The organism is Streptomyces sp. NPDC015171 (genome assembly GCF_043079545.1).
Lineage (GTDB): Bacteria > Actinomycetota > Actinomycetes > Streptomycetales > Streptomycetaceae > Streptomyces.
Map to the genome: position 1 here is coordinate 443526 of NZ_JBIBUO010000003.1, position 57671 is coordinate 501196.

Annotated in this window: 45 protein-coding genes and 1 pseudogene (2 of these 46 cut by a window edge); 20 read left to right on the forward strand and 26 right to left on the reverse strand. The window is 73.9% G+C overall.

What is annotated here, in order from left to right:
* Window positions 1-1117, forward strand: partial view of a hypothetical protein gene (locus ACF073_RS10175; RefSeq protein ID WP_392068225.1) — the 3' portion only. 263 nt of this gene lie to the left of the window's left edge; 1117 of the gene's 1380 nt are visible here — the last part of the coding sequence; its start codon lies off the left edge, out of view; the stop codon is at window positions 1115-1117.
* 10 nt (window positions 1118-1127) lie between these two features.
* Here ACF073_RS10175 and ACF073_RS10180 read toward each other — a convergent pair whose 3' ends face one another.
* Entirely contained in the window at window positions 1128-1415 is a 288-nt protein-coding gene (locus ACF073_RS10180) for a DUF1232 domain-containing protein (protein ID WP_392068228.1), read from the reverse strand.
* A gap of 26 nt (window positions 1416-1441) precedes the next feature.
* Complete coding sequence (locus ACF073_RS10185) at window positions 1442-2722, reverse strand: hypothetical protein (RefSeq protein ID WP_392068230.1); 1281 nt, start codon at window positions 2720-2722, stop codon at window positions 1442-1444.
* 344 nt (window positions 2723-3066) lie between these two features.
* Here ACF073_RS10185 and ACF073_RS10190 point away from each other — a divergent pair, with 344 nt between their 5' ends.
* Both ACF073_RS10190 and ACF073_RS10195 read left to right on the forward strand, forming a co-directional pair.
* The gene (locus ACF073_RS10190; RefSeq protein WP_392068920.1) at window positions 3067-3462 is read left to right on the forward strand and encodes a PadR family transcriptional regulator; all 396 of its coding nucleotides are present in this window, start codon (window positions 3067-3069) and stop codon (window positions 3460-3462) included.
* Complete coding sequence (locus ACF073_RS10195) at window positions 3459-4463, forward strand: hypothetical protein (RefSeq protein ID WP_392068232.1); 1005 nt, start codon at window positions 3459-3461, stop codon at window positions 4461-4463. Before ACF073_RS10190 ends, ACF073_RS10195 begins: the two co-directional genes overlap by 4 nt.
* Before the next feature lie 94 nt (window positions 4464-4557).
* Here the strand turns inward: ACF073_RS10195 and ACF073_RS10200 are convergent, their stop codons facing one another.
* Entirely contained in the window at window positions 4558-5523 is a 966-nt protein-coding gene (locus ACF073_RS10200; protein WP_392068234.1) for a DUF1152 domain-containing protein, read from the reverse strand.
* Between the two features lie 213 nt (window positions 5524-5736).
* On the opposite strand from ACF073_RS10200, the gene ACF073_RS10205 reads away from it, so the two are divergent.
* Window positions 5737-10329: a hypothetical protein gene (locus ACF073_RS10205; protein ID WP_392068236.1), complete on the forward strand. Its 4593-nt coding sequence runs from the start codon at window positions 5737-5739 to the stop codon at window positions 10327-10329.
* 59 nt (window positions 10330-10388) lie between these two features.
* Here the strand turns inward: ACF073_RS10205 and ACF073_RS10210 are convergent, their stop codons facing one another.
* Entirely contained in the window at window positions 10389-11753 is a 1365-nt protein-coding gene (locus ACF073_RS10210; protein ID WP_392068238.1) for an FAD-dependent oxidoreductase, read from the reverse strand.
* A gap of 235 nt (window positions 11754-11988) precedes the next feature.
* Between ACF073_RS10210 and ACF073_RS10215 the strand changes: the two genes are divergently transcribed.
* Complete coding sequence (locus tag ACF073_RS10215; protein WP_392068239.1) at window positions 11989-12213, forward strand: hypothetical protein; 225 nt, start codon at window positions 11989-11991, stop codon at window positions 12211-12213.
* Window positions 12214-12286: 73 nt separating this feature from the next.
* On the opposite strand, the gene ACF073_RS10220 is transcribed toward ACF073_RS10215, so the two are convergent.
* Window positions 12287-14038: an NlpC/P60 family protein gene (locus tag ACF073_RS10220; RefSeq protein ID WP_392068241.1), complete on the reverse strand. Its 1752-nt coding sequence runs from the start codon at window positions 14036-14038 to the stop codon at window positions 12287-12289.
* A 362-nt stretch (window positions 14039-14400) separates the two neighbouring features.
* Between ACF073_RS10220 and ACF073_RS10225 the strand changes: the two genes are divergently transcribed.
* Together ACF073_RS10225 and ACF073_RS10230 are read left to right on the forward strand one after the other, a co-directional pair.
* Window positions 14401-16491: a DUF1996 domain-containing protein gene (locus tag ACF073_RS10225; protein ID WP_392068922.1), complete on the forward strand. Its 2091-nt coding sequence runs from the start codon at window positions 14401-14403 to the stop codon at window positions 16489-16491.
* A 71-nt stretch (window positions 16492-16562) separates the two neighbouring features.
* On the forward strand, window positions 16563-17270 hold the full coding sequence (locus tag ACF073_RS10230; protein WP_392068243.1) for a hypothetical protein: 708 nt from the start codon (window positions 16563-16565) through the stop codon (window positions 17268-17270).
* 157 nt (window positions 17271-17427) lie between these two features.
* Here ACF073_RS10230 and ACF073_RS10235 read toward each other — a convergent pair whose 3' ends face one another.
* Both ACF073_RS10235 and ACF073_RS10240 read right to left on the reverse strand, forming a co-directional pair.
* Window positions 17428-18141 (reverse strand): lipoprotein, encoded by a 714-nt coding sequence (locus ACF073_RS10235; RefSeq protein ID WP_392068245.1) that lies wholly within the window; start codon window positions 18139-18141, stop codon window positions 17428-17430.
* 98 nt (window positions 18142-18239) lie between these two features.
* A complete protein-coding gene (locus tag ACF073_RS10240) occupies window positions 18240-18881 on the reverse strand; it encodes a class I SAM-dependent methyltransferase (protein ID WP_392068247.1) in 642 nt (213 codons plus the stop codon).
* A gap of 136 nt (window positions 18882-19017) precedes the next feature.
* Between ACF073_RS10240 and ACF073_RS10245 the strand changes: the two genes are divergently transcribed.
* Entirely contained in the window at window positions 19018-19476 is a 459-nt protein-coding gene (locus ACF073_RS10245) for a flavodoxin family protein (RefSeq protein ID WP_392068250.1), read from the forward strand.
* A gap of 160 nt (window positions 19477-19636) precedes the next feature.
* On the opposite strand, the gene ACF073_RS10250 is transcribed toward ACF073_RS10245, so the two are convergent.
* From ACF073_RS10250 to ACF073_RS10260, 3 genes are all read right to left on the reverse strand, one after another.
* Window positions 19637-20926, reverse strand: coding sequence for a cytochrome P450 (locus ACF073_RS10250; RefSeq protein WP_392068252.1), 1290 nt, complete (start codon window positions 20924-20926; stop codon window positions 19637-19639).
* Between the two features lie 338 nt (window positions 20927-21264).
* On the reverse strand, window positions 21265-21840 hold the full coding sequence (locus ACF073_RS10255) for a GNAT family N-acetyltransferase (RefSeq protein ID WP_392068254.1): 576 nt from the start codon (window positions 21838-21840) through the stop codon (window positions 21265-21267).
* Window positions 21841-21994: 154 nt separating this feature from the next.
* Complete coding sequence (locus ACF073_RS10260) at window positions 21995-22651, reverse strand: GNAT family N-acetyltransferase (RefSeq protein WP_392068256.1); 657 nt, start codon at window positions 22649-22651, stop codon at window positions 21995-21997.
* 1034 nt (window positions 22652-23685) lie between these two features.
* On the opposite strand from ACF073_RS10260, the gene ACF073_RS10265 reads away from it, so the two are divergent.
* The 4 genes from ACF073_RS10265 (at window position 23686) to ACF073_RS10280 (ending at window position 26693) form a co-directional block, all read left to right on the forward strand.
* Complete coding sequence (locus ACF073_RS10265; protein ID WP_392068258.1) at window positions 23686-24561, forward strand: helix-turn-helix domain-containing protein; 876 nt, start codon at window positions 23686-23688, stop codon at window positions 24559-24561.
* A 63-nt stretch (window positions 24562-24624) separates the two neighbouring features.
* The gene (locus ACF073_RS10270; protein ID WP_392068260.1) at window positions 24625-25440 is read left to right on the forward strand and encodes an SAM-dependent methyltransferase; all 816 of its coding nucleotides are present in this window, start codon (window positions 24625-24627) and stop codon (window positions 25438-25440) included.
* Between the two features lie 97 nt (window positions 25441-25537).
* Window positions 25538-26014, forward strand: a complete 477-nt coding sequence (locus ACF073_RS10275) for an SRPBCC domain-containing protein (RefSeq protein ID WP_392068262.1) — start codon at window positions 25538-25540, stop codon at window positions 26012-26014.
* Window positions 26015-26192: 178 nt separating this feature from the next.
* A complete protein-coding gene (locus ACF073_RS10280) occupies window positions 26193-26693 on the forward strand; it encodes a hypothetical protein (RefSeq protein ID WP_392068263.1) in 501 nt (166 codons plus the stop codon).
* A gap of 297 nt (window positions 26694-26990) precedes the next feature.
* Here the strand turns inward: ACF073_RS10280 and ACF073_RS10285 are convergent, their stop codons facing one another.
* Window positions 26991-27749 carry an NPP1 family protein gene (locus ACF073_RS10285; RefSeq protein ID WP_392068265.1) on the reverse strand — a complete coding sequence of 253 codons (759 nt, stop codon included), beginning with the start codon at window positions 27747-27749 and terminating at the stop codon, window positions 26991-26993.
* Between the two features lie 220 nt (window positions 27750-27969).
* Window positions 27970-29115 (reverse strand): PP2C family protein-serine/threonine phosphatase, encoded by a 1146-nt coding sequence (locus tag ACF073_RS10290; protein ID WP_392068267.1) that lies wholly within the window; start codon window positions 29113-29115, stop codon window positions 27970-27972.
* A 305-nt stretch (window positions 29116-29420) separates the two neighbouring features.
* Between ACF073_RS10290 and ACF073_RS10295 the strand changes: the two genes are divergently transcribed.
* The 5 genes from ACF073_RS10295 (at window position 29421) to ACF073_RS10315 (ending at window position 33189) form a co-directional block, all read left to right on the forward strand.
* On the forward strand, window positions 29421-30971 hold the full coding sequence (locus tag ACF073_RS10295; protein ID WP_392068268.1) for an APC family permease: 1551 nt from the start codon (window positions 29421-29423) through the stop codon (window positions 30969-30971).
* 113 nt (window positions 30972-31084) lie between these two features.
* The gene (locus tag ACF073_RS10300; protein WP_392068270.1) at window positions 31085-31771 is read left to right on the forward strand and encodes a hypothetical protein; all 687 of its coding nucleotides are present in this window, start codon (window positions 31085-31087) and stop codon (window positions 31769-31771) included.
* Window positions 31768-32046 carry a hypothetical protein gene (locus ACF073_RS10305; protein ID WP_392068271.1) on the forward strand — a complete coding sequence of 93 codons (279 nt, stop codon included), beginning with the start codon at window positions 31768-31770 and terminating at the stop codon, window positions 32044-32046. The genes ACF073_RS10300 and ACF073_RS10305 overlap by 4 nt, the downstream gene beginning before the upstream one ends.
* Entirely contained in the window at window positions 32043-32774 is a 732-nt protein-coding gene (locus ACF073_RS10310) for a metallophosphoesterase (RefSeq protein ID WP_392068272.1), read from the forward strand. Before ACF073_RS10305 ends, ACF073_RS10310 begins: the two co-directional genes overlap by 4 nt.
* An 82-nt stretch (window positions 32775-32856) precedes the next feature.
* Window positions 32857-33189 carry a DUF6343 family protein gene (locus ACF073_RS10315; RefSeq protein ID WP_392068274.1) on the forward strand — a complete coding sequence of 111 codons (333 nt, stop codon included), beginning with the start codon at window positions 32857-32859 and terminating at the stop codon, window positions 33187-33189.
* Between the two features lie 272 nt (window positions 33190-33461).
* Here ACF073_RS10315 and ACF073_RS10320 read toward each other — a convergent pair whose 3' ends face one another.
* The 7 genes from ACF073_RS10320 to ACF073_RS10350 all read right to left on the reverse strand — a co-directional run bounded on the left by ACF073_RS10320 (window position 33462) and on the right by ACF073_RS10350 (window position 40398).
* Window positions 33462-34451: an aldo/keto reductase gene (locus ACF073_RS10320; protein ID WP_392068276.1), complete on the reverse strand. Its 990-nt coding sequence runs from the start codon at window positions 34449-34451 to the stop codon at window positions 33462-33464.
* Window positions 34452-34647: 196 nt separating this feature from the next.
* Entirely contained in the window at window positions 34648-35874 is a 1227-nt protein-coding gene (locus ACF073_RS10325; RefSeq protein ID WP_392068278.1) for a cytochrome P450, read from the reverse strand.
* A 98-nt stretch (window positions 35875-35972) separates the two neighbouring features.
* Complete coding sequence (locus ACF073_RS10330; protein ID WP_392068280.1) at window positions 35973-37184, reverse strand: cytochrome P450; 1212 nt, start codon at window positions 37182-37184, stop codon at window positions 35973-35975.
* Window positions 37181-37807 (reverse strand): ATP/GTP-binding protein, encoded by a 627-nt coding sequence (locus ACF073_RS10335; protein WP_392068282.1) that lies wholly within the window; start codon window positions 37805-37807, stop codon window positions 37181-37183. Before ACF073_RS10335 ends, ACF073_RS10330 begins: the two co-directional genes overlap by 4 nt.
* Complete coding sequence (locus tag ACF073_RS10340) at window positions 37788-38165, reverse strand: DUF742 domain-containing protein (RefSeq protein ID WP_392068284.1); 378 nt, start codon at window positions 38163-38165, stop codon at window positions 37788-37790. Before ACF073_RS10340 ends, ACF073_RS10335 begins: the two co-directional genes overlap by 20 nt.
* Window positions 38162-38569, reverse strand: coding sequence for a roadblock/LC7 domain-containing protein (locus tag ACF073_RS10345; protein WP_392068286.1), 408 nt, complete (start codon window positions 38567-38569; stop codon window positions 38162-38164). Before ACF073_RS10345 ends, ACF073_RS10340 begins: the two co-directional genes overlap by 4 nt.
* Window positions 38566-40398 (reverse strand): ATP-binding protein, encoded by a 1833-nt coding sequence (locus ACF073_RS10350; RefSeq protein ID WP_392068288.1) that lies wholly within the window; start codon window positions 40396-40398, stop codon window positions 38566-38568. The genes ACF073_RS10345 and ACF073_RS10350 overlap by 4 nt, the downstream gene beginning before the upstream one ends.
* Window positions 40399-40928: 530 nt before the next feature.
* On the opposite strand from ACF073_RS10350, the gene ACF073_RS10355 reads away from it, so the two are divergent.
* Entirely contained in the window at window positions 40929-41987 is a 1059-nt protein-coding gene (locus ACF073_RS10355) for a hypothetical protein (RefSeq protein ID WP_392068290.1), read from the forward strand.
* A 451-nt stretch (window positions 41988-42438) separates the two neighbouring features.
* On the opposite strand, the gene ACF073_RS10360 is transcribed toward ACF073_RS10355, so the two are convergent.
* Window positions 42439-44151, reverse strand: coding sequence for an MFS transporter (locus ACF073_RS10360; RefSeq protein ID WP_392068291.1), 1713 nt, complete (start codon window positions 44149-44151; stop codon window positions 42439-42441).
* A gap of 293 nt (window positions 44152-44444) precedes the next feature.
* Between ACF073_RS10360 and ACF073_RS10365 the strand changes: the two genes are divergently transcribed.
* Together ACF073_RS10365 and ACF073_RS10370 are read left to right on the forward strand one after the other, a co-directional pair.
* Window positions 44445-45254 carry a TetR/AcrR family transcriptional regulator gene (locus ACF073_RS10365; RefSeq protein WP_392068293.1) on the forward strand — a complete coding sequence of 270 codons (810 nt, stop codon included), beginning with the start codon at window positions 44445-44447 and terminating at the stop codon, window positions 45252-45254.
* Between the two features lie 1087 nt (window positions 45255-46341).
* Window positions 46342-49716: a pyruvate carboxylase gene (locus tag ACF073_RS10370; RefSeq protein WP_392068295.1), complete on the forward strand. Its 3375-nt coding sequence runs from the start codon at window positions 46342-46344 to the stop codon at window positions 49714-49716.
* 631 nt (window positions 49717-50347) lie between these two features.
* On the opposite strand, the gene ACF073_RS10375 is transcribed toward ACF073_RS10370, so the two are convergent.
* The 6 genes and pseudogenes from ACF073_RS10375 to ACF073_RS10400 form a co-directional block, all read right to left on the reverse strand.
* On the reverse strand, window positions 50348-51328 hold the full coding sequence (locus ACF073_RS10375; RefSeq protein WP_392068297.1) for an SMP-30/gluconolactonase/LRE family protein: 981 nt from the start codon (window positions 51326-51328) through the stop codon (window positions 50348-50350).
* A gap of 246 nt (window positions 51329-51574) precedes the next feature.
* Entirely contained in the window at window positions 51575-52039 is a 465-nt protein-coding gene (locus ACF073_RS10380) for a hypothetical protein (protein WP_392068299.1), read from the reverse strand.
* A gap of 92 nt (window positions 52040-52131) precedes the next feature.
* Complete coding sequence (locus ACF073_RS10385) at window positions 52132-52908, reverse strand: polysaccharide lyase family 7 protein (protein WP_392068300.1); 777 nt, start codon at window positions 52906-52908, stop codon at window positions 52132-52134.
* A gap of 113 nt (window positions 52909-53021) precedes the next feature.
* Window positions 53022-54236, reverse strand: coding sequence for a carbohydrate-binding protein (locus tag ACF073_RS10390; protein WP_392068302.1), 1215 nt, complete (start codon window positions 54234-54236; stop codon window positions 53022-53024).
* A gap of 119 nt (window positions 54237-54355) precedes the next feature.
* Window positions 54356-56527 (reverse strand): TIM-barrel domain-containing protein, encoded by a 2172-nt coding sequence (locus tag ACF073_RS10395; protein ID WP_392068924.1) that lies wholly within the window; start codon window positions 56525-56527, stop codon window positions 54356-54358.
* Window positions 56528-57233: 706 nt separating this feature from the next.
* Window positions 57234-57671: pseudogene (locus ACF073_RS10400) on the reverse strand (SDR family NAD(P)-dependent oxidoreductase); it runs 451 nt beyond the window's last position.

Below are 57671 nucleotides of genomic sequence, written 5' to 3' on the forward strand. Positions count from 1 at the left end.
CACGACCGAGGCGCTGCGGGCGGCCGGGGTCGACAGGTCCGTCGAGGACGTCACCCGCCTGGTGACGCTGCTGACCGAGCCGCCCCGGAACACCGACAGCGCGGACGAGGTGATCCGTGCCGCCGCCGAGCACCGGCCCCTGGAGGACGTCTCCCGCCTGGTGGAGCTGCTGCACCGCACCCCGGTGGAGCCGCACTGCGGGGAGGCGGCCGTGCGGGCGGTGGCGGTGCACCGGCCCGTCGAGGAACTGGCCGAACTGATCGACCGGCTGGCCGCGGACCGCGAGCCGGCCGGGCCCCCGCCGCCCGAACCGACGGCCACGGGACCGGCTCCGGGTACTAGTACGGGTTCGGGTACGAGTGCGGGTTCGGGGCCGAGTGCGGGTTCGGGGCCGAGTGCGGGTTCGGGTAAGGGTTCGGGGCCGGGTGCGGGATCCGCCGAACCGTGGGTCGCGCCCGAAGCCAAGGCATCGGCGGACGCTGCGACCCCGAAGGACCGCACTGCCGCTGACCAGGTCGCCGTCGACCGCATCGCCGTCAACCGGATCACCGTGGACCGCCCTGTCCAGGACCCGCTCGCCGTGAACCGGCCCGCACACGGCCGGACCGCTCCGGGCGCGTCGGCCGGGGAACGGCCGGCGGGGAGGCGGAGGAAGGGGCAGGTGGTCGGGTGCCGGGCCGAGGACCCGGCCGGGGACGACCGGGCGCTGGCGGCACGTGTGTGGACCGCCCGGGGCGCCGCCCTGCTGGTGCTCCTGTGCGGGGTGGCGCACGCCCCGCGCTACTGGATCAGGCTGTCCCCCGACGTCCTCGGGGCCGGCGTCGTGGCCTCGGCGCTGTGCGGGCTGCTCGCCCTCGCCCTGCTGGCGCGGCTGGCCCCGGTCCGGCTCGCCGCGGCGACGGCCGCCGTGGCCACCACGGCGGTGCTCGCCGCCGGACAGGTGCTCGGCGGCCGGTTCGGCGTGCCGGACCCGGCCCGGTTGCAGGCGGCGACCCTGGCGCCGCCCTGGCTGGCCGGCCCGACGGCCGCGGCAGCCGCCCTCGGGGCACTCGCGGCCCTGCTCACCGCCCTGACGCCGGGCAGCCGCAGACGGGAAAGGCCGTTGGGCGCGGGGTGACGGCGGCCGGTCAGAGCCCGGTCGGCCCGCCCGACAGCGGCCGGGCGGCGCGCAGGCTGCGCAGAGCGAGGAGCAGGACGCCGATGTCGTCCAGGTAGACCGGGTCGGGCAGCAGGTCGGTGGGCAGCACCAGATACGCGACCGCGCCCCAGAAGACCCATCGCGGCCCCGTCGGCAGGCCGGCCCGCTCCAGCGTCCGCCGGGTGCGCACCAGTCGTACCAGCAGGCCGACGGCGACGGCGAGCAGCACCGCGCCGACGGCGGCCGCGATCAGCAGCAGGGTGGTGGTCGTGTCCATCGTGGCTTCCCCTCCCGGTCCGGCGGCTACGCCGGCCGGTCGCCCGCGCCGTCGTCGCCCGTACCGGTACTCGTACCCGCGCCTGCCCCCGCCCCTGCCTCTGTTCCCGCGCCTGTGCCCGTGAGGTCGTCGTCCCGCCGCGCGGTGTCGGCCGGCGTGCCCTCCGGCGCGGTGTCCGTGCCGGGCGCGGGCTGCTGCCGGCCCTTCGCCGTGAACCTCAGCCGCTCGAACGTCCGCGTCAGCTGGTGCAGCGCGCCCGGTGTCCGGGGGCCGGGCCGCTGCTCCGGCAGGGCGGCCGCGGGCACGTCGCGGTAGGCGGCCAGGGCTTCCAGTGCCTGCTCGGCGGCCTGCTTGTACAGGTCCCGGGACTTCGTCATCGACTCCAGGGCATCGCTGTACATGGCGACCAGCCGCCGCTCACGCTCCAGCTCCTCCTGAACGGTCAGCAGGGTCCAGTTCTCCCGCAGGTCCGTCAACGCCTCCCCGGCGTCCGACGGCAGGGGCCGGGGCAGTGCGACGAAGTGCCGCAGGGCCGCGATCAGCTCGGACGGCTCCGAGCCGTCAAGGAAGACGCTGCGTACGCTGTGTTCGCTGCCGTCGTAGCCCTTCGGCGCCGGATCCGGCGGCAGCAGCACCGCGCCGCCGCGCGGCACCTCGACACCCAGGTCCTTCAGCGCCCAGTTCACGCCGCGCAGCTGCTGCGGGGCCGCCCGGTGCTCCACCACGCGGTGGCGCAGGCCGGGCGGCAGCAGTCGCGCCAGCGGCAGCCTGCCCTGCTCGTCCGGTGTCATCGCCTCGTGCACGACGACATGGACGGACCACGACTCGCGGGCCGCGTCCCGCAGCCGGCGCCGCATCTCCTTGTCGTCCTCGGGCAGCGCGTTGACCTGCCGCAGGCGCAGCCCGGTGACTGTCGGGTGGTGGTCCCAGGCGCCGTCGCCGTCCGCGTCCGGGCCGGCCTCGGGCCAGAACAGGGTGGCCGGCGAGGGCCACGCGTCGTCCCACGGGCGCTCGGCCTCCGCGACCAGCCGCCACTCGTGCTCCTGCGGCCGGTCCTGACGCGGTACGAGGGTGAGCCGGGCCCGCACGGTCACCGTGCCGTCGGCCCGCCAGCGGGCCTCGAAGACCCGCCGGGCCGGATCCTCGGCTGCCTCGGGCGGCTCGGTGAAGTCGTCGATGTCTCCGCTCTCCCTGTGCCGGCGCAGGGTGCGGCGGACGAGGTCCTCGGGGGCGGGGCCGGTGTGGCGGCCCCGGGCCGCCCAGAGAGTCTGCGGGACGGTGGCGTGGTCGGTGGCGGAGTTCGACATGAGCCAATCTGCTGATGGGGGCGGGTGAGCTTCCCAGTATCACCGCTCGACGGCCGATACGGCCGCCGGGGTCCCGGCCGCGCGCGTCGCCCCGGTGTGCAACGGGCGCACGGGGTGTGCGCCGTACGCCCCGGGAGTGCGCGGTGCGCGTCGGACGGCCGCCGCGCACCCGTGTCGGGCCACCGGTCCCGGCCTCCACACTGTCGGGCGAACGGGGCCCGCCCGTCCATCCGCTCAGGGGCGGACCCCGTTCACTCCCCAGGACCGCAGGGACGCGCCCGCTCGGGCGTTCACTCGATATATATCGGCAGTCGATATATCCTGGCGGCATGACAGCGAAGGCTATGACCCGTGCGGCGTTCTTCGTCCTCACGGCACTCGCCGACCAGCCCCGGCACGGCTACGGCATCCTGCGCGAGGTGGAGGACCTGTCCGACGGGGAGGTCCAGCTGCGGGTCGGCACGCTGTACGGCGTGCTCGACCGGCTCACCGCGGACGGCCTGATCGTGCTGGACCGGGAAGAGGTGCAGCAGGGCCGGCTGCGCCGCTACTACCGGCTCACCGACGAGGGGGTGGCCGCCCTCGCCGCGGAGGCCGAGCGGATGGCCGCCGGCGCGGGGGCCGCCAAGCGCCGCATCGCCGAGGGCCGCCGCGCGGGCGCCCCGGGCCGTCCCGCCGCCGAGGGCACGGCCGGCCTCGAACCCCCCGCCGCGCCCGGACTCGCGGGAGGCTACGCATGACCACGCTGCTCGAAGCCCGCTACCGCACCGCCCTGCGGCTGCTCCCCGCCTACTACCGGCGCGCACGGGAGGAGGAGATGGTCGAGACGTACCTGGGGGACCTCGACCGCGACACCCAGGACCAGAGCCGGCCCACACTCGGGGAGGTGGCGAGCATCGCGGCGCTCGCCGTGCGCTGCCGGCTCGGCGTGCCCGGCGCACCCCGGCCGTACGCCCTCCTGGGCTCCGCCGTCCGGCTGTTCGCCCTGTTCGCCGCACTGCTCCAGGCGGCCTCCGCGGTCGTCGACCGGGCCCTGGAGCTGACCTGGGCGTTCACCCACGGCGCGAGCGACCGGCGGATGTTCCTCACCGGGTTCACCGGCCGGGGCACGACCGACACGGTCGTCGCCGTACTGACCTGGACGCTGCCCCTGCTCTGGACGGTGGCCTACTTCGCCCTGCTGCACGACCGGCGGCGCCTGGCCCGGTACAGCGCGCTCGCCGCGGCCCTGCCCACGCTGTGGCCCCTTGCCCGGTCGCTGGCCGGTGACGACACCGTGGCGTGGATGCCGTGGTACGACACGCCCCTCGCGCTGCTCGCCTGGCTGCCGGCGCTCGCCCTGTGCGCCGGCCATCACCGGGACGCGCCGCCCGCCCGGCTTCCGGCGGGCTCTCCGGGACTGCTGTTCCTGGGCGGATGCGTGGTGACCGGCGGGTCCCTCGTGCTGCTGCCGGCCGCGGCGGACACCGTCTGGGCGCCCGCGACCGGGTTCCTCGTGGGCGCCCTCGGCTGGCTGCTGTGGCAGTCCCGGCGCACGGTCCCCGCGCCTCCGGGGGCCGCCCTGGCCCTGACGGCGCTCGGCGTGCTGGTCCTCGCGGTGCGGGTGGCGGCCCTCTATCCCTGGCTGCACGTGCCCGGCGCGAGCGTGCTCCTCGGCGGCGGCCTCGGGCAGGCGGCGGCCCTCGTCCTGCTGACCGCGGCACTGGCCGTGCCGGCGGGCCGCGACCTCGTCCGACGCTGACCGGCTCACGGGGCGCCCTGTCGGCCCACGGGGCGGCCCCCGCCGGCCCGCTGCTGCCGGTGCTCCCGCCGTTCCCGCCCGGGTCTGCTGGTCCTCAGTGCGGGAACGCCCGGGGCGGTCGCTGCCGGGGCAGCTCGTCCCGGAACGCGGCCACGGCCGTGCTGATCTGGCGCATCAGCACCGTGTTCTCGAGCCGGCCCAGATAGAGATTGGCGCGTGCCAGTGCGGGCAGGTCGACGCAGAAGTACAGCGCCATCAGCGGGTTGACGAACAGTTCGCTGCCCCGGGTGCGTTCGGTGAACCGCACATCGCCGAAGTCCCCGCGCACCGCGGCGGCCACGGACCCCTGCACGATGCTCGGGTGGTCGGCGTGGCAGCTCTGGGCGTGCGCCACCGCGTCGAGGTAGGCGGCACCCTCCGGGCTCTCGCGCGGAAGCGAGAACGCGCCCAGATAGCCGCCCTCGCGGTCCAGGGCGGCCAGGTTCTCCAGGACCAGGGAGTGGTTGACGCCGTGGTACGCGTCCACCCCGAAGCCCAGGCAGGCCACCAGCCGGTGCGGGACCTCCGGCAGCCCGGCCACCGCCGCCAGGCTCGCCATGTCCTCCTCCGGAGTGCCGAGCCCGTGTTCGTCCCCGCGCATCAGGATGTCCGTACCGCCGTCCACCAGCACGATCGCGTCCACTCCGCCCAGGTGCTCCAGGAGCGCCCGGTAGGCGGTGCGCAGCGGGTCGACACCCGTACGGGGAAAGGCGTACACGGTGTCGGGCAGGCCCCTGGACGCCAGCCAGCGGGCGAGCGAGCGTTCGGGGAAGTAGTCACCGTGCAGCGGGGTGTCCGGGCGGACCGCCGCGACGTCCACCGCGGCCCAGCTGTCCAGGTCCAGGCCGTACAGGTCGGCGAAGGACAGGCTGGCCAGGTGCACCTCCTTGCCGGCCGACCGCAGCGCGAGGGCGAGCGGAAGCCCCGCGTACACGTCGAAGCCGCCGCCGGCACCGGCGACGAGTACGCGACGGGCATCGCGCAGGCGGGTGAAGAGGGCGGGCTCGGTCAGTGAGAACACCGCAGGACCCTAACAGGGAGCTTCCAGGGGCCGGTTGGGGGACCTCAGGGTACGGCCTCGGACTTTTCGGGGTGCGCCCCGGACGCGGCCCGGGACCGGGCCCTGATCGTCCACAGGACAGGGCCCTGATCGTCCACAGGGCCGGGGGCCGACGCCGTCCGCGGTTGTCCACAGGCCGGACCGGGTGTCGGACCGCCATGCCAAGATCGCCGCATGCTCACTCACGACCTGCTGCCCACGGAACCCCACCGGTCCAGGACCTATGCCCGTTGGGTCTCGGCGCACGACCCGGGCGCGGAGAGCGCTGCCGCCGCCCTCCTCGACGAGGTGTCGGCGGCCGTGTCGTCCGCGTACCCCAAGATGGGGCGCTGCCTGGAGCGGCTGCGGCGGCCGGCACGCGGACTGCCGCCCGCCCATCTGCCCTGGTTCTGGGACACGGTGGCGCACCGTCTGCTGGGATACCCGGGCGGTGCCGCAGCCAAGGCCTACACCCTGGCCCGCAAGGCGGAGCAGGAGCACGGGCTGCCGGTCGACCCGGACTGGCGGCGGGCCGACGCGCGGCTGCTGGCGGCGCGCGGAGCCCTGCCGGTGAAGGAGCTGAGCGAGCATCAGCGCTGGCTGGCCGGGCAATTGCCGCCCGCCGAGGCGCACGAGGAGTACGTGGAGGTGCTCACCGCGTGGTCGGCCTCGCCCGGGGAGCTGCCCGCCGACCTCGCCCGCCGGATCGCGGCCTCCGCCCGCGCCGCGGGCCTCGGCACCGACGAGGACGCCCGGGTCCTGGGCCGCGTCCTCGCGTCGGCCCGCGGCAAGGCGGTCCCGGACGCCCTTCTGGAGGCCGCCGCCGGCCCGCTCGGCGACCATCCGCAAGGACCCGAGGTGCAGGCCGCGTTGCTCGATCTCTTCCCGGACTCCCGCAAGGACGCGGCGGCCTGGCTGCGGCTGCTGCTGCGCGGCGGCATCGTGGAGGCGGCGGCGTCCGGGCACCTCGATCCGAAGGGCGGCCCCGCCGGCTGGCTGGGCCGGTACACACGCACGTACCGGCATCAGAGGGTGGCTTACGGCGGCGTGGCACGCCAGCCCATGCCCGCCGAACTCTTCGAGATCGTCGCCCGGTTCGCGCCCCGGCTGCGCGCGGCGGCCACACCGGTGGTGATCCACGAGGACAAGTACCGCTGGCCGGGATTGGACGCCGACCTCCTGGACGCCTGCCTCGCCGAGGGCATCGCCGTCGAGGATCCCGGCGACACCGTACGGCTGACGTTCTGGGACGATCTGTCGTGCCGTGACCTGAAGGCGCTGGCCGCCCACCCGGTGTTCGGCCGCCGCCTCGAAGGCACCGTGCACGAAGGGCTGCGCGGCGCCGGCACGGCGATCACCCGGCTGCCGGAGAACGCCGGGATCGCCGCCGAGGTGCGGTCCCGCGTCGAGGGCCTGCTCGACGCGTTGCGCGGCGGCGGGCTCGCCGCGGCCGACGAGGCGGTCGGCGAACTGTCCGGCCTGCTCGACCGGCCCACCGCCCTCGCCCTGGACGGCATCGAGGAGGCGCTGGCGGCGCTGGACCTCACCGGGCCGCTGGCCCGCGCCCTGCGCGCCGGGCTGCCCGAGGAACTGGGCTGGCCCGCCCTGGAGGCGGCGGTGGCCGGATTCGACCCGGCCGATACCCTCCGCGTCACCTGTACCTGGCCGGTCCTCACCGTCTTCGGGAGCGACCGGGCCGTCGCCGTCGACCCCGCGGGCACCCGTGCGACCTGCACCTTCCAGGTGCCGGACGAGGCTGCCGCGCACGCCGTCCATCACGTCGGCGGTCAGTTCCTGGTCAGCTGGCGCACCGTCGACCGCGACTCGGCCACCGACCAGGCGTTCTGGACCGACCGCCCGCACGAGGTGTTCACCCCGGAGGACCAGTTCGGCCTGCGGTCGTACGGCGGACTGATCCGGGGCGGGTTCGGGTACCAGTTCGAGACCCCGGACCGCGGCGGCCGGTTCGACGGGGAGCGGGTGCTGCGGCCGGGCGGCCGTGAGGGCATCGGCGGCCATGACCTCCAGATGAGCGACGGCCGCCGTTTCTACGGGGCCCGGGTGTTCCGCACCCGCGGCAACTGGACACCGCACGACCCCGTCACCGGTGCTCCCGCGCAGGACCGCACCCTGCCGGACTTCCACCGCGACCGGGAAGTCCCGCCCGGCATGGAGGAGTTCGAAGGCGGCCAGTACCTCGCGATGCTCCCGGAGGAGGCCCCGGGCTCCCCGTTCGGTCAGGACGGACGGCTGGTCGGCTGCCGCGTTCTCAACCGCACGCCCTACCAGGGCCCCTCGCCCACCGAGTTCCTGCTGGAGTCGGTCGACGGCCGCACCGCCCGTTACCGCAGCCGCCGCTTCGGTCGCCACCCCTGGGGCGTCATCGGTCTCCCCCAGGGCGGCGAGGACGCCGTCACCGTCGGCGAGACGACCGTCCGCTGCCATGCCGCCTCCGACAACTCGCTGCTCTGGCAGGTCCACGGCTTCGGGCCGCCCGCCGGACGCGACCGCGACCGTCAGCCCACCCTCGGCGAGGCGGCAGGACCGGTGCCGCCGCCCGCGTTCTGGCACTTCCTCACCCCGCGTGACGAAGGCGCCTCCAAGGCACTGCGCACCGTCTCCGACGCGACCGTCCGAGCCCTCCTGGACGCCGCCCGTGACGGCCGGGACGACGGCGAACTGCACGGCCTTATAGGCGAGTTGCTGCCCGAGGCCGGTGATGTCCGGGTGCGGGACGGAGTGGTGCGCGCGGCCCGGCTCGCCGCCGATGTGCTGCGGCGTCGCACCGAGCTGTCCCGACGGGTCGGCATCATGCGCTCGGGGCCGGTGGTGGACCTCCCCGCCGACATCCCCGACACCGCGCTCGTCCCCGCCCTGTCCGCGCTGCTGCCCGACCTGCGCGCCTACGAGACACAGGCACCCGAGCGGCACCCGGGCACGCTCACCGCCATCGCCGCCGACGGCCGCTTCCTGCGCGGCGAGATCGACGACGAGACCCGCGGCCTGGCCCCGCCCGCGCGCCCCGTGGAATGGCAGGTGCTGCTCGGCGGCATCGACGCCGTCGCCTGGCGGGCCGCCGTCGAGACCACGACCGAGGACGAACGCACCGCTCTGAGCGCCCTGCTGCGGACCTGGAGCCGGCAGCCCTTCGCCGAACCCGGCGGCAGCTGGCGCACCGGCCGGGCGCCGCAGGAGGAACTGACCGCCGCACCGCGCACGGCGGCGGGCCCCGCACGCGGCGGACTCTCCCGTTTCGTGCAGCCGGCCGCCGTCCCCGCCCCCGCCGGCACCGAGGAGGAGCTGACCGTCACCCTCACCGGGGACGACGGCGCACGGCTCACCCGGCTCCTGGAGCTGATCGACCGCCACGGACCGGTCCCGCTGACCCCGGAGGCCCTCGCCGTCTTCTCCTGGCGCACCGGCCTGCGACGCCCCCTCGCCACCCTGGCCCTCGGCGGCCTGCCGCGCCGCGCGGGATACGACGAGCACGCCAGGATGCTGCGCTCCAAGCCCTACAAGGCGAACAGGACCACGGCCACCGAGTACGACGGATTCTGGCACCGGCTCGGCTCCCAGGGCCGGCGCGCGCTGCTCGCCGCCGGACTTCCGCAGGACCCGGCCGACCTGTGGACGCCGGAGGGCCTGGTCCGGGCAGCGGAACGCATGGCGGCCGTCTGGGCCGACCTGCTCGGCACCCGGCCCTACGTCGACGAGGAACTGGCGGACGCCCTGGAGACGGACCTCGGGCTGCACGCCGACTGGGCCCGCACCCTGCCCGAGGGGCGGCCGCCGGCCCAGCCGTGCGGCCAGGTCCTGGCCGGCAGCCGCACCGGCCGGCTCCACCTGCACCAGGCGGGGCCGGACGGCACGGCCGGGGAGTGGATACGCCGCGACCGGGCCCCGCACATCCAGACGCTCTCCGTGATCGCCTGGGCGCTGACCGAGCGGCCGGTCGGCGACCCCGCTGCCGATGGAGCGCTGAAGCTGTACGCGCGACTGCGGGACTGGTTCGCCGCGCCCGACACCCTGGTCGAGCTGCCCACGTGCCGGCCCCTCGCCGAGGCCGCCGTGGGGAGCCCGGCCTTCCGGCCGTACCCGGGCACGGTGGTCCCGTGCGCGGAGCCGCTCCTGGACACCGTCGGGCAGGCTCCCGCGGCGCTGGACGACGGCACGTTCGTCGTCGCGGCCCCCAGCGGAGACGTGTTCCTGCGCACGGCCGCCCTCGCGGACCCGGAGCGCGTGGCCAGGGCCCTGGACTTGTGCGACCGCCTTGACCTGCCCGGGCTGCGGCAGGAGGTCACCCGGACCGGGGCGCTGCTCGACGGCCTGGGCAGGATGGCGGCCCGGGCGGCCGGGACACCGGTGCCCGTGGGCGGCTACGAGGCCAATCCGGCACTCAGCGTCCCCGGCCTGGTCGCCGAGGTCGCGCGGCGGCTCGGTGTCGGCGCGGACGCCGCCGCGCTCCATCTCCAGCTGGGCGCGCTCGTCCGGCCCACGGACCGCAATGTCCGCCGGTGGAACGGCTGGACGGCCGCCCGGCACAAGGCGGCGCAGACGGAACTGGTGGCGGCCGGGGCCGTGGAGACCGGCCGGCGGACCAGAGCCGGGCGCACGGCCTTCGCCCGCGGCACGTGGGAGACCCTGGACGCGCCCCATCTCCCGGTGGAGAGCGGCAAACTGGCCACGCACGGCGCGATACGGGCGGGCAAGGGGGTGTACGGCCCGTTCACCCGCCTGCTGTCACCGGTGCCGCTGCACGAACTGTTCACGCGGGCGGCGGGAGCCTGAACGCGCCCGGGGGCCGGCGCCGCGGCGCCGGCCCCCGGGACCGATGGGTGGCAGGGGCCTTACGCCCCGCTCTCCCGCAGCATGTCCTCACGCTCGACGATCTTCACGCGCTCACGGCCCTGCGGCTCGCCCAGGGCGCGCTCGGCGGCGTCCAGCTTGTACCAGCCGTCCCAGGTGGTGAAGCGGACGTTCCGCTCGGCGAGGAAGGCGTCCACGGCCTCCGGCTCGGGCGCGGTCGGGGTGTGCAGCCGGCCGTGGGTGTAGTCGTCCAGCAGGTTGGCGACGGTCTCGTTGGCGTCGCCCTTGGTGTGGCCGATGAGGCCGACGGGGCCGCGCCGGATCCAGCCGGTGACGTAGGCGGACTGCAGCGGGGTGCCGCCCTCCTCGATCACCCGGCCGCCCTCGTCCGGGACGGTGCCGGAGGCGATGTCCCAGGGGAGCTTGGGCAGCTTCTCGGAGAGGTAGCCGACGGCGCGGTAGACGGCGCTGACGTCCCAGTCCTTGAACTCGCCGGTGCCCTTGACGTTGCCGGTGCCGTCCAGGGCGGTGCGCTCGGTGCGCAGGCCGACGACCTTGCCGTCCTCGCCGAGGATCTCGGCCGGCGACTCGAAGAAGTGGAGGAACAGCTTGTGCGGGCGGTCGCCGGCGTCCCGGATCGCCCAGTTCTCCAGCGTCTTGGCGACCATGTCGGCCTGCTTGTTGCCGCGCCGGGTCTCGATCGAGCCCGCGTCGTAGTCGATGTCCTCGGGGTCGACGATGACCTCGATGTTCGGGGAGTGGTCCAGCTCGCGCAGCTCCATCGGGCTGAACTTCGCCTGCGCCGGGCCGCGGCGGCCGAAGACGTGGATCTCCACGGCCTTGTTGGCCTTCAGACCGTCGTAGACGTTCTGCGGGATCTCGGTCGGCAGCAGCTCGTCGGCGGTCTTGGCCAGGACGCGGGCGACGTCCAGGGCGACGTTGCCGACGCCGAGGACGGCGACCTTCTCGGCCTCCAGCGGCCAGGTGCGGGGGACGTCCGGGTGGCCGTCGTACCAGGAGACGAAGTCGGCGGCGCCGTAGGAGCCGTCCAGGTCGAGGCCGGGTATGGACAGGTCGCGGTCGGCCATCGCGCCCGTGGAGAAGATCACGGCGTCGTAGAAGGCGCGCAGATCGTCCAGGCTGAGGTCGGCCGGGTAGTCGACGTTGCCGAACAGGCGGATCTGCGGCTTGTCGAGCACCTGGTGCAGAGCCGTGATGATGCCCTTGATACGCGGGTGATCGGGGGCGACGCCGTACCGGATCAGGCCGAACGGGGCGGGCATCCGCTCGAAGAGGTCGATGGACACGCCGGGGTCGGCGGCCACCTCGGACTTGAGCAGGGCGTCGGCGGCGTAGATCCCGGCGGGGCCGGCTCCGACGATGGCTACCCGCAGCGGGCGCGGCATGATCAGGTTCCCTTCGAGCGTGAATGGGCGACTCGATCACGAAGCCTAAACTAAGGCAGCCCTAAGTTGGTACGCGGGTCTGGTCTATGACCTCATAAGCTGATCTTATGGGTTGTCGAGGGGTTGCTTATGCGGGGCCCCGGCGAGCTGGGTGCGGCCCGGCGCCGAGGGATGAACGGGCCTGGGCGGACAGGCGCGGGCGGCGCGCGCGATCGCCCCGGGGGCGACGGTCGCGGTGACGGGCGGCAGCGGCTTCGTCGGCAGCCATCTGGTGCGACGGCCGCTGGAGCGAGGCCGCTGCCCCTGGGACCTCCGGCTGCCGCGCACCAGGCTCCCGCACTGGCCGGTCCGTGTCCTGGGCCCCGCCTTCGGCCTCACCCAGGACTGCGTCCGCAAACACCTCGGCATCCGGTTCCGTGTCGACAACAGCCGCAGCGTCCGCGAACTCGGCCTCACCTAGCGCCCGTTGGCCGAGACCCTGCTTTGACCACCACGACAGCCGACGCGCCCGCCGGCCCCGCGGCTGGTCCCGGTCAGGCCGGCCGGACGACGCGGTGGATCGCCGCCTCCCCGGCACCGTAGATCGACTCCTCGCGGATGGTCGACCCGGGGCCGGGGGCGTGCACCATCATCCCGTCGCCGACGTACAGGCCCACGTGCCGGTCGTCGTCGAAGAAGAGAACGAGATCACCGGGCTCGATCGCGGCCGTCGTGACCGGCGCACCGGCCAGCGCCTGCTCGTAAGCGGCCCGCGGCAGCGCGACCCCGGAGGCCCGCCAGGCGGCCTGGGTGAGGCTGGAGCAGTCGTACGAACCCGGCCCGGTCGCACCCCACACACAGGGCTTCCCGACCTGCGCCCGAGCGAACGCGATCGCCTTGGCGGCCCGCACGGCACGGGGCGACTCCGGTGCCGGGACGCCGGGGAGGGCGGTGCCAGGGGTGGCGGCCGGGTAGGGGAAGGAGCCCGTGCCGGTCACGGGTGCGGGGGTTTCCGCGTAAGGGAAGGCGCCGGTGCCGGACGTCGAGGCGACGGCGCTGACCGGAGCGGGCGTCGGGACGGGCGGCGGCTGAACGGGCAGGGCCTGCGGGGCGAGTTGCGCGGTGTGGCGGGTGAGCAGGCCGCCGGCGGTGCTGAGCTTGTTCCGGCTGGCCGCCTTGGCGACGGCGGGGGAGAGCCGGCCGAACCCGCCGGTACGGGGGAGGGGGCGAGGCACCCGGACGGGGTTTTCCGGACCGCCGGACAGGCCGGGTGCCGGGAGGAGCGCCGTTTCCGGGAGGGCGCCGGGGGCCGGTTCCGGTTCCCCGAGGCCCAGAAGGGCCGTCGCGCCGACGGGAGCGATCGGCTCCGGCGTGCTCGGGGCCGGCAACTCCAGGACACCACCGGCAGGCTGAGGCGACGCGGCACCGGACAGCGCCGCCGGTCCGCCCTCCGGCGCGGGCCCGGACGCGGGCGCGAGCACGGGCGTGAACGCGGGCGTGAGCGGCGCGGAAAACGCGCCCATGGCGCGCTCGGGGGCCGCCCCGGCCGCACCGCCGCCGGTCGGCCACTCGGAAGTCGTACTGCCGGTCGGCCATGCGGAAGCCGTGCCGCCGGTCGGCCATGCGGAGGTCGTGCCGCCGGTGGCCCACCCGGACGTCGTGCCATCGGCCGGCCACTCGGAAGGCGTGCCGTCGGTCGGCCATGCGGAAGCCGTGCCGTCGACCGGCCATGGGGAAGCCGTGCCACCGGTCGGCAGGGCGTAGGCCGTGTCACCAGTGGGCAGGGCGTAGGCCGTGGCACCGGTCGGCAGCGCGGGTGCCGTGCCACCGGCCGGGCCCTCCGTCGGCGCCGCGTACGCCGCGCCGCCCGCCGGCAGTTCGGCCGCCGCGTTCGCGGGTGGCAGCGCGGCCACCGCGCGGTCGGGGCTCCGCTCCAGGGCCCGCGGTGCCCGTGCGGACGGGCCGGCTTCCAGGGCCGCCCGCTCACCACCCGCGAGCGCGCCGCCAGCGTCGTCCCACTCCTGAGCGCGGGCCGGGACGGGCGGCCGGCCGGGCAGGCGGTCGGCGGGGAGTACGGCCGGGACGGTCGGGCCGAGCCGGTTGCGCGCCGCGTCGAACCACTGCCGCGCGATCTCGTCCAGCGCCGGATCCGGGCGCCGGTTGCCCCGCTTGGCCAACGGAACGCCCCGTGAGCGCGTCCGGGCGGCCATGGCCCGGGTCGCGTTGAAGTTACCGGTGGCGTTCTCCGCCTGGTCGTACAGCGAGTCGATCCGTTGCCGAACCTCGTCGCGGCTCTCCGGCGCCATGGAAGACGTGCTCCTTCCTTGCCCCGCAGGGCAGTTGGGCGGCTCGCCGGGGCTGTGCCGGGCGGCGGCCTCGCGTCAACCTAGCCAACGTGTGTGCCTCGTGTGAAGGTTGAGGGGTGAAATGTCCGATACATATTCGTGATGTTCGCAGGGGCGTTCGACGGGGAAAGGGTGCGGGCCGTGGTTTCCTGTGAGGTGCCGGTGAATTCGCGATGCTGTTGAACACAGTGGATCCTCCGTCCGTATGAGGCCGGGGAACTCCATGCCCGACCGGCGAAGACACTCAGGGGACGACCTTGGTACGCAACAGGCGCAGACGCCCGACCGGCGCACGACGCGCGACCCTCGCAGCGGTCGCCCTGATGCTGGGCGGCACCGGACTCATCGCGGCGAACGTCTACGCCTCGGCCGGCGAGGGCTGGGGTGACGGGTCCGGCGCCGACTCCACCGGACACGTCCTGAGCGCGGGCATGGCGACCATCGTCTGTCCTGACGTCGGCAACCGGCTCACGGAGATACCGGGCGCGGCCCGTACGGACGTCGACCGTGAACTGGCCCGGCTCGACCAGCAGACCGCTGCGGCCTACCGCCGGCTGCAACAGGCGGGGGCCGCCGGCCAGGACACCGGATCCGCCGGCAACGCGATCATGAACCCGCTGCGGGAGAAGCGGTCGGCGTCCCTCGGGCGGATCGCCGACGCCATCGACCGGGCCGGGGACCGTCCGCAGGGCTTGGACGGCCTCGCCGCCTGCACCCTGCGCCCCGGCGACACCGGGCAGAGTCCCGCCGTCCCGGGCGACGGCGGCCGGCAGGACGGCACCGGCCAGGGCCAGAACGGCGGGGGCGCGGGCCAGAGCGGCGGGGGCCAGGGGCAGAACGGCGCGGGGCAGGGCGGCAACGGGCCCGTCGTCTCCGACTACGCGGACATCACCGCCGTACAGCCCGAGACGCCGGCCCCGCCCCCGCAGGGCGACGCCTCGCGCGGCACCTTCGCCTCCGACTGCGGCGTCAACGCGAACGGCCTGTTCAACTCGGACAACGTCATCGTGGCTCCCGGCGTCTCCAACGGCGCCCACCACTTCCACGACTACGTCGGCAACCAGGACAACACCGCCTTCGCGAGCGACGACGACCTGGCGGAGGCCGACACGAGCTGTGCGGACCAGGGTGACAAGTCCTCGTACTACTGGCCGGTGCTGCGCCTGCAGAACGGCACCCAGGAGCGCGACGCCGGAGCCCCGGGCGGCGGTACGGAGGGCAACGCCGGCAAGATCGTGACGCCCGCGCAGGTGACGCTGACCTTCGTCGGCAACCCGCGCGGCCAGGTCACCGCCATGCCGCGCCTGCTGCGCATCATCACCGGCGACGCCAAGGCGTTCGTCAACGGCCCCGGGAACGCCAACGCCTCCTGGAGCTGCACCGGCTTCGAGGACCGGCAGCTGAAGGACAAGTACCCGCTGTGCCCGCAGGGCAGCGACGTCGTACGCACCTTCCGCTTCCAGAGCTGCTGGGACGGCCGCAACATCGACAGCGCCAACCACCGCACCCATGTGGCCTTCGCGACCGAGGACGGCTCCTGCCCGGCGGGCTTCCGGCCCATTCCGCAGCTGGTCCAGCGCATCGTCTACGACGTCCCCGCGCCGAGCGTCGCGGACGGCGGCCGTACCGTGCCGCTGTTCGCCGTGGACTCCTTCCCCGAGCAGCTGCACAAGCCCGTCACCGACCACGGCGACTTCATCAACGTCTTCGACGAGGACCTGATGGACAAGATGGTCGACTGCATCAACTCCGGCCGTACCTGCGGCGCCGCCGCCGACGCCCCCGGTACGACGCCGGCGCCCACGGAGAGTTCCGGCGAGGGCGCCACGACCGCCCCCGGTGACGAGGCCACGGCCGCCCCCGGCGACGCCGACACGACCGCCCCGGATGACGAGGCCACCGACCAGGCCACCGACGGTCCCGACGGAGACTCGGCCACGGATCCCGGCGAGAGCGTCACCTCGGCGCCGGCGCCGGCCCCCTCGGCCACCCAGCCCGGCGAGGCACCGCGGAACGACCCGACGACCGGACCCGCCCGCACCACCAAGCACGACACCGAGGACAAGCACGGAGCCGACGGCAAGCACGGAGCCGACGGCAAGCACGACACCGTCGACAAGGCCGACGCCGCCGACAAGACCGCATCCGCGCGACCGGCCACCACCCCGGCCTCGGCCCCCACCCCGTCCGCTCCCGCCGTCCCCGCCGTCCCCGCCGCCGCTTCCGCCTCTCCGGCGGCAGGCCAGGCCGGTGCCGCCGGATACACCCCGCCGTCGGGCGCGCGGACCGAACCCCAGGCAGCCCAGGGCGGCCTGGCGGAGACAGGGGCCCATCTGTGGCCCGCCGCCCTCGGCAGTCTGTTCGCCCTGTCGGGCCTGTTCATGCTGCTCCGGGCCAGGCGCCTGCGCTACTGACCGTCCCGCCAAACCGCTCACGGGCGGCGGCCCCCGCGTGGGGCCGCCGCCCGTGCTGCGACGATGCTGTCGTGCGGGAGACGATCGACACGGTGGACTGGGGTGCCGTACCGGGGCACCCCGACTGGTACGAGCCTGAGCGCGCCGCCCGGGGGTTGCGCGGCCTGGCCGACGCGGCGAACCTGGAGCAGGCCGCGCGGGCCGGCTCGCTCCTCGGCGGCGGCGGTATCGTCCACGGCCACAGCGCCGCGGTGTTTCCGGCGGCCGCGGTCGCGGCACCCTTTCTCCTGGACATCGCCCAGCAGGGGCACCCGGCGGCGCGGGCCACCGCGCTGGGGCTGCTCGACGAGGCCCTGTCGTCCAGTCCCCACGCCGGATACACCCGGGTGGCGACGCCGTACGGCGGTGCGGTCGTGATCTGCTGCGCCATCGCCCATCAGCTGAGAGCCCGCGCGGACTTCCTCGCCGGACTGGGCAAACCGGGCAGGGCGCTGCTCGCCGACGCGGCCGAGCACTGGCGTTTCGAGATCCGGGAGTGCGTCGCCGACGGCGGAGGCACGGCCGCCTTCGGGCTTCTGGCCGGCCGTTTCCCGGACGGTGTGCACGCGGCGGAGCTGCACCTCGGCGGCGCGATCGAGGTGCTGGAGCAGGTGGCCCTCGTATACCCGGTCGTGGACGGTTCTGCCGAAGCCTGCCTGCGGGTGACCGGGCGCGGTCCGGCTGAACTGCCGCCGGGCACCTTCCTGTCGCCGGCCGAGTGCGCCGAGGACGTGCACTGACCACCCTTCTGGCGGGAGCGCTCCGCCGACACCGGGTGCTTCGCCGAGGACGTCCGGCGCACCTGGATCCCACGGCTGCCCCGCCCGCCCGCACATCGACCTGCTGCCGGGCGGCAGGCGAGCCGGGCCCGAGCGGCGGGGCGGCGGTGGGCGGTCCTCAGGAGAGCGTGAGGGTCCGCTTGGCGAGGTCGTACGCCGGCCGCATCTCCTCGTGCTCCTCGGTGTCCATGCCGCCCAGGTGCAGCACGACCGGGCCGTCGGGGGTGCTGACGGCGAAGGCGCTCTCCTTCTTCGTCTCCTCCAGCAACTTGCTCGTGTAGAGGTACTCGACCTCCACGGCGGCGAGGCCGCCGCCCGTCTTGAAGGAGTGGTACTCCGGCTTGCTCGTGTTGTCCTCGGCGGCGACGAACGCCCGCAGCACGCCGCCCGCGTCCGCGCCGCCGGGCTTGCCGGTCCACACGCGCAGGAAGCCGATGTTGCCGGCCGGCTTGGCGTCGATCTCGCAGGCCGAGGTGACCGGTCCCTGCCGCAGGAAGGCGTCGGCGAGCGCCCCGCTCAGGTCGCCGTCCTCGCCCTTCGACGCCTTGGCGAGTTCCTTCTCCGCATCGATCGGCTTGGCCTTCCAGTGCTTGGCGACGTCGAAGCGGACGGGCAGCTCACAGGCGGAACCGGCCGCGCCGATCGAGCCGCCACGGGCCGCGGCCGTGTCCTTCGCCCCGGTGTTCCCGGCTGCCGTGCCGCTGGTGCCCGGCGACGCGCTCGCCGACTTCTTCCCGTCGTCGTCCGCCGATTCCGCGCAGCCGCCGAGCACCGCGGCCAGCGCTGCGGCCACGATCACCCGGCCTCCGACGGTCCCCACCCTGACCTGCACTGTCGTCTCCCCTCCGGTTCGGAGCCGCCACTGTAACCGAGGGCACCGACAGCGCCGCGGGCGATATCCCGGTGCACCGGGGCCCGCCGGACCCCCGGTCAGCCGGCCGTGCGCCGGGCGAGCAGGAACAGCTGGGGCTCGGGTGCGGCCCGGGGGTGGTCCGGGGTGAACAGGGTCTCTTCCTCGCTGAGCACCGTCAGCCCGGCGGCGGTCACCAGTGCCCTGAAAGCCTCGGCGTCGAAGCTCGTCGCCCGCACCGGCTGCCCCATGAAGACCCCCTCGGCGTCCTCCACGTCCACCGGCACGGTCGCCAGCGCGACAAGCCCGCCCGGCCGTACCGCACGGGCCAGCTTCGCCACGACCGCCCGCTGATCGTCGCGCGTCATCTGCAGCAGCGAGAAGTACGCGCACGCGGCGTCGAACGAGCCTTCCGCCACCGCCGTTCCACGGATGTCGGCGAGCCGGAACTCGGCCTCGGGCACCTGCCGCGCGGCCAGGTCGACCATGACCGGGGAGACGTCGATGCCCAGGACCCGGTGACCGGCGGCGGCGAGGGTCTGCGCGGTCGGCCGTCCCGTGCCGCTGCCCACGTCCAGCACCCGGCTGCCGGGCGCGAGCAGTTCGAGCAGCCGGGCGAGCGACGCCCGGTGCGGCGCGGAGGCGGCGAACGCCCGCTCGTAGTCGAGCCCCAGCGCGTCGAACACCACGGCTGCCGGTGCCCGGCGGTCCTCCTCGGTCACGACGACTCCTCCCGTCCTCGATCCGGCGCGTTCCCGGACAGGCCGTCCGAGCCGTCCGCGCCGGCCACGCGGTCCACGGAGCCCCGCCGCGGCCGGGCGTTTGCACGCGGCGGCCGGGCACGGCAAGGTGCCGGGTGTGCCTACCCTGCTGATCGTCCATCACACACCCTCGCCCCACTGCCAGGCGCTGTTCGAGGCCGTCGTGTCCGGCGCCACCGCACCGGAGATCGAGGGCGTCCGCGTCGTACGGCGCGCGGCCCTCTCGGCCACCGCCTCCGACGTGCTCGAAGCCGACGGCTACCTGCTCGGCACGCCCGCCAACCTCGGCTACATGTCCGGCGCGCTGAAACACTTCTTCGACCAGATCTACTACCCCTGCCTGGACGCGACCAGGGGCCGCCCCTTCGGCTTCTACGTCCACGGCGGCAACGACGTCACCGGTGCCGTGCGCGCCATCGGGACCGTCACCACCGGCCTCGGCTGGCGCCCGGTGGCCGAGCCGGTGACGGTCACCGGCGAGCCGGGCAAGGCGGACACCGAGGCGTGCTGGGAGCTGGGGGCCACGGTCGCGGCCGGCCTGGCCACCGACGCCTGAGCCGGCGGCGCCGACGCTCCGGGGCGCGGCGCCGTCCGGCGGTCCCCTCCCTCGCGCGGCCCCCCTCCTGCGCGCGGGCCCGGCTCCACGGAGCGGTCAGGGCGGGAGCGGGACGTGAGGGCCGTGCGTTCTCCGGGCCGTGCGCGGGGCGGATCCGGTGTCATGCCGTGGGCACCGCGACCCGGCCGGAACGCACCGCGTAGTGCTGCGGGAACGGGGTGCCGGCGTAGTCCAGGGCGCGTTCGGCGCCGGGCAGCGGGCGTACGCCGGGCCGCAGCAGCACGCGCCGCACCAGCTCGGGCACGATCACCCGGGCCGCGTACCGGCCGAGGCACTCGTGGGCGCCGTAGCCGAGGACCAGGTTGTGCGCGGGCGGGCGGCCGGGCCGGAACTCGGCGGGGGCGTCGAGCACCTCCTCGTCGAACATCGCCGACGCGAAGCAGGCCAGCACCACGCTCTTGGCCGGGATCACCGTCTGCCGCGGGGTGCCGGCGGCCACGACGCGGTCGCGCAGGCACAGCCGGGGCGTGATGGGCACGAACGGGTGGAAGCGCAGCGCCTCCCACACATAGGCGTCGCAGCGGGCCGGGCCCTCGGCCGCCGCGCGCTCCGCCTCGACCAGCGCCTCCGGGCGGACGGCCAGCTCCTTGAGGGCGGTGACCGTGCACTGCGTGGCGTTCTGCTGATAGCTCGTCAGGTAGCCGACCAGGTTGGCAGTGACCCGCTCGTCGTCGAAGTCGTACTCGGCGGGCAGCCGGGTGCGCAGCATCCGGCCGAGGACGTCGTCGGGGCCGGCCGCGGGCCCGCCGGACCTGCGCCGGTCGACCAACTCGGCCACCAGGTCGTGCAGTTCGCGTCCCGCGTCCACGCCCGCCGCGTGGATCTCCGGGTCGCGGTCGGGGTTGACGGCGAACGCCCACTGCATCCGGCGGGTGCAGGAGTGCAGTCTCTCCTCCTCGATGCCGGTGAGCCCCAGATAGGCGAGGGCGACCCGGGCGGCGGCCAGGCGGGCGTAGTCCTGGACGAGGTCGAAGGTGTCAGCGCCCCCGCCGATCGCCTCGTCCAGCACCGTGTCGGCGATCCGCGCGGTCAGCTCCCGCACCCGGGGCGCGTCCTCGGGCGCGAGCATCAGCTGCCCGTAGCCGCGCTCCCGCCAGTGCACATCGGCACCGTCCCGGGCGAGGACGAACGGCGCCCCCAGGACGTCCTCCAGAGTCGGCCCGAACACGCCCACGGTGAAGGTCTCGGGCGCCGACAGCACCTCCAGGACGTCCGGATGCCGGGTGACGAACACACCGACCGGCGTGCTGAACACGGGCCGGTGCGCGCGCAGCTCGGCGAACAGGGCCGCCCGGCCGGCCACCATGGACCGCCGCAGCAGGGCCACGCGCTGGGGAGCGTCGTCCTCCGGGATCGCGTCGTACGCGGCGAGGAAGTCCATGACGGCCATTCAGCCACCGGCCCGTGAGCCGCGCACGTCAAACAGGCATTCGGGGCAGTCCGGGCGTGCCGGCGGGTACGGCCGCTGCCGGGCCCTCGCCCAGGAGGGCCGCGGGTCCGCGCCTGCCGGGCACCGGTGGCCCCGCGGAGCCGTTCGGGCATCCGCGCGGCGCACCCGCCGACCTGGACGGATGAGTTGGCGCGGCCCCGAAGCGGGGCGCCGGAACCGGATGCGGCCCGTGCGGCAGGTGGACGCAGGCCGGCGCCTCATCCGGCCCGAGTGGTGCGTCGGCCGACCGGGGCCGGACCGTCGCGCGGCGCGCGTCCGCCGCCCCGCCCCCGGACCGCTCAGCGGATCCGTTCGGCCGCCGCGCGGGTGAGATGCCGGCGGGGCGCCGAGGTGTCCCGGGCCCGGCCCGCTTGGGCCGCGGGGGCGTCGGTGAGCGGTCGTACGAAGAGGCTGACGGCGGCCTCCTCCGCGAAGCCGTTGCGGCGCATCAGCTCGGCGGAGGCGGTGTTGCGGCGCTCCACGTCCGTCACCACGCACACCGCGCCCGCGGCGGCCAGCCGCGCACAGCACTCCTTGACCAGCCGGGAGGCCGCCCCGCGCCCCTGGTACGCGGGGTCGACGGCGATCCACTCCAGGTATCCCCAGTCGGCGCGCTGCTCGAAGGAGAGCGAACCGAGCACGAACCCGGCGACCCGGTCGCCGTCGAGCAGCACCAGGCAGGCCGGGTCCGGTGCGTCCAGATGCCCGGCGACGGCCGACAGCGACCAGCCGGTGTAGGGCATCGCGTCGGTGTCGTAGACCCGGTGCCCGAGGTCGAGCACGGCGGCGAGGTGCTCGATGCCGAGCGGGCTCAGCGTCAGCTCGGCTGCGGGGGCTGCGGGGTCGGCCGTGTGCTCGGTGGGCGCGTCGGACATGGGCATTCCCTTCGGTGTGCCGTTTTGCAGCATATGTCTGTTCTGCTGGTCGGGCACGGGCACGGGCACGGGCTGCGGGCGCGTGTGCGGTGCGGCAGACGCAGCGCCGGAGCCGGCGGTGCGGAGGGCGCGCGGCGGCCGGCCGTGCGTGCGGTCAGCGGCAGCGCAGGGCCGTCGTGGTGTCGTGCCGGTACCAGAGCGAGTCGGTCTCGCGGCCGTCGGGCAGGGTGTGCCGGGCCGGCCCTCCGTCGGGGACGAGGCCCGCGCGGGTCAGGGCCCGTCGGCTCGCGGTGTTCCGGGACTCGGCCCCGGCCCGGATCGCGGTGAGCCCGAGATGGGTGTGCGCCAGCTCCACGCCCGCGCGGAACAGCTCCGTGCCCAGGCCCCGGCCACGGCAGTCCGGTGCCAGCCAGCCGCCCATCTCGCCCGAGCGGTGCTGCAGTTCGAGGGCGCCCGCGTAGCCGTAGTCCGACGTGCGCACGCAGACCAGGAGGAGCGGTTCGTCCGGGCCGGGCACGTACGGCTCGGCCAGGTCGCGGGGGAGCCGGCGGCGATCGTCCCCCGCGGGCCGCCAGGCCAGCAGGGTGCGGCGGTCGGCGGGGTCGGGCAGCACCTTGTCGGCCTGGGTGCCCAGCCATCGCTGGGCCTCGGCGTCCGCGCTCGCGGCGATGGCCGCCAGCACGTCCAGGTGGTGGCGCGGGGTGAACAGCAGCAGCCGATCGGTGGCCAGCACATGGCGACCGGGCTCGCACCGCCCCGGCACGGGAAGTGCGGGCGCGCGCAGGCCGCGGCGTATCGGCGACCAGATCATGCGGACCCCCGGCGAGGACGGCACACGCGGCGGACGCGGAACCGCGCGGAACCGGGCCGCCCACGGGTGCGGACGACCCGCACCGGCGGTGAATCTACCGGGTCGCGGGCCGGATGCCGCAGCGCACGGCACCCGGCCCGGGCGTGCGGCCGGGCTCAGTGCGCCTGTTCCGGCGAGCCGGGCTTGGGGCGGGTGCGGGTCCAGGACGGATCGGCGGCCGGGGCGGGGGCGGGGGTGCGGAGCGTGTGGTGCATGGCTGTCCTTCGGACGAGTGGGGGATGGTCCGGGGTGGTGCTGCCGGGACGGCACAGGGCGGCCGGGCCGCGACGCGTCGGCGCCTCGCCCCGGAGCAGGCCGTACCGGTGTCTGTCAGTGGACGGTTCCGGGACCGCCTCCGTGAGACGGGGCCGTGCCCTCGGCCATGGGGGTGCCGGGGCGCCGCGGGTCTGCCGGGCCGGGGAGTGGGGCCCCGGAGGCGAGCCGGTCGGGGCCGTCGGGCCCAGGGAGTCGACCAGGGTGCTCGCCTCCGGGCGGTCCGGGGACGCCGGCCGGAGCGGGCAGCCGATGCGGAGACTGCCCGCCGAGGGGTATCCGGCCGGGATGGACCGCGGCGTCCGCCGCCCGGCGCCGGGTCGGCGTCGTGACAGGGGACAACTCGCCCCGCCCTTGGGGGAACCGCTCCGGTCTGTGCGCGACGGTCGGTCGGTGGAGCGGTCGGGGGAGGGAGGGCGGAACCATCGCCGTACGCCTTTCGTCCGGCCTCGCGGATGTCGGGCCGGCCGCTGGGTCAGCAGACGCACACCGCCCGCCGGGAGGCCGTGCCGGCGGCCCGCCTCCCAAGCCGGCCGCGTCGCCTGCTCCTTGGGTCGGCCGGAGCAGTGGGTCCACTCTGGCACCCGGCAAGCGGGCACCGCAACCGGCAAGTTGAAATGTGCAAGTGGACAAGTGCATGCTGCATCCGCCAGAACGTGATCGAATGGTCGGGGAAAGCGATCGCGTGCCAGGGGGATCCGGAACCGGAGGAGGGGGTGGGCATGACCGCGGAGACCGAATGGGGCGGCGCCCCTTCCGTGTTGCGCATGATCCTCGGCAGACAGCTGGAGGAGCTGCGCTCCCGGGCCGGCCTCAGCTATGCCGAGGCGGGCGCGGCGATCGGCGTCAGCCACTCCACGATCCGCCGCATGGAGGCCGCCAAGGTGGCCCGGCTGCGACTCGCCGACGCGGAGAAACTCCTCCAGGTCTACGGCGTCACCGACCGGCAGGAGATCGACACCTTCCTGCAGTCCGTGCGCGAGGCCAACAAGCGCGGCTGGTGGCACGCCTACCGCGACGTCATGCCCGACGGATTCGCCGCCTACCTCAGCCTGGAGCAGGCGGCCGTGCAGATCCGGGTGTACGAGAACCAGTTCGTGCACGGCCTGCTGCAGACCGAGGACTACGCCCGCGCCCTGGTCGGCGCCGCCGACCCGCACACCTGCGCCGAGGCCGCCGAGCGCCTCGTCGCACTGCGCATGCGCCGCCAGGAGCTGCTGGCCAGCCCCGCGCCGCCCCGGCTGTGGGTGGTGATGGACGAGACCGTGCTGCGCTGGCCGGTCGGCGGCCCCGAGGTGATGCGCGCGCAGCTCGACCACCTCGTCGAGATCAACCGGCTGCCCCACGTCACCGTGCAGTTCATGCCGTTCGCCAACGGACCGCACCCCGCCCTGCGGGCCGGCGCCTTCCAGCTCTTCCGGTTCCGCGCCCGCGAACTGCCCGACATCGCCTACCTGAACGGCCTCGCCGGCGCCGCCTACCTGGACAAGCCCGACGACGTCGTGGTCTACCGCGAGGCCCTGGACCGGCTGAGCGCCCAGGCCGCTCCCGCCCGCAAGACCGAGACCCTGCTCCGCGCGCTGCGCAAGGAGCTCTGACCCGCACCCGTGACGCAAGCCCCCGCCCCCGACGACCCCCGCGACCGAATGGGAGACACGGCGTTGCCCGACAACGGATGGCCGGCCGACCGGATCGACACCGAGAACGCCCACTCGGCCCGTATCTACGACTACATACTCGGCGGCAAGGACTACTACCCCGCCGACCGTGAGGCGGGCGACGCGATGGCCCGGGAGTGGCCCGCGCTGCCGGTGCACATGCGCGCCAACCGCGACTTCATGAACCGCGCCGTGCGCTGGCTCGCCGAGGAGGCGGGCGTACGCCAGTTCCTGGACATCGGCACCGGCATCCCTACCTCGCCCAACCTGCACGAGATCGCCCAGGCCGTGGCCCCCGGGTCCCGGGTCGTCTACGCCGACAACGACCCGATCGTCCTCACCCTCTCCCAGGGGCTGCTCGCCAGCTCGCCCGAGGGCCGCACGTCGTACATCGAGGCCGACTTCCGCGACCCGGCCGCCATCCTGGGCGCCCCCGAGCTGCGCGAGACCCTGGACCTGGACCGGCCCGTCGCCCTGACCGTCATCGCGATCGTGCACTTCATGCTGGACGCGGACGACGCCGTCGGTGTCGTCCGCCGGCTGCTGGAGCCGCTGCCGTCGGGCAGCTACCTGGCGATGTCCATCGGCACCGCCGAGTTCGCCCCGGACGAGGTGGGCCGCGTCGCCCGCGAGTACGCGGCCCGCGGCATGCCGATGCGGCTGCGCACCCTGGACGAGGCGCAGGCGTTCTTCACCGGCCTCGACCTGGTCGAGCCCGGCGTCGTCCAGGTGCACAAGTGGCATCCCGACGGCAACGGCGAACAGGGCATCCGGGACGAGGACATCGCGATGTACGGCGCGGTCGCCCGCAAGCCCTGACAGACCCGGGGCCGGGGTCCGACCCACCTCCCGGACCCCGGCCCCGCCCCGCCCGTACGACGGGCCGGGCGGTCGCCGGACCGCTACCGTGAGCCCCATGTACACCACCCGTGTCACCCGCCGTGTGCAGGCGCCGCCGCAGGCCGTCTACCGGGTCCTGACCGACCCGGAGGCGGTCGCGGCCTGGCGCGTCCCGGCCGGGATGACCGCCCGTGTGCACACGTTCGACGCCCGTGAGGGCGGCTCCTTCCGGATCTCCCTCACCTACGACGATCCGGCGGGGGCGGGCAAGTCCGGCGGGCGCACGGACACGTACCGGGGCCACTTCGCCCGCCTCGTGCCCGGCGCCCTGGTCGTCGAGGTCTTCGCCTTCGAGACCGGTGACGAGGCCCTGCGCGCCCCCATGACCCTGACGACGACGCTCACCGCCGCCGGTGGCGGCACCGACGTGGAGATCCGGCACGAGGGCGTCCCCGACGCGATCGAGCAGCGGGACAACGAACTGGGCACGCGCATGGCTCTGGACAACCTCGCCCGGCTGGTCGAGAGTCGGCAGCAGCCCGGACCGGAATGACCGAAAGAACGGCGCAATTCGTCCGGAATTCAGCACAACCTTTTTCGGGCCTCACATGCTCGGAATCACGGGAAAAGAAAGAGGGAAGAACCGGAACCGGGCCGAGGGAAATGGGGTCTTAAGGTCCGACGACGGCCGGGATCGGTCCGGTCGCGTGGAAACCGGGGGAATGAGAAACATGTCCGTTCGCAGCCGCAAGACCCTCCTGACCGGCGCGGCCCTTGCCGCCGGCCTCACCCTGGCCGCCGTCACGCCGGCCCTCGCGGGCGCCTCCGCGAGCCACACCACCCGCGCCGCCGCCGTGTCGACCGCCCAAGGCGACCCGCGCAACGTCACCCAGCACGTGACCGACTTCTACGGCGCCTACATCGACGCCGTCTGGGCCACCGACGACCCCTCCGCCGCGCCCGCCGCCAAGGCCCTGCGCGGCTTCTACCTCTCCGCCGCCGCCCAGAAGAAGGTCGCCGCCTTCGAGGCGAAGGAGCACGCCGACGGCATCCTGTTCGCACAGAACGTGCCGGTGAAGTGGCAGGTGGCGTACACCGGCTCCGGCGCGGGCCACGCCACCAGCCGGGTCACGCTCACCTGGGGCGACGGGCCGCGGGCGGAGGTCAGCCGGATCGACGTCCAGTCCGACCTGAAGACGCAGAAGATCACCGACCTGAAGCAGGCCGGCTGACCCTGGGGGGAAGAGAACCGGACGCGGGTCCCGCCCCGCCCCATTCGGGGCGGGGCTCGCGCCCGCGGCGGCGGTCAGCCGCGGCAGGGCGGCGGCAGCCGCGTGCCGCGGCGGTACCACCCTCGGGCCCCGGGGGTGCGCCTCCGCGGCCGTCGCCGCTTCGGAGCGGAACCGCGACCGGGGGGCGCCTACTCCGAGCGCTCGAAGCGGGCGGCCGTGGCGGGGCGTCGCCCAGCGCGCGTCCGCCACAGCTCGAAGCGGGCCGTGGCGGGGCCGCCGCCCGGCGCGCGCCCGCCGTCAGGCGTTGGGGTCGAAGGGGATGCCCGACGGCATCGAGTGCGCCAGGCCGTACGCGAAGTCGCCGTCCTTGATCTTGATGGTGGCCGCTCCGAAATCGGCGCTCAGCAGCTTGTCGCGGTAGCCCGCCGGGTAGCCGTTCCAGCCCACGAGGCGCGGGAAGAACCAGCCGCCGGTGGCGTTCTTCGGCGGCTCGTCGTTGGTGTTGGCGAAGCGGAAGCAGTGCGTGGAGACACCGTCCTTGTGATAGACGATCTTCGGATGGGTGCCGTCGAAGCGGACGGCCGAGGCGTCCGCCACCTGGTAGCCGCTGTGCTGGGACACCGAGACGTATCTGACAGCGTTGTCTTTTGTCCACACCACGACGTGCTCCCAGTCGTGGGTGTGCCCGATGGCCGCGGGCCCGAGCGTCGCCTGGTCCTTCTCGAAGTAGCTGGCGTACATCACGGCGCACCAGCCGTTGTTGCACTTCTCGCGCGAGTAGGTGTTGGCGTTGGCGAGCTGGGCGTAGTCGTGGCAGTGGCCGTTGACGTCGCCGCCGAGCTTCAGGCCCGGGTTGACGGTGCCGTCACTGCCGATGGCGGCGGTGGCGTAGCAGCCGTCGCCGTCGTAGTCGTAGGCGGGGGAGAAGGTCTGTTCCAGACCGTCGGCGTTCTGCGGCAGCTGCTGCAGAACGCTCGCGCCGGCGGTGCCGGGGACGGTGAGGACGAGGGCGAACGCGCCGAGGGCGGCGGCGAGCGCGGAGGTCAACTGACGCACGGGGGCTCCCTGTTGTCGATGCGCCGCAGATTCTCGCAACGCCTCGGCAGGGCGGGCCACCCTTCGGACTGAACATTGCCGCACGGCCGGTTGAACGCGATGTCGACGCGCCCCGTGTGCGTGGTGTGGTGCCGCTGTCCGCAGGAAGACGCGGGTGCGGGCGGGTTTCGGGGGAGAAGCGCGCGGCGTCCCGCACGCCCGGACCGTACGGGGAGCGGACCTAGGTGTGGTGCGCCAGGTCGCCGCGGATGTGGTGGCGGCGGCGCTCGACGGGCGTGCGGTGCAGGGCGATGAGCGCGGCGTCGTCGCCGAGCCGGCCGCCGGCGTGGGCGAGCAGATCGCGCCGCAGATGGTGCATCAGTGCCTCGGGGCTGTCGTCGGTCCACCGGGCGACCCGCTCGACGAGCGGATAGAACCGGCCGTGCTCGTCCCGGGCCTCCACGACCCCGTCGGTGTACAGCAGCAGCGTGTCGCCCGGCTCGAAGGAGAACACGTCCAGCGTGTGCTCGGCGTCCGCGTGCACCCCCAGCGGCGGCGAGGGGTGCAGGCTCGGGACCGTGACGACGTGGCCGGGGCTCAGCAGCAGCGGCGGCGGATGGCCGCAGCTGGTCATCCGGGTGACCGGGTCGTGGTCCGGGATCTCCACGAGCAGCGCGGTGGCGAACCGCTCGCCCATCTCCTCGGGGGGATCGAGGTCGGCGGCGTAGCGGGTGATGCTCTGGTCCAGGGCGCCCGCCAGCTCCGCCAGCGGGAGGCTGCGGGGCGCGCTCTCCCGGAAGGCGCCGAGCAGCAGCGCCGCCTCGCCGATGGCGGGCAGGCCCTTGCCGCGGACATCACCGATCAGGACGCGGACGGCCCCGTCGCACCGCGTCGTCGCGTACAGATCGCCGCCGATCTGGGCCTCGTCCTCGGCGGCCAGGTACAGCGAGGCGATCCGCAGCGCGCCGATCTGCTCGGGCAGCGGCCACATCAGGACGTGCTGCGCGGCCTCGGCGACCGAGCGGACCTGGGCCAGCTGTGCCTGTCTGCGTTTGCGCAGGACGCTGTAGAGGATCGTGAGCACCACGAGGACCGTGAGGGTGATGATCTGCACGATGTGGTTGGTGGTGCCGATCCCGCCGTGGTGGATGCCGATGAAGATCTGGGCGATCACCGCGAGCGCCCCGATGGCCGCGGTGGTCCGGGGCCCGGCGAAGGAGGGGGTGAGTGCGGGTGCGATGACCAGGGCGGGCCCGAGGTGGATGTCATTGGGTGTCCGCAGGTCCACCACCGTGATCACCACGATGAGCATGACGGGCAGCAGCAGCAGGGCGTGTGCCGACTGCCACGGCCGCCACCGCTCCCCGAGGCCGAGCCGGAGTGCCATGCCTACCAGCGTGCTCCCGGCCCGGTGCCGCGGCCACTCGCGGCCCCGAACGGCTCCCCGCGGGGCCCGGGCGGCGCGGGAAAGCGGCGTACGTCACACGGAAGAATGGGAACAGGACATTCCGGACGCCTCTTCGGTTCCCGAATATCGGACGCTGATCGCGTTGCCTTCAATCGATGGATCGATTACCGTCATCTTCCGTTCAAATACCGGCTGGTTTGCCTGTGAAGCCTGCGAAATTAAGGCGGTTGAGGGGTGTTCTGAGGCACCCTCAACCGAAATCGCAGCATTTAACGTCCTGTGTCATGACACAGACGGCGATGAGGCCGGATGCCCAGGACGCGGCAACCGGCGACGGAGTGCGGGGCAAGGGCCTGGGCGGCAATTCCATCGGTCTGCTGGGCAGCGCGGTCATCGGCATCTCCACCGTGGCCCCGGTGTACTGCCTCACCTCCACGCTCGGCTCCACCGCCGGCGAGGTCGGACTGCACATGCCGGCCGTGTTCCTCGCCGGTTTCCTGCCGATGCTCCTGGTCGCCTTCGCCTACCGCGAGCTCAACAAGGCCGTGCCCGACTGCGGCACCTCGTTCACCTGGACCGTCAAGGCGTTCGGCCCCCACGTCGGCTGGATGTGCGGCTGGGGCCTGGTCATCGCCACCGTGATCGTGCTGTCCAATCTCGCCGGCGTCGCCACCTCCTACTTCTGGCTGCTGGCCGGCGAGATCACCGGCAGCGGCACCGTCGCGGACCTCGACGGCAACCGGGCCGTCCACATCCTCACCTGTCTCACGCTGATCGCCGCCGCCACCGCCATCAGCTACCGCGGCATGACCACGACGAAGGGCGTGCAGTACGCGCTGGTCGCACTCCAGCTCGTGGTGCTCGCCCTCTTCGTCGTACTGGCCCTGCACAAGGCCCGCACCGGCGCCTTCCCCGGACACGCCGACTTCTCCTGGTCCTGGCTGAACCCCTTCGCGGTGAAGTCCTTCGCCTCCTTCAGCGCCGGACTCTCCCTGTCGATCTTCATGTACTGGGGCTGGGACACCTGCCTGACCGCCAACGAGGAGACCGTCGGCAGCGAGAAGACACCCGGCCGGGCCGCCCTGATCGCCATGGTCGTCCTCGTCGGCTCCTACCTCACCACCGCCGTCGCCGCACAGCTCGCGGTGGGCTCCGGCACCGAGGGCCTCGGCCTGGCCAACCCGGGCACCTCCGACAACGTCTTCGCGGCCCTGGCCGGCCCGGTCATGGGCCACGCCCTCGGCATCCTGCTCTTCGCCGCCGTCCTCGCCTCGGCCGCCGCCAGCCTCCAGACCACCTTCATCCCGGTCGCCCGCACGGTCCTCGCCATGTCGACCTACCAGGCGCTGCCCGCCTCCTACGCCCGCGTCCACGAGCGGTTCCGCACCCCCGGCCGGGCCACCGTCACCGCGGGCGTCGCCACCGGCGTCTTCTACGCGGTGATGTCCCTGCTCAGCGAGCACGTCCTGGTCGACACCATCTACGCCCTCGGCCTGATGATCTGCTTCTACTACGCGCTCACCGCGTTCGCCTGCGCCTGGTACTTCCGCCGCGACCTCACCCGCTCCGCCCGCGACGCCGTCTTCAAGGGCCTCTTCCCGGTCCTCGGCGGCCTCCTGCTCACCGCCGTCTTCGGCAAGACGCTGTACGACATGTGGAACCCGGCCTACGGCAGCGGCTCGGCCGTGCTCGGCGTCGGCTCCGTCTTCGTCATCGGGGTCGGACTGCTGCTGCTCGGCGTGGTGATCATGCTGGTGATGCGGCGCCGCAGCCCGGCCTTCTTCCGCGGGCAGGTCCTCACCGCCGGCACCCCGGCACTCGTCGTCGCGGACTGAACGCACCGGGCCGCACCGCCGGACACCGTGTCGCCGGCGGCTCGCCGGGTACCCGTACGACCCCCGGGGGCCGGCCCGGCGTCCGGGGGCGACGGGTGCCGAACGGAGAGGACATGACCCACGACGCGGAGGACACCGCGGTCCGCAGGCGGCCGGAGGTCACCGGACTCCGCCTCGCCGCGGACGACCCCGACCCCGACTCCCCGCCCGCCCTGGAACCGGCGGCTCTACCGCAGGACCGCAGCCAGGCGATCCTGGAGGCCACCAAGCAGATCGGCGCCCTCCTCAAACGCGCGGGCCACCCCTTCGCACTGGCCGGGAGCGTCGCGGTCTACGCCCACGGCGGCAGCCGCTACCTCCAGCACGACGCCGACTTCGCCGTCCTGCCCGACCACGCCGACGCGGTGGCCGGCACCCTGCGCGAGGCCGGACTGACCGTGCGGACCCCGCCGGAGGACTGGCTGCTCAAGACCACCTGCCACGGGCAGAACATCGACATCATCTTCGCCCTCGCGCACCAGCCCGTCACCCGGGACATGCTCGACCGGGCCCACGTCCTGCCGGTCGACTCGGTGCTCATGCCCGTCCTGTCCCCGACCGACCTGATCCGCAGCCTGATCAGCGCCTTCTCCGAGCACTACTGCGACTTCGGGGCGGTCCTGCCGGTGGCCCGCGCCGTCCGCGAGAAGGTCGACTGGGACGAGGTCCGCGCGACCTGCGGCGCCGAGCCGATGCCCGCCGCCTTCCTCTTCCTCCTCGAACGGCTCCACGTGATCGACGCCCAGGAGGACCGGCCATGACCGACATGAGCCCGCCGCCCCGGCCGGCGGCGGAGAGCCTGGACTACCGCGTCGCCCACCTGGCCGAGCACCTGGCCTGCGGGGACCTCGCGGAACTCGGCGTACGGCTCGAACTGCGCGGCGACAGCGTGCTGCTCACCGGCACCGTGCCGTCCGCGCGGTGCCGGGACGACATCCTGCGCCTGGCCCGCGAGGAACTGGCGGGGCATCCCGTCCTCAGCGATCTGCTCGTCGCCGGGACCTCCTCGCCCGACCACGGAGAGGACCTGACATGATCCGCGTCGCGGCCGTCGGGGACATCCACATGGGCCCCGAGAGCCAGGGCACCCTGCGCCCCTCCTTCGCGGCCCTGCCCGAGTGTGCCGACGTGCTGCTGCTCGCCGGCGACCTCACCCGGCACGGCACACCCGAGGAGGCCGCGGTCGTCGCCCGGGAGATCAAGGATCTCGGGGTGCCCGTCGTCGCCGTGCTCGGCAACCACGACCACCACGACGAGCGTCCCGGGGAGGTCACCGCGATCCTGCGGGACGCCGGCGCACACGTCCTCGAAGGCGAGGCCGTCGTCGTCACCTCCGACGGCGCCCGGATCGGGGTCGCCGGCACCAAAGGCTTCTGCGGCGGCTTCGTCGGCCGGTGCGCCGGCGAGTTCGGCGAACCGCTCATGAAGGAGTTCGTCCGCTACACCCGCCGCTGCGCGGACGCCCTGCACGGCGCCCTGAAGGACCTGGAGCCGCAGGACTGCGACGCGCGCATCGCCCTGACCCACTTCTCACCGGTGCCGGACACCCTGGCCGGTGAGCCGCTGGAGATCTATCCGTTCCTCGGCAGCTATCTGCTCGCGGAGGCGATCGACACCGGCGGCGCCGACCTCGCGGTGCACGGCCACGCCCACGCCGGCACCGAGCACGGGCTGACCAGCGGGGGCGTCCGCGTCCGCAATGTCGCCCAGCCGGTGATCGGGCAGGCGTTCCACGTGTACCACCTGCCCGGCAGACACGGCTGACGCCGGACCCGTCCCGTTTCGGCCGACCCGCCCTGGCTACGCGGAGGGCGGCAGAGCTGTCGGCCCCGCGAGGAGGCATGTCATGCGAGAGCACCGGCACGGGCGGGCGTCCGCCCCCGCACCCCCACCCTCCGGCGCGTTCGGCAGCCGCTCACCCCGCACCGGTGACGAACCGGCCACCGCGCGCAGCGCCCTGCGCCTGCGGCTGCTGCTCTCCGCCCTCTTCCTGCCGGTCTTCGCCGCGGCCACCGCCGGATTCGCGGTCTGGGCCGCGCACCAGGGCCCGGACGACAGCCCGGGCCCCGGCCCGCTCACCGCGCTCGCGGTGGTGTGCGGCCTCCTGGCACTGGCGGCGGCACTGGACCTCGCGGTGGTGTCGCGCCGCAGACGACGGGAGCGGAACGAGGAACGCTGACCCGCCGACGGCGTCCCGGGCGCGACCAGAACACCCCGGGTCCGGATCGCCGGCACCTCGCCCTGCTCCGGCACGCGCGGCGCGTCGGTCGCGCGGGGCGCGCGATGCGCTCCTCGCTGGAGGTGCTACCACCGGGCCGCACGCCGCCGGGGCCGGCTTCGCCACGCGCCGCACGCCGCCGGCCGCCGGGGCCGGCTTCCGCCACCGCCATGAGCCGGGTGGGCACAAGTGCCCGGCCGGGGCCCCGGGGGGCGCGGTACGGGATCCTCCGGCTAGCGGTTGACCGCCCGCATCCCCGCCTCGTCGTACCGCTCGCCCGCCGCCTCGGGCAGCTCGGCGTCGATGCGGGCCAGATCCGCCGCGGTCAGCTCGACGTCGACGGCGGCGGCGTTCTGCTCCAGGTAGGTGCGGCGCTTGGTGCCCGGGATCGGCACCAGGTGCTCCCCCTGGGCCAGCACCCAGGCGATGGCCAGCTGGGCCGGCGTCACGCCCTTCTCGGCGGCCATCTCCTTCACCTTCTCCGCCAGCTGCCGGTTCGCCCGCAGATTGGCCTCCGCGAAGCGCGGGTTGCCGCGCCGGAAGTCGTTCTCGTCCAGCTCGTCGGGCGAGCTGAACCGGCCGGCGAGGAAGCCGCGGCCGAGCGGCGAGTACGGCACGAAGCCGATGCCGAGTTCCCGGCAGGCGGGCAGCACCTCGGCCTCCACGTCCCGCGACCACAGCGAGTACTCGCTCTGCACGGCGGTGACCGGGTGGACCGCGTGGGCCCGCCGGATGGTGTCCGCGCTCGCCTCGCTCAGCCCGATGTGGCGCACCTTGCCCTCGGCGACCAGCTCGCCCAGCGCGCCGACCGTCTCCTCGATGGGCACGTCCGGGTCGACGCGGTGCTGGTAGTACAGATCGATGTAATCGGTGCCGAGACGCTCCAGCGAGCCGTGCACCGAGCTGCGGACATGCTCGGCCGAGCCGTCCTGCCTGCCGACCGTGCTCATGTCGCCGGGGACGGCGTCGTCCATCCGGTAGTTGAACTTCGTCGCGATCACATACTGGTCGCGGCGCCCGCGGATCGCCTTGCCGACCAGCGACTCGTTGGTGAGCGGGCCGTAGACCTGCGCGGTGTCGAGGAAGTCGACGCCGAGATCGAGGGCGTGCCGGATGGTCGCTATGCCCTCCTCCTCGTCGGCTGTGCCGTAGAAGGCCGACATCCCCATGCAGCCGAGGCCGATGGCCGATACCTGGAGATCCCGCAGCTTTCGCTTCTGCATCGGGGTCCTTTCCCGCGTACGCGTGCGTCGTTCCTCGGGGGCAGAAGTGCCCTCTTCCATCTAGCGACGGCTTCCGGTGCCCGGCATCCCGTGCGGGAGGCCGGGCACCGGGCCCGCGAGACGTCCGCGACGCTATGCGCTGGAGTGCGCTCCAGGTCAAGGCGCCCTCCGTGCGGCACCACGGGTGGGCGCCGAACTACGGGTTCAGCCGCACCGGCAGCTCGAACAGGTCGTTCTGCGTGACCACCGGCTTGTTGCGCAGTTCCGCGGCCGGCACCGCCAGGTCGAGGCCGGGGAAGCGGGCGTACAGCGCCGGCAGCGCGACCCCGGCCTCCAGACGGGAGAGCGCGGCACCCGGGCACACATGCGGGCCGTGGCCGAAGGAGATGTGCCGGTTCCCCGTCTCGCGGGCGATGTCGAACTCCCCGGCGGTCGGCCCGTGCGCGTTCTCGTCCCGGCCGATCGCCCCGTACGACACGATCAGCGCGTCCCCGGCCGGGATCACCTTGTCGCCGACCGGCACGTCCTCGGTCGCGAAGCGGATCAGGACGTGGGAGGTGGGGGTGGAGTAGCGCAGCGTCTCCTCGATCACCGCCGCCCAGTCGGCCTCGCCCGCCAGTACCCGGGCGCGCTGCCCGGGGTGGGCGGAGAGGTTGACGACGGCGTTGACGATCAGCGAGATGGTCGTCTCGTGGCCCGCCGCCACCATCAGCTGGAGCGTGGAGACGATCTCCGCGTCCGTGAGCCGGTCGCCGTCCTCGGAGGCGAGGAGCAGCGCGCTGGTCAGGTCGTCGCCCGGGGCGGCCCGCTTCGCGGCCACCGTCTCCGCCATGATCTCCGCCAGCTCGGTGAGCGTGGCGACGACCTCCTCGGGCGGGGTCTGCGTGGAGAAGAACTTCTCGAACAGCACCTTCAGCCGGGGTAGCCGTGCCTCCTCGATCCCCATGAGGTCGGCGATGACGTACATGGGCAGCGGGTAGGCGAAGGCCGCCTTCAGGTCGACCGGCTCGTCGCCCGTGGGCAGCGCGTCCAGCAGGTCCTGGGTGAGCTTCTCGATCCGCTCCCGCATCCGCTCCACCCGGCGCGGGGTGAGTGCCTGCGCGACCAGGGTGCGCAGCCGGCGGTGGTCGGCGCCGTCCACCGTGAGCATGGAGCGGCCGGGGTTGGCGAGGCCGATCAGCGGCCAGTCGGCGGGGATCTCGCCGCGCCGCCAGGCCCCCCACACCTCGATGTCCTTCACCAGCCGGGGGTCGGTGAGCAGCGCCTTGGCCTCGGCGTGCCGGGTGACGGCCCACACCGGGACGCCGCCCGGCAGTTCGACGGCGGCGAGCGGGCCGGCCGCGCGCAGCGCCGCGCTCTCGGCGTCCAGGTCGGTGACGAAGGGGTCGAGGGCGATGCGGGGTGCTTCGGTGCCGGTCGTCATCGTGACGTGCCTCCAGGGCGGGGGTCGGAGTGACCGCGCCTGTCCGGGGACGTCCCGGACCCCCGGCGGGCCCACGGGCCGGCCGGGGTGACGCGGGTTCAGAGGGCGGGTACGGGAGTGAACCGGACGGGCAGCCGGGTCAGTCCGCGCAGCCACGGCGAGGGCCGGCGGGTGAGCGACCCGGCCGGCTCGGCCAGATCGATGTCCGGCAGCCGGTCGAGCACCACCTCGATACCGGTCCGCGCGATCACCTCGGCGATCTCCTGCGCCGGGAACGGGCAGCGGTGCTCGCCGTGGCCGAAGGAGAAGTGCGCGCTGTTGCCGCCGGTGAGCGCGGAGGCGTCGGTCCGCACCTGCGGATCGGAGTTGGCCCCCTGGAGCCCGAGCAGCAGCAGATCACCGGCGCGGACGCGGCGCCCGCCGAGATGCGTGTCCCGGGCGGCCCAGCGGCCCGCCACGTTCTGCGTCGGCGTGTCCTCCCACAGCACCTCGTTCATCGCCTCGGCGACGCTGTTGCGGCCACCGAACAGGGAGGCGGCGAACCGGTCGTCGGTCAGCATCAGCCGCAGCGAGTTGCCGATCCAGTCGGCGGTCGGCTGGTGCCCGGCCGCCAGCATCACCATCAGGTCCTGCGCGATCTCCTCGTCGCCGAACCCGCTGTCGTCGGCGAGCATCCGGGAGACCACGTCATCCGCGGGCTCCTTCTTCCGGTCGGCGAGCAACCGCACCATGGAACCGGCCAGATGGGCCTGCCCGGCCAGCGCCCGCTCCCGGCCGTCGATCATGTCGTTCAGGGCGGTGACCAGGCCCGGACCGTCCTCGTCCGGGAAGCCGTACAGCCGGGCCAGGACCCGTACCGGCAACAGCATCGCGTACTGGGCGATCAGATCGGCCTCGCCCGAAGCGCACAACGCGTCGATCAGCTCGTCCGCGAACCGCTCGGCGTGCCGCCGCAGTTCGTACGGGTCCACCGCCTCCAGAGCGTTGCTGACCATCGCCGCGCGCTGCCGGTGCCGTTCGCCGACCGTGTAGAGGATCGACGGCTGCCTGCGTCCGATCATCGGCAGCAGCGGCCAGTCGGCCGGGATGTTCTCCCACTGGTTCCACAGCTCCGAGTCCCGGCTGAACAGCACGGGATCACCGGTCACCTGGTGCAGTTCCCGGTAGCCCAGCACCAGCCAGGCCGGGACGCCGCCGTCGAGCAGCACCGGCACCACGGCGCCGTGGTCGCGCCGCATCTCCCGGTACAGCCGGGCGGGTTCGGTCTGGAACCGGGCGCCGCTGAGCGGGACGGCGTCGGGGGTGGTCACACGAACTCCTGTCGGTCCAGGCCGATCTGCGCGGACGGCGCGGCGTAGCGGTTCTTCACGTGCTGCACCAGCGTGATCAGGACCCGCTTGCCCGACTCCCGGGAGCGGGCGTCGCAGTCGATCAGCGGCACATGCGGATCCAGATCGAGGGCCTCGCGGACGTCCGCGCCGGCCCGGACCGGGCCGCCGAAGTCGTTGCAGGCCACGATGAACGGCGTGCCGTGGTGCTCCAGGCGGTCGATGGCGTACCAGGAGTCGTCGATCCGCCGGGTGTCGACCAGGACGACCGCGCCGAGCGTGCCGGAGAACAGCCGGTCCCACAGGAACCAGAACCGCTCCTGGCCGGGTGCGCCGAACAGGTACAGCACGTTGTGCGCGTCCAGGGAGATCCGGCCGAAGTCGAAGGCGACCGTGGTGGCGGACTTGCCGCGCACCTGGCCGATGTCGTCGAGCGTCGCACCGGCCTGCGTCATCGTCTCCTCCGTGTTGAGGGGACGGATCTCGCTGACCGAGCGGACCAGCGTGGTCTTGCCGACGCCGAAGCCGCCCACGACCACGATCTTGAACCCTTGGTCGGCGGAGGCACCCAAGGGGGTGCGCGCGTCAGAGGTTGCGGAGTCCAACGAGCACCTGCTCCAGGATGTCGGGGTCGGTAATGGCGGGCCTGCGCGGATGGCGGGCGCTGACGCGGCCGGCCGCGAGCAGGTCGCACAGCAGCACCTTGGTGATGCCGACGGGCAGCCGCAGCTCGGCGGCGATCTCCGCCACCGAGGCGGGGAACCGGGTCAGTTCGAGGATCGCCACGTGCTCCGACTGCATGCCGGCCGCCGGCTCCGACTCGGCGACCACGAGGGTGACCAGGTCGAAGGGGTTGTCCGGGTCCGTCCGGCTGCGTCCCTGGGTGATGGTGTACAGCCGGTCGGGGGCGTCGTCCCGGCCCGGCCGGTGCCCGTCCGGCCGGTCCGTGCCCGGTCGGCTCATGACGTGCGGGGCGGCGCGGTCAGGTGCTCGCCGAGCTGCTCCACGAGTTCGGTCATACGGTGGCCGACGACGCCCGCGTCCGCGTCCTCGGTGGTGATCACGGCGAGATGGGCGCCGGCGCCCGCCTCCACGATGAAGAGCACACCGCCGTAGAACTCGGTCATCGCCGAGCGCGTCCCGCCGCTGCCGTCGCCGAACTCCACGGAGGCCCCGTGCGACAGCGACTGGATGCCGGCCGCGATCGCGGCCAGCTGGTCGGCCTGGTCGACGCTCAGCTCCGGGGTACGGCACAGCTTCAGCCCGTCCCGGGACAGCACGAGCGCGTGCCGGGCACCCGGGGTCCTCTCCAGCAGGCCCTCCAGGAGCCAGGTGAGCTTGTCGTCGGCGGTGGTCGGGCCGGTCATGAAGTGGTGTCGCCTTCCGGGTGCGTGTGCGTCTGCGTGTGCGGCTGAGAGGGGGCGGGGGAGCTGTGCTCGCCGGTCCCGTGCGCGAAGTGCCCGGCCGGCCGTCCGTCCGGCGCGGTGCTCGACGGGGCGACGGCGGCGGGGCCCCCGGGCGCGGTGTGCCGCGGGATCCCGGAGACCTCTTCGTCCGGCGCCTGTGCGTGCGGAGCGGAGGGCGTGCGGTCGTCCCGGACGGCGTCCCCGGAGGGTACGGCGGTCCGGTCGTCCGGTGCCGGCGCGTGCGCGGCGTCCGGCGTGGGGCCGTCCTGGGCCGGACCCGGGCCCGGTGCCGTGCTGTCGCGGTCCTGGCCGGTGGCGTCCGGTGCGGTGGCCTGCCCGGAACCGTCCCGCGGGGGAGCGGGCCGCCGGGTGGCCGGTGCGGACGGCCGCACCGCCTGGCGGAAGCTGCTGAAGCGGGCCGCGCGGGCCTTGCCCTCGTCGCCGGCCGACGCGGTGCCGGCACCGGCGCCGGGCGCGGAGCGACCGCGTTCGGCCTGGGCGAGCGTACGGCCCCGGCGCCGCTTGGGCAGCCCGGCCGGGCCCTCCTGGGGCGGTGCCGCCGACTCGTGCGCCGAGGCGGCGTCCACGGCGGCCGGTGCCTGCGGCGACGGCCCGCTGTCCGGGCGCGGGGTCCCGGCGGCGGGCGAGGCCGGCGCGGGACTGGTGAGGATGTCCTGCGGGACGAGCATCAGCACACCCGTGCCGCCGCGCGCCGACGGCCGGAACGACACCTTGAGCCCGTGCTTGCGGGCCAGCCGGCCGACCACCGCGAGTCCGAGCCGGGTGCCGGTCAGACCGCCCAGCCCGGAGACGTCACCGGAGACCGCCCGCTCGGCGCGGCGCAGCTGCACCTCGCCCATCACCAGACCGCTGTCCTCCACCGAGACGATGATCCCGGCCGGCACCTCCTCCACGTAGACGTGGACCTCGGCGGTCGGCGGCGAGAAGTTCGCCGCGTTGTCGAGGAGTTCGGCGAGCGCGTGCATCACGCCTTCGGCGGCGTGCCCGGCGACGGCGGTCTCGCTGAGCGAGTGCGTCCGCACCCGCCGGTAGCCGGCGATCCTGCCCAGCGCCCCGCGCAGGATCGACTCCATCGCGATCGGCCGCGCCCACCGGCGGCCCGAACGCGCCCCGGTGAGCACGGCGATGGAGTCGGCGAGCCGGCCGGCCTGGGCGGTGCGGTGGTCGAGATGGAGCAGATCGGCGAGGACGTCCTCGTCCGTGTGCCGGTCCTCCATCGCCCGCAGGTCGGCGAGCGTGGCCGTGGCGAGGGCCTGCATCCGGGCGGCGGCGTTGGAGGTCGCGGAGAGCGCGGCGGTCCGCTCCCGCCGGGCCCGCTCCCACTCCTGCGAAAGCCGGGCGTTCTCCGTCCGCAGCCGCTCCAGCTCCCGCGTGCCCTCCTGCTCGAACCGGGCCCGTTCGGTCGCGAGCGACTCGGTGAACTCCGCGCGCTGCCGGGCGAGTTCGTCGATGAGCCGCTGCTGCTCCTGGCGCGCTTCCTCGGTCGTACGGGCCTGCTGCTGGAGCAGCCGCCCGAGGTCCTGGGTGACGGCGTCCAGTCGGTGCCGGGCGCCGCGCGCCGTCCGCCGTGCCTGCGCGGCGACGGCCACCGCCGCGCTGAGCAGGACCGCCGCCGCGGCCCCGCTCAGGGCGAGCGGGGTACGCGCCGAGCCGGGCGCCACCGCCACGGCCGCGCAGACCGCGAGCGCCGACAGCACACCGGTCACGGCGAGGGCGGAGGCGAACGTACGGAGGGAAGTTCGGTCGCCGGGGTGCGTGGGCGCGGTCATCGGTCCGGTCCGGTCCTTGCGGCAGAGACGGGGTGGCGGGGGTGGGCGGGAACGTTCGGGTGGTGAGACGTGACCCTGGGTGGTGAACTGGCGGTCACTATACGCACGTTCGTGATCGAAACAGAAAGGTTCCGTGCTACTTCCCGTAAGGGGCTACGCATACCCGGGTGTTGGCCGCGAACCGGATGAGACGGGTGTTCCGGGCGGGCGGGTTGGGGCCCACGGCCCCGGCGGGTCTGAGCCGGAGGACGGCCCCCCGCACTCGCGGGCCGCCTCAAGGCCCCTGATTTCCGCGCCCCCCGGGCCTGTGGGCCTTCGCACACCGGCGCACATCTCCGGCGGATCTTGACGCCTGCCTCCCGGCTCGCTGAACTGTCCCCGACCGTGGGCCGCGCCCCGTACATCTATACGATGGCGCCTGAAACGGACGGATGACGGACAAACGCCTCGCACGGACTGACCACCGGGAGCGCGGCGAAGGGGGCGACGTGCGTGACGGGGGAGCCCGAGGCGACGGACTGCCGTGTCTCATGACCGCTGACGGGTACACCGGGCGGTTCCGCACATCGCTCGTGCGGTTCGCCCGGTTCGCCGGACGCACCCTGCTGGGCGAATGGCACGCCATCGTCGTCGACCCCGTGCGGGCACTCGTGCGGCGCGGCCTCTCCGGGCTGCTGCTGGCGTTCGTCGCCGCCTTCGGTGTCGTCTTCTTCCACGACATCGCCCAGCACCCCACCGGAGAGCTCTGGGTGCGGCGGCTCGGCGGCGTCCAGGCGGACCTGCCGCTGTGGCTGGCCCTGCTGCGCACCCCCGTGTCGCTGTACGTCCCGGCGCTCGACCTGCCGGTGTGGGCGGGCATCACCCAGCTGTTCCTCGCCTTCGCCCTCGCCGAACTGGCCCTGGGCCGGGCCCGGACCCTGGCGATCGCCTACGTCACCACCCTGGCCGGCACCTTCACCGCCCGGCTGATGATCGCGGTGGGGCCCGGCTGGTGGGGATTCGGGCTGCCGCCCGAGACCGGGCAGGTGCTCGACACCGGGCCCTCGGCGGCCGTGGTGGGCCTGTTCACCTATCTTTCGGTGATCCGCCGCGCGCCCGTGGTGTTCACGCTGACCGGCGGCTCGATGGTGTGGGAGTCCGTCGCCGTACCCAACCTGGCCGGGCGCGAGCATCTGATCGCCGTCGCCGCGGCGATCGTCCTCGGCCTCCTGCACGGCCGCCGGCAGCACGTCCGCGCCGTCGTGAGCTCCCTGCCGGCCGCCCTGCTCCCCCGGAGCGCACCCCCGGCTCCGGTGCCGGCGCCCGGGCGGTCTTCTGTCGCCGATGCGCCCGCGGCCGCACGCGTCTCGCCGGCTCCCGGTCCCTCCCGGACCCTGGCGGCCGCCGCGCCCGCGCCCGCGCGGACCGCCACCTCGGTGGGTGCCGTGCCGCCCCGGGTGCCCCCGCAGGCCGGCGCCGGCCGTGCCGAGCCCTGCGGGTCCTGGCCCGCGGCTCCGTTCCGCGAACGACAGGGGGTGTCGCGGACGCCCCCGGCTCCACCGCCGACCGTGCGGGACGAGGCGAGGAAGGAGCCGAGCGGGCCGGCCTGATCGGCGCACCCGTGGCGCGGCGGCCCGGTCGGCCTGACGACCCCTCACTCCGACGGCACGGGGGAGGACATGGGCGTCGGGACGCGACGCGGGAGAACGGGAGCGCCCGGGTTCGCGGACCGGTGGAGTGCGTCGCTGGTGTCTGCGGGCCGGTGGTGTGCGTGCACCGGTGGAGTGCGTCGCTGGTGTGCGTGGACCGCGCGGGGGTGCCCAGGGGCCCCGGAGTGCGAGCGTCCCCGGAGCCGTGCGCCCTCGAACAGCGCGCCGGTGCCCGCGAGGGGCGCGGTGGTCCCGTTCGTGGCGGGCCACGGGGCGGACCCCGCGCGGACGCGGAAGCGGGCCGGGCCCCTTCCCTCGGGGGCCCGGCCCGTCGTCGGCTGCCGCTGTCGTGCCCGGGGCTCGGTGCCCGGTGCTCAATGCCCGGCTCAGCGTCCGGCTCAGCGTCCGGTGCTCAGTGTCCGGGCGCTTCCTCGGGGCGGGCGTGGCGCGGCAGCAGGAACGCGAGGAGGAAGGTGAGGGCGAGCATGCCTTCGACGATCCACAGCACCGTCTGCATGACGGAGCCGAAGCCGCTGCGGAAGGCCGAGGAGGCGGTGGCCTCCAGCACGGCGGGCACCCGGGCCCCGGCCTCGGGCGAGGTCACCGCCGACCGGGTGTCCTTCTCCAGGCGGGCGCACGAGGCCGGGGTCTCCGCCGGGTCCTTGGCGACGGCGCGGTCCGAGGCGCACATGCGCAGGTCCGCGACGACACGGTCCTGGGCGGCGGGTGCGACGTGTGCTGCGGTGAGCCGGTCCCGCAGGCCGTCGGAGCGGTGGTCGACGGCGGTGGCGATACCGCCGCCCAGCAGGCCGAAGAACACGGTGCCGAGGACGGCCACGCCGAAGGCGCCGCCGAGCTGCTGCACGGCGGTCATCGTGCCGGACGCCGAGCCCGTCTCGTGCTGTTCCACGCTGGCCAGCACGATGTCGAAGAACGGCGCCATGAGCAGGCCCATGCCGATGCCCGTGACGAGCAGCGCCGGCAGGAGCTGCCAGGGGCCGACGTCGCTGCCGACCCTGTCGAGGGTGAGCCACACGCCGAACACGCCGAGCGCCATGACCAGTGCGCCGGCCTGGAGCACCGTCCGGCCGTACCGGGCGACCGCCTGGGCGAGCCCGAAGCCGACGATCATGCCTCCCGACCAGGGCACCATCACCAGACCCGCCTTGAGCGGCGAGTAGCCGAGACCGATCTGGGTGTACAGGTTGAAGACCAGCATGAAGCCCTGCATGGCCGAGAAGAAGACGAGCCCGAGGGCCATGCCGCCGCTGAACCCGCGCTTGCGGAACAGGGTGGGGACGACCAGGGGATCCCGGCCGGCCTTGCTGCGGCGCGACTCGTACACGCCGAAGGCGGCGAAGACGGCCAGCGAGGCGGCCATCATCAGGAACGTCCACAGCGGCCAGTCGTACTCGCGGCCCTGGACCAGCGGGAAGATGATGAGCATGGCCGCGAGCGAGACCAGGACCATGCCGGGGATGTCGAGTCGGGGCTTGCTCCCGGACCGCCCCTTCGGCAGGTAGCGCACGGCGCCGAGCAGGGCGGCGGCACCCAGCGGCAGGTTGATCAGGAAGATCATCCGCCAGCCGGTGCCGAAGTAGTCGGCGTCCACGAGCCAGCCGGCGAGGATGGGGCCGCACACCGCGGACAGGCCCATGACCGGGCCGAAGAGCCCGAAGGCCTTCTGTGATTCCTTCGGCGGGAACATCTCCTTGATCATGCCGAGGCCCTGCGGCAGCATCACCGCGCCGAACAGGCCCTGCACGACGCGCGCCCCGATCAGCATCGCGGGGCTGACGGATATCGCGCACAGCAGCGAACCCGCGGTGAAACCGGCCGCTCCCACCAGGAACATACGGCGTCGGCCGTGGATGTCCCCGAGGCGGCCGCCGGTGACGAGCCCGACGGCCATCGAGAGGGTGTACGCGGCGGCGAGCCATTGCAGGGTGGAGGCACCGCCGCCGAGGTCGGCCCGCATGGAGGGGCCGGCGATGTTCGTGACGACCGCGTCGAGGAGATCCATCACCTCGGCCGCGAGGATCACGAAGAGCGCGATCCAGCGCCACCGATAGGGCGCGGGCGCGTCGGTGGGCGTCTCGGCGGACGCGACACCGGTCGTGGACATCGGAACTCCTCGCTGGAAGGGCCGCGCCGACGTGGAGGTCCGCGGGCGCGGTGGAAAAGGACGGGGATGTACGGAAGGGGCGTGACCGCCCGGGGCTCGCCAGGTGCGGTCCCGGGATCCGGGCGATCGAGGCGAGAACAGTGTTCAGCCTAACAGAACACTGCTCACCAAGTGAACGTTGTTCATTACGATATAGCGCAATGCGGCGCCGTGACAAGATATATCGCGTCCCCATGCGGTGAACGCCGCTCGCTGAAGGAGAACAGTGTTCTCCGCGCACCTAGACTGTCCCCATGACCGATGAGGCCGCCGGCACCCCCGCACCTGTTCCGCCTTCCCCGTGGGACCGGGAGCGGCCCCCGCGCGCCCGCGTCGCCTCCCGTGCCCCGCTGTCCCGTGAACGGGTCGTGGAGGCGGCGTTCACCGTGCTGGACCGGCAGGGGCTGGACGGGCTGTCGATGCGACAGGTGGCCGCCGAGCTGGGAGTCACGGTCTCCGCCCTCTACGCCCACGTCAGTTCCAAGGACGACCTGCTGGAGCTGATGTACCACCGGCTCTTCGACGGTTTCGTGATGCCCGAGCCGGACGGCGCGCACTGGCAGGAGCAGCTGCGGGACTTCGCCCGCTCGGTACGGCAGCGGCTGCTGTCGCACCGGGACATGGCCAGGATCTCGATGGCTCACGTCCCCTTCACCGCAGAGCTGTTGCCGCACGTCGAGGGGCTGCTCGGGGTCTTCCGCACCGCCGGGCTGCCCGACCGCATCGCGGCGGAGGCGGGCGATCTCATCTCCACCTACATCGACGGGTTCGTGCAGGAGGAGGGCATGTGGGCGGACCGAGCCGCCCGGCAGGGCGGTGACACCTCCTCCCTGGCCCGTCCCGACTGGAGGGAGATGGCCGAGGAGATGCAGAACTACTTCGTCAGCCTGCCGGCGGAGGACTTTCCCCATCTGCGCGCCCTGGGCGGTCTGATGGTGACGGACTCCTCCGACGAGCGGTTCGACATCGGCCTGGAGATCATCCTGCGTGGCCTTGCGAGTTATCTGCCCTCCCCGGAGCCCGGCACGCGTCCCGGCGGTGACCAAGCTCCGGACGGTGCCTGAGCAGCCGCGTCAGGGCCCTTGAGAGCCGGGCTCGCGGCACCCCAAGGTGCCGCGAGCGACGAGCCGAGGCCGGCTCCCGCTGGCCCCCGCCCCGGCCGCGCCGGTGCCATGCCGCGCCGACACCGGTCCCGCGCCGTATCCGACTCCGTGTTGCCGCCGTCCCGACCGACGACCCGAGGCCGGCTCCCGCTGCCCCCCGCCCCGGCCGCGCCGGTGCCATGCCGTCCTGGCACCGGGCCCGCACCGGCACCGAGTCCGTGCCGCCAGCCGCTCCCTGCCGGAGCCGCCTCCTGCCGGAGCCACCCCGCGCCGGAGCCTGCCCCGGCCTCGTCCTCGCCCCGCGAGCAACCGCCCCCCAGCATGCGGCGCAACCGCCCCCGACACCCCGCGGCGCAACCGCCCCCGACACCCCGCGGCGCGACCGCCCCCGACACCCCGCGGCGCGACCGCCCCCGACACCCCGCGGCGCGACCGCCCCCGACACCCCGCGGCGCAACCGCCCCCGACACCCCGCGGCGCGACCGCCCCCGACACCCCGCGGCGCAACCGCCCCCGACACCCCGCGGCGCGACCGCCCCAGGCGCCCCGCGGCCGGAACGCGTCACCGCCCGCCCCAGGCACCCCGCGGCCTGACCGCCCCCCATCCTCCCCGCAGCCTGTGCCCCCAGCCTCCGCGCAGCCTGCCCCCAGCCTCCCCGCCCCCGCCCCGTTGGACGCGGACGCCGTACCCGCCACGAGCCCGCGTCGTCGGCTTCGCCGTCCGGATTCCGGCGGACGGGGCCGCCTTGAGCCAGCCCGGTGTCGGCCGGCGGGCGAGGCGCCTGGCGCCGCCGCCCTGACAGGGCGACAGCCGCCCCGGTGCGCGGTGCCGCGTCCGACGCCAACCGCCGTCCGCCCCCGCGCGATGGCGGCGACAACGGCTCCCGGCCGCCGCGACGGCGTGCCCCTGTGGCGTCGCCCACCTCGTCAATGTGATGGTTTTCGCACATCAACCCGTGCGGGCACCCCCTAAGGTGGCCGCGAGTACGGCAGGGCGTGGCTGACACCAGGGTGTTCGTCGCCGGCAGGCAGCTGAAGGGAATCCAGGATGTTCCGCAAGGTGCTGGTCGCCAACCGTGGAGAGATCGCGATCCGCGCGTTCCGGGCGGGCTATGAACTAGGCGCCCGCACGGTCGCCGTGTTTCCGCACGAGGACCGCAACTCGCTGCACCGGCTGAAGGCCGACGAGGCCTACGAGATCGGGGAACCGGGTCACCCGGTGCGGGCCTACCTCTCCGTGGAGGAGATCGTGGCCGCCGCCCGCCGGGCCGGCGCCGACGCCGTCTACCCGGGGTACGGCTTCCTCTCCGAGAACCCCGAACTGGCCCGCGCCTGCGAGGAGGCGGGCATCACCTTCGTCGGACCCAGCACCGCCACCCTGGAGCTGACCGGCAACAAGGCCCGCGCGGTCGCCGCCGCCCGTGCCGCCGGCGTACCCGTCCTCGGCTCCTGCGCGCCCTCCACCGACGTGGACGAACTGGTGCGTGCCGCCGAGGAGATCGGCTACCCCGTCTTCGTCAAGGCGGTCGCGGGCGGCGGCGGGCGCGGTATGCGCCGCGTGGAGGAACCGGACCAGCTGCGCGAGTCCATCGAGGCCGCCTCCCGCGAGGCCGCCTCCGCGTTCGGCGACCCGACCGTCTTCCTGGAGAAGGCCGTCGTGGAGCCCCGCCACATCGAGGTGCAGATCCTCGCCGACGGCGAGGGCAACGTCATCCACCTCTTCGAGCGCGACTGCTCGCTCCAGCGCCGCCACCAGAAGGTCATCGAGCTGGCGCCCGCGCCCAACCTCGACCCGGAGCTGCGCGACCGGATCTGCGCCGACGCCGTCCGCTTCGCCCGCGAGATCGGCTACCGCAACGCCGGCACGGTCGAGTTCCTGCTCGACCGCTCGGGCAACCACGTGTTCATCGAGATGAACCCGCGCATCCAGGTCGAGCACACCGTGACCGAGGAGGTCACCGACGTCGACCTGGTCCAGGCCCAGCTCCGGATCGCCTCCGGCGAGACCCTCGCCGACCTCGGCCTCTCCCAGGACACCGTCACCCTGCGCGGCGCCGCCCTCCAGTGCCGTATCACCACCGAGGACCCCGCCAACGGCTTCCGCCCGGACACCGGCCGGATCAGCGCCTACCGCTCGCCGGGCGGCTCCGGCATCCGCCTCGACGGCGGTACCACCCACGCCGGTACGGAGATCAGCGCGCACTTCGACTCCATGCTGGTCAAGCTGACCTGCCGGGGCCGTGACTTCCACGCCGCGATCGGCCGGGCCCGGCGCGCGGTCGCCGAGTTCCGCATCCGCGGAGTGGCCACCAACATCCCGTTCCTGCAGGCGGTCCTGGACGACCCCGACTTCCAGGCGGGCCGGATCACCACCTCCTTCATCGAGCAGCGCCCGCACCTGCTCACCGCCCGCCACTCCGCCGACCGCGGCACCAAGCTGCTCACCTACCTCGCCGACACCACCGTCAACAAGCCGCACGGCGAACGGCCCGATCTGCTCGACCCGCTGACCAAGCTGCCGCCGCTGCCCGCGGGCGAGCCGCCCGCCGGATCCCGGCAACTCCTCGTGGACCTCGGACCCGAGGGCTTCGCCCGGCGGCTGCGCGAGTCGCCGACCATCGGCGTCACCGACACCACCTTCCGCGACGCCCACCAGTCCCTGCTCGCCACCCGGGTGCGCACCAAGGACCTGCTCGCCGTCGCCCCCGCCGTCGCCCGCACCCTCCCGCAGCTGCTCTCCCTGGAGTGCTGGGGCGGCGCCACCTACGACGTCGCGCTGCGCTTCCTCGCCGAGGACCCGTGGGAGCGGCTCGCCGCCCTGCGCGAGGCGGTACCGAACATCTGCCTCCAGATGCTGCTGCGCGGCCGCAACACCGTCGGCTACACCCCGTACCCGACCGAGGTGACCGACGCCTTCGTGCAGGAGGCCGCCGCCACCGGCATCGACATCTTCCGCATCTTCGACGCCCTCAACGACGTCGGCCAGATGCGCCCCGCCATCGACGCCGTACGGGAGACCGGCACGGCCGTCGCCGAGGTCGCCCTCTGCTACACCGCCGACCTCGGCGACCCGGCCGAGCGGCTCTACACCCTCGACTACTACCTGCGCCTGGCCGAGCAGATCGTGGCGGCCGGCGCCCATGTCCTCGCCATCAAGGACATGGCCGGCCTGCTGCGCGCCCCGGCCGCCGCCAAGCTCGTCTCGGCGCTGCGCCGCGAATTCGACCTGCCGGTCCACCTGCACACGCACGACACCGCGGGCGGCCAGCTCGCCACCTACCTCGCGGCGATCCAGGCGGGCGCCGACGCGGTCGACGGCGCGGTGGCCTCCATGGCCGGTACGACCTCCCAGCCGTCGCTGTCCGCGATCGTCGCCGCCACCGACCACTCCGACCGGCCCACCGGCCTCGACCTCCAGGCGGTCGGCGACCTGGAGCCGTACTGGGAGGGCGTCCGGAAGGTCTACGCCCCGTTCGAGGCGGGCCTCGCCTCGCCGACCGGGCGCGTCTACCACCACGAGATCCCCGGCGGCCAGCTCTCCAACCTGCGCACCCAGGCCGTCGCCCTCGGCCTCGGCGACCGCTTCGAGGACATCGAGGCGATGTACGCCGCCGCCGACCGCATCCTCGGCCGGCTCGTCAAGGTCACCCCGTCCTCCAAGGTGGTCGGCGACCTGGCCCTGCACCTGGTCGGCGCCGGCGTCTCCCCGGACGCCTTCGAGGCGACCCCCGACAAGTTCGACATCCCCGACTCGGTGATCGGATTCCTGCGCGGCGAACTGGGCACCCCGCCCGGCGGCTGGCCCGAGCCGTTCCGCACCAAGGCGCTCCAGGGCCGGGCCGCCGCCAAGCCCGTGCCCGAGCTGGCCGCCGAGGACCGCGAGGGGCTGCAGAAGGACCGCAGGGCCACCCTCAACCGGCTGCTGTTCCCCGGCCCGACCCGGGAATTCGACACACACCGGCAGAGCTTCGGCGACACCAGCGTGCTGGACAGCAAGGCGTTCTTCTACGGCCTGCGCCCGGGCAAGGAGTACGCCGTCGACCTGGACCCGGGTGTCCGGCTGCTGATCGAGCTGCAGGCGATCGGCGAGGCCGACGAGCGCGGTATGCGCACCGTGATGTCGACGCTCAACGGCCAGCTGCGGCCCATCCAGGTCCGTGACCGGGGAGCCGCCTCCGACGTCCCGGTGACGGAGAAGGCCGACCGTGCCGATCCGGGCCATGTGGCGGCGCCCTTCGCCGGTGTGGTCACCCTGGCGGTCACCGAGGGCGACGAGGTCGCGGCCGGTGCCACGGTCGCCACCATCGAGGCGATGAAGATGGAGGCGACCATCACCGCCCCGAAGGCGGGCCGTGTCTCCCGGCTGGCCATCAACCGCATCCAGCAGGTGGAGGGCGGCGATCTGCTGGTGGAGCTGGCCTGACGGCCGCCCCGCCCGCTCCGCCTCGAACAGCCGCGTCAGGTCGTCCTCGTAGGCTGCCATGAGGCGGGGGCCGAGCTGCTGTACCGCTGTCGCGCGCAACGCCTCGTGCGCGAAGCGGAACCGCGGCTCGGCCGCCTTCGCGTCCTCGCGCACGGCGAGGAGGCGCCCGACACCGCCCCTGAGCATCGTCTCCGGCTGATAGGGCGGCTGGTCCGTCAGCAGCGCCAGCTCCGACCTGGTCAGCCCCTCGGAGCCGGCCGCGATCAGGCCGATCAGGTCCTGCCCGGCCGTGCCCGCCGTCGGGCAGCGGCGTACGGCGGCCGGAGACGAGCACCCGCAGGCCCTCGTCCGGACGCCGCGGCAGCAGCGGGCGATGCTGGGCGTGCCCGTCCGCGGCCCACGTCGCCGGACGGGGCTTCGGACAGCAGGCGCACCTCGGTGCGTTCGAAGGGACCCGCGGACGGGTCCGTGAGCGCGTCGCGCAACGGCATCCCGTCCGCCTTCGGGCCCTGCGGCTCCGGCAGGGCGCCCGGATCCCCAGGAACCGTGAGTCGCACACGATCAAGGCCCGGTACCTGCGGGGCGGCGGGCCGCCCGCCCGCGCGGGCGCGGGCGGGCTCGCGGGCCGTGGCTAGCCGCGGCTGATGAAGTGGCGCAGGCGGGCGAGGACGAGGTTCGGGTCGCGCTGGGTGGACAGGGCGGCGCTGGGCACGTACACGGTCCGGCCGCGGACGGCCACGGCGGTCGGATGGGACAGGCCGTCCGCCTCGGTGAGCACGGTCGTGACGGTGCCGTCCGCGCGCACCAGGACCACCCTGCTGCCGGAGTTCAGCGCGGCCAGCACGCTTCTGCCGTGCCCGGGGAAGGCGAAGTCGTCGACGCCGTCGAGCCCGTTCGCCCGGGTCTCCGCCGGCCCGGCGGAGCCGTCCTGGAGGACGGGGATGCGCAGCAGCGTGCCCCGGTCGGTGTTGGACACCCATACGGCGTCCCGGCGGAGCTTGATGCCGTTGGCGCCGAAGCCGTAGGCCGGGGGTGCCGGGAGCGGAGCCAGCGCCGCGCCCGTCGCCCAGACCGCGGCCGTGCCGCCCGCCCGCGGGACGCGCCAGACCGTACCGCGTACCGAGTCGGCGACGTACAGCATGCCCCGGGCCTCGTCCAGCGCCAGTCCGTTGGGCAGTCCGTCGGCCGGGAGCGCGGCGATCTGCTCCGGTGCGCCGCCGTCGGGGGGCAGGCGCCAGACGCCGGTCGCGCTGGTGCCGGTGGCGTAGTTGACGTACAGCGTGCCGTCGTGGGCGCGGGCGATGCCGGTGACGGCGGCGCTCGTCACGATCGGGGTGGCCGGGTGCGCCACGGCGGGCAGGGTCGCGCGGATGCTGGTGGCGCCGTCGGCGGTGACGTGCGCGACCTGCCGGGCGAGGGCGAAGGTCAGGTCGGCGGAGCCGTCGCCGTCGAGCGCGATGTTCTCGGGCGTCTGTCCGGCGGCCAGGTCGAAGTGGGCGCTGACGCGGGCCTCGGTGACCAGCGGCTCGTCACTGGTCGCGGGCGCGGCGGCGAGCAGACCGAGCGCGAGCGCGGCCGTGGCGGCGGCGGTCAGACGGGGGAATCGGGGCATGTGACCTCTTCTCGGTCGGCGCGCGAGGCGCGCGCCGGCGTGGGGGGCCACACCAAGATGACGCCGGACGGGCCACCGGTGGCGGGAGCCGGGGCCGCGGGTTCGCCCGCGCGGACCACCGGCACGCACCGTACGAGGCACGCCGGGGTGACGCCGCGCCGTGCCGCGCGCGGTCGACGCGCCGTGGACGCGCCGACCGCGCCGGTGCGGCCGAGGTGTGCGGCCGTGCCGGCGCGGTCCGGTCGGTCAGTCCCAGAGCGTGTAGTTCATGACCTGCTGGTAGCCCTCAGGACGGGAGTCCGGGTAGGTGAGGCTCAGCCGGCTGAAGCGCTGGAACTCCGGATGCTTCTTCCAGGTCTTCCGCCCTTCGAGCCGGACGGTCACCGGGTACGCGCGGAAGGTGCCGGCCGCGCAGTACGGCTTGCAGTCGTTGACCAGGTTCACACCTACGGCGGTGGCCCCGTCCGGACTCCACTTGTCCCAGTGGAGTCCGGTGAGGCGGCTGTTGCCGTCGCCGCAGGCCAGCAGGAAGTCGTCGGGGCGGACCGTGCGATGCCACAGGCAGTCGACGAGGACGGACTGCCCCGCGGTGGTGGTCCCGGGCGGTGCCGAGGCGTTGGCCGGGGGGCTGGCCGTGGCCGTGGTCATGGCGGCTGTCAGCAGGGCTCCCGCCGTGAGCGTGGCCGCCGTTCCCCGCAGTGTTCCGCGCATGGTCGCTCCCACCCGTCGTGCCGTGTCCGACCGTGCCCTCGACGCTACGACCGTCCCGCCGTTCGCACCACTCGCGCAGGTCGCGGCGCGTGTCAGCCGTGCGAGACGGTCAGCCCGTAGAAGGCCACGCGGGCGCCGTTGGTGGTGCTGTCCGAGGAGGACTGGTTGTAGGAGCCGGCCTTGAAGTACTGCTTGTACGGCTTGAACGACGACGGTATGGCGTAATGGGTGGTGGTGCCGTTCACGGTCAGGTCGATGGTGTTGCCGCCGGACACGGCGATGGTGTAGCTCCAGGTCTTGCCGAGGGAGACATGGCCGACGGGGTGCTGGGTCTGGCCGCCGGCCGGCGAGTCCTCGGTGCCGAGCACGATGTCCCCGTTCGCGCGGTAGTACAGCTCCACCAGCGGCTTGGTGGAGGAACCGCCGGAGCCGAGGTGGATCTGGCCGACGCAGACGTTCTTGGTCACGGACACCACGCGCAGGGTCGCGCTCAGCCGGTGACTGCCGCTCAGCGACCAGTCGGCGGCGGAGCCGTTTCGGTTCATCTCGCGCAGCTCGGAGCGGGCGTAGTTCGAGTTCGGCGTGGTCACGCCCTTCTCGGGCGCCCAGAACGTCATCGCTCCGTCGCGGGTGTCGGTGTAGAAGTACGCGTCCTGGTAGCCGTTCGCGCCCTGGAGCCGCGAGGACGGGATGGTGGTGGGGCTGCCGGGGGAGCCGACCGGCTCCTGGAGCTGCCAGACGGACAGGTCGAAGTTGCCGCCCGGGGCGACGTGCGGGTCGGCGGCGTCAGCGCCGCCCGTGGCGAGGACGGTGACGGCGAGTACGAGGCCCGCGGTGGTGGCCGCCGTGAGAAGTCGTGAGCGAGTCATGTGGGGGGTCCCTTCGTCAGACCAGGATGCGTTCAGCATGATGAACGCTGAACGCATCCGTGGTCGCCGGTGACCCGAGAAGCTAAAGGTCTGAACCTGACACGTCAAGAGGTTCAGCAGGCGCCCTCGTCCTGCCACGGTCCCCACTGCGAGGCGCCGGGCGCCTCGTTCTGGGTCCACCACTTGGCCTTCCAGTTGTGCTGCTGGTACGAGACCTCGTTGCCGGCCGTGTACACCGCCGTCCCGCTCCAGGCCGCCTTGCAGGCGCCCGGCGTCGGCGTGGGGGTCGGCGTCGGGGTGGGCGTGGTGGTCGGCGGGGTGACCCCGGCGAACTTCACCGAGTACGCGGCGAAGTCCCAGGAGTTCTGGGTCACGCTGGAGCAGGTGCCGGACGTGCGGCCGCCGTTGTCGGCCGGGGTGCACTGCCGGTCGCGGTTCAGTGACCAGAACGTGAACCGGTCCATGTTGTGGCTCGTGGCGTAGTCGAGCACGGTCTGGAAGTCGGCCTGGGAGAAGTACTCGCCGGTGTCGCTGCGGCCGTTCATGCCGGAGAAGCCCTCGTGGGCGTAGGCCGTCGCCTGGTCCCAGCCGAAGGTGGACTGGAGGATCGTGTTGAAGTTGGTGAGCGCGGCGGTCTGCGAGGCCGCCCCGTTGAAGCCGCCGTCGAACGGCATGATGGAGAAGTTGTTCGGCGTGAACCCCTGCGACTTCGCCTCCAGCAGCATCTGCTTGCCGAACCAGCCGGTGCCGTCCGCCGTGCCGGCGGTGGTCACGGAGACGTAGAGGCCCGGGTTGTTCTGCTGGAGGATCTTCGCGGCGCCGATCTCGTTCCTGATGGCCGCCGTGTTCTCGTACTCCGGCTCCTCCAGGTCGAAGTCGATGGCGTGCAGCCCGTACTTGGTGATGACCTGCTGGTAGGCCGCCGCCGTGGACGCCGGGTCCGCGCAGGCCTGGCCGAGCTTGGTGCCGCCGTAGCCGCCGATGGAGACCGAGACGTCGCCGCCCTTGGCGCGGATGGTGTCGATCACCGACCGCACGGCCGTGTCCGAGGAGACCGGCGCGGTACCGCCCCAGGTCGGCGAGCAGCCGCCGCCGTCGGGTGCGAGGACGAACGCCAGCTGGAACGCCTTCAGGCCGGTGGCGTCCATGATGGCGGACGGGTTCGGCGGGTCGTTGTCCAGCGGCATCAGATAGGGGGCGGCGGCGTACCAGCGGTTGCTGAGCGCGGTGGTCGCGCCCGAGGCGCTGCCGGCGACGAGCGCCGTGGTGCCGGCGGCGGCGAGGCTGACGGCCGCGGCCGCGCCCAGACATGCCCGAAGACGTCTCATACGTGCCTCCAGAGGGTGGGACCCCGGAACGGGGAGCCCCACCCTCTGCGAGCTGTTGAGGTCACGTCAATGAGTTGGACTAGACCAACTCACTCTTTGGACTAGACCATACGCTCTCTTTACCTCTCGCCGACCAGCCGCACCGTGAACTCTCGGTCCAGCGGCCGGGCCGGGGTGGTGACGGTCGTGACCCGGGTGTCCGCGTCGTACGACCAGGCGGAGGCGGGCAGTTGGCGCCCGCCCAGCAGGACCCGCGCGGGTGCCGGACCGCCGTGCACGGTGAACCGGTACGACCGCGCGTCCACCTTGCCCGCGTAGTCGCCCTTGCTCGCGCCGACCGTCACGGTCGTGGTCCTGCCGTCCCGGCGCAGCGCCACCCGCTGGGTCGCCGCGGCGCCCTTGGTGAAGTCGCGCGTCACGCCGTCGTCCTCGTACAGGGTGTAGTGGCTGCTGCCGCGCGCCGCCGGGTACAGGTCCCAGTCCAGCTCGTGCCGGTCGCGGCTCTTCCAACTCGTCGTCCCCTTGGGCCACATGGGGACGATCGCGCCCTCGCGCACGAACAGCGGCAGGGTGTCCAGCGGGGCGTGATAGCCGTCGAGCGTGGTCGGGCCCCGGTAGGTGCGGCCGGTCCAATAGTCCGTCCAGGTGCCCTTCGGCAGGTAGATGCCGTCGCGCGTGTCGGAGTCCTCGTACACCGGCGCGACGAGGAAGTCGGGGCCGGAGAGGAACTCGTACTTCGCCTGCGCGCCCAGGGTGGCCGGGTCGTCCGGGTACTCCAGCCACAGCGGACGCACCGCGCCCACCCCCGTCTTCGCCGCCTGCGCGGACAGCGTGTACATGTACGGCAGCAGCCGTTCCTTCAGCTGGAGGTACTTGCGGTTGACGGAGGTGTACGGCTCGCCGTCGAGCCACGGCTGCTGGTCGGCGGGCTTGCCCGTGGTGAGGTCGCTGGCCCAGCCGTCCATGGTCATGACGGCCGGAAGGAACGCCTTCCACTGGAGGTCGCGGGCGTACATCTCGGCGTCGTGGCGGTAGATGCTGCCGATGTCACCGGTGTTGTACGCGATACCGGACATCGTCGCCCCGGCGTACGTCGGGATCTGCCAGCGGATGTAGTCCCACGACAGTTTCTGGTCGCCGCTCCACAGCACCCCGCAGCGCTGGGCGCCCGCCCAGGACACCGGCAGCCAGACGAAGCCGCGCGCGTCGCTGTTGTCCTCGATCCCCTTCTTCGCCGCGTCGCACGCGTCCAGCGCGAACTTGTAGCCGTTGCCGACCCAGGCCACGTCCAGCTTGGCCACCCGCTGGCCCGCCTTGACCTGGTCGGCCAGCTTGTCGATGCCGTCCTGGGTCCACAGGCCGAGCTGGGCGTCGTGGTCCTGGAGGCCCTTCGCGGTCTGCTCCAGGTTCTCGTACCCGCAGCCGTAGCCGTCGTTGACCAGCATCCAGCCGAGCGGCATCTGGTGCTGGGTGTAGCCGTCGGCGATCTTCAGCGCGTCCAGGGTGTGCCGCTCGCCCCGGTTGGCGTTGTGCAGATAGCAGTCCGAGTCGCCCGGTTCGAGTCCGTACACCGGCGGCATGAACGGCTTGCCCACCAGCTGGGTGTACGCGCCGATGACCCGCTTGGCGTCACCGAGGAAGTAGTAGGCGTCGAGGCGCCGTTCCTGCTGCCCGGTCGTCACCGGCGAGCCGAAGGTGTACACGCCCGGCGCGAAGGTGTTGCGGAAGACGCCGTAGCCCGCGCTGGAGAGGTAGAACGGCTGGGAGTTGTTGTAGCCGCCCTCGTCCCAGTCGAAGCTGTTGGCGACGTACATCGTCTGCCCGCGGTGCGAGAAGCTGCCGTTCTGCTCGCCGCCGCCGAAGAACTGCTCGCCGGCTCCGCGCTGAAGGCTCTGCCGCATCCCGCCGGTGGACCAGCGAAGCGGCTTGTCCTCCTGCCAGATCCGGGTGCGGTTGTCCGGCTTGTACAGCCCGAACCGCAGCGGCTTCTTGTACACGCGCAGCACGGCCTGGGGGGAGCGGATGCCGTAGTAGGCGCCCGCGTCGAAGGACGTGGTGTGCCGCTGGAGCGCGGGCCGCTCGCGCACGATGGCCGTGCCCGCCGGATCGCTCAGCCTGCCCGACGGGTCCGCCTGGAGCCGGAGCCGGCCGCCCGTCAGGAAGTCGGCGCGGGCCGTGAGCGCGCCCGCCCCGATGGTGTAGCTGCCGTCGCGGCCCGAGAAGGACGTGAGATCACCGGCGTCCGTGGTCGCGGGCAGATAGGCGGTGCCGGTGAAGGAGTTGTCGTGCACGTCGTAGGGCACCACGAGCACGTGGTACGTGCCCGAGGCCCGCGGGATCACCGTGGCCTCGGGGTCGGCGGTGCCCGCGCTGGACGCCACCTGCTTGCCGTGGTCGTCGTAGACGTACAGGTCGAAGTCGTCCGAGGGGTGCTCCCAGGTGATCGACAGCGGGATGCCGCCCTCGGGGTTGTCGTCCCAGTAGCCGGCCGGCACGGAGACGGTCAGGTCGAAGCGGTCGCAGACCTTGTTGTCGGGGTCGGCGTCGGCGGCGGGGCACTTCTCGGGGCCGGTGCCGGTGCCCTCGGCGTAGCGCGGGCTCTGCCAGCTGACGCTGCTGTGGTCGGGGTCGAGTACGGCGCCGGACGCGGTGGCGGCGGCCTCGGCCGGGGCGGTGAGCGCCGTCCCGGCCAGGATGCCCGCCAGCCCCAGCGGTATCCAGGCCGGCCACGGCACACGGCGGCGCAGTCTTCGTGGTCTTTGCACGGCGGAACAGCTCCCTCGCACCTTCGCGGACTGACTGTTCTTACGTGATGTTGCTCGGAACCGCTCGAAAGGAGCCTCTATCGAGCAACTTCACGCACGAAGCCTCGGGGTTGAAGCAGGTGCATGTCAATACCGTCGCCGCCGATGACCGGCCCGCCCGGCACGGGGATGTCTCCTTGAGCCGAGGCCGGGGCCGGAGCCGGAGCCGGAGCGGGGGCGGGGGCGGGGGCGGTCAGAGGGAACTGCCCGGGGTGAGCAGGTCGTCGAGACCGGCCCGGCGGAAGAACTCGGCGCGGACGCGGTCGGCGCCCGCCGACACCACCTCGCTGCCGTCCCGGCCGGGATCCACATGGGTGCGCGGCGGCCGGCCGCCCGCGGGCAGGTCCACCAGGCGTACGACGGCCCGGGCGACCCCGGCCACGTCCGCCTCCGGCGGCACGAGCGCCGCCAGACGCTCGTCGAGACCGGCCGGCAGGGCGCCGTAGCGCCCGTCGTACGCCGCGGCGCGTCCGGGGTCGGCGGGCGAGCCCGCGTGCGCGAAGTGCTGGGTGCCCGAGGTGAACGCGCCGGGCACGACGATCGCGGTGTCGATGCCGGACCGGATCAGCTCGGCGGCGTAGCTCACCGCCAGCGCGTCCATCGCGGCCTTCGCGGCGAAGTACGGCGCCAG

Bases quoted from the DNA above. Each gene is read 5' to 3' on its own strand.
- ACF073_RS10180 (WP_392068228.1), bottom strand. From the start codon at position 1,415: ATGGACACGACCACCACCCTGCTGCTGATCGCGGCCGCCGTCGGCGCG.
- ACF073_RS10185 (WP_392068230.1), bottom strand. From the start codon at position 2,722: ATGTCGAACTCCGCCACCGACCACGCCACCGTCCCGCAGACTCTCTGG.
- ACF073_RS10190 (WP_392068920.1), top strand. From the start codon at position 3,067: ATGACCCGTGCGGCGTTCTTCGTCCTCACGGCACTCGCCGACCAGCCC.
- ACF073_RS10195 (WP_392068232.1), top strand. From the start codon at position 3,459: ATGACCACGCTGCTCGAAGCCCGCTACCGCACCGCCCTGCGGCTGCTC.
- ACF073_RS10205 (WP_392068236.1), top strand. From the start codon at position 5,737: ATGCTCACTCACGACCTGCTGCCCACGGAACCCCACCGGTCCAGGACC.
- ACF073_RS10210 (WP_392068238.1), bottom strand. From the start codon at position 11,753: ATGCCGCGCCCGCTGCGGGTAGCCATCGTCGGAGCCGGCCCCGCCGGG.
- ACF073_RS10220 (WP_392068241.1), bottom strand. From the start codon at position 14,038: ATGGCGCCGGAGAGCCGCGACGAGGTTCGGCAACGGATCGACTCGCTG.
- ACF073_RS10225 (WP_392068922.1), top strand. From the start codon at position 14,401: ATGCTGGGCGGCACCGGACTCATCGCGGCGAACGTCTACGCCTCGGCC.
- ACF073_RS10250 (WP_392068252.1), bottom strand. From the start codon at position 20,926: ATGGCCGTCATGGACTTCCTCGCCGCGTACGACGCGATCCCGGAGGAC.
- ACF073_RS10255 (WP_392068254.1), bottom strand. From the start codon at position 21,840: ATGTCCGACGCGCCCACCGAGCACACGGCCGACCCCGCAGCCCCCGCA.
- ACF073_RS10260 (WP_392068256.1), bottom strand. From the start codon at position 22,651: ATGATCTGGTCGCCGATACGCCGCGGCCTGCGCGCGCCCGCACTTCCC.
- ACF073_RS10265 (WP_392068258.1), top strand. From the start codon at position 23,686: ATGACCGCGGAGACCGAATGGGGCGGCGCCCCTTCCGTGTTGCGCATG.
- ACF073_RS10275 (WP_392068262.1), top strand. From the start codon at position 25,538: ATGTACACCACCCGTGTCACCCGCCGTGTGCAGGCGCCGCCGCAGGCC.
- ACF073_RS10280 (WP_392068263.1), top strand. From the start codon at position 26,193: ATGTCCGTTCGCAGCCGCAAGACCCTCCTGACCGGCGCGGCCCTTGCC.
- ACF073_RS10290 (WP_392068267.1), bottom strand. From the start codon at position 29,115: ATGGCACTCCGGCTCGGCCTCGGGGAGCGGTGGCGGCCGTGGCAGTCG.
- ACF073_RS10295 (WP_392068268.1), top strand. From the start codon at position 29,421: ATGACACAGACGGCGATGAGGCCGGATGCCCAGGACGCGGCAACCGGC.
- ACF073_RS10300 (WP_392068270.1), top strand. From the start codon at position 31,085: ATGACCCACGACGCGGAGGACACCGCGGTCCGCAGGCGGCCGGAGGTC.
- ACF073_RS10305 (WP_392068271.1), top strand. From the start codon at position 31,768: ATGACCGACATGAGCCCGCCGCCCCGGCCGGCGGCGGAGAGCCTGGAC.
- ACF073_RS10310 (WP_392068272.1), top strand. From the start codon at position 32,043: ATGATCCGCGTCGCGGCCGTCGGGGACATCCACATGGGCCCCGAGAGC.
- ACF073_RS10315 (WP_392068274.1), top strand. From the start codon at position 32,857: ATGCGAGAGCACCGGCACGGGCGGGCGTCCGCCCCCGCACCCCCACCC.
- ACF073_RS10320 (WP_392068276.1), bottom strand. From the start codon at position 34,451: ATGCAGAAGCGAAAGCTGCGGGATCTCCAGGTATCGGCCATCGGCCTC.
- ACF073_RS10325 (WP_392068278.1), bottom strand. From the start codon at position 35,874: ATGACGACCGGCACCGAAGCACCCCGCATCGCCCTCGACCCCTTCGTC.
- ACF073_RS10340 (WP_392068284.1), bottom strand. From the start codon at position 38,165: ATGAGCCGACCGGGCACGGACCGGCCGGACGGGCACCGGCCGGGCCGG.
- ACF073_RS10345 (WP_392068286.1), bottom strand. From the start codon at position 38,569: ATGACCGGCCCGACCACCGCCGACGACAAGCTCACCTGGCTCCTGGAG.
- ACF073_RS10350 (WP_392068288.1), bottom strand. From the start codon at position 40,398: ATGACCGCGCCCACGCACCCCGGCGACCGAACTTCCCTCCGTACGTTC.
- ACF073_RS10355 (WP_392068290.1), top strand. From the start codon at position 40,929: ATGACCGCTGACGGGTACACCGGGCGGTTCCGCACATCGCTCGTGCGG.
- ACF073_RS10360 (WP_392068291.1), bottom strand. From the start codon at position 44,151: ATGTCCACGACCGGTGTCGCGTCCGCCGAGACGCCCACCGACGCGCCC.
- ACF073_RS10365 (WP_392068293.1), top strand. From the start codon at position 44,445: ATGACCGATGAGGCCGCCGGCACCCCCGCACCTGTTCCGCCTTCCCCG.
- ACF073_RS10370 (WP_392068295.1), top strand. From the start codon at position 46,342: ATGTTCCGCAAGGTGCTGGTCGCCAACCGTGGAGAGATCGCGATCCGC.
- ACF073_RS10375 (WP_392068297.1), bottom strand. From the start codon at position 51,328: ATGCCCCGATTCCCCCGTCTGACCGCCGCCGCCACGGCCGCGCTCGCG.
- ACF073_RS10380 (WP_392068299.1), bottom strand. From the start codon at position 52,039: ATGCGCGGAACACTGCGGGGAACGGCGGCCACGCTCACGGCGGGAGCC.
- ACF073_RS10385 (WP_392068300.1), bottom strand. From the start codon at position 52,908: ATGACTCGCTCACGACTTCTCACGGCGGCCACCACCGCGGGCCTCGTA.
- ACF073_RS10390 (WP_392068302.1), bottom strand. From the start codon at position 54,236: ATGAGACGTCTTCGGGCATGTCTGGGCGCGGCCGCGGCCGTCAGCCTC.